The sequence below is a fragment of the Sodalis sp. RH15 genome, assembly GCF_047324255.1.
In the GTDB taxonomy this organism is placed as follows: domain Bacteria; phylum Pseudomonadota; class Gammaproteobacteria; order Enterobacterales; family Enterobacteriaceae; genus Acerihabitans; species Acerihabitans ligni.
Genome location: NZ_CP178738.1, coordinates 630,245 through 687,915 on the forward strand (window position 1 = coordinate 630,245; position 57,671 = coordinate 687,915).

The following is a 57,671-nucleotide window of genomic DNA, read 5'->3' on the forward strand; positions in this document are numbered from 1 at the left end:
TTCATTATGATTTCTCGTATTGACCGCTAGACGCCCGCCAAGAACCATGCTAAGTTTATGTCCACTGCATTTAGATCTTACCCGTAGTTTGAATCTGAGCTTTACTCTTTGCCCGAGTCCCGTTATAGAACAGCATTGGCGTGATCAAGCAAGGTGTTCAGGCAATCTGGATTTGAATTGATCCGTTTTTAGGCGCTCTCAATCTTCAGTCTTCTTGTATTCATATTGCATGATTTGCTGTTCATCAGCCCAAACGGGATGCACTGGGATTAAATGCCGTTAGACAGGCACGATTTTACGCTGCCATACCATCCACAAGAATAGTTCGAGAAATACCCCGAGTTTAAGAACCCACCATTATGAACCTTACCGAATTAAAAAATACGCCGGTTTCTGAGCTAGTAACTCTCGGCGAAAATATGGGGCTGGAAAATCTGGCCCGCATGCGCAAACAAGACATCATCTTCGCCATTTTAAAGCAGCATGCCAAAAGTGGTGAGGATATCTTTGGCGATGGCGTTTTGGAAATATTGCAGGATGGATTCGGTTTCCTGCGCTCCAGTGACAGCTCCTACCTGGCCGGTCCCGACGATATCTATGTTTCTCCGAGCCAAATCCGCCGCTTCAACCTGCGAACAGGGGATACCATTTCCGGCAAGATCCGGCCGCCGAAAGAGGGCGAGCGTTACTTTGCACTGTTGAAAGTCAACGAAGTCAATTACGACAAGCCGGAAAATGCCCGTAATAAAATCCTGTTCGAAAACCTGACTCCGCTGCATGCCAACTCCCGTTTGCGCATGGAACGCGGTAACGGTTCCACCGAGGATCTCACCGCCCGGGTGCTGGATTTGGCCGCCCCTATCGGTCGCGGTCAGCGCGGACTGATTGTGGCCCCTCCCAAGGCCGGTAAGACCATGCTGCTGCAGAATATTGCGCAGAGCATCGCCTACAACCACCCTGATTGCGTGCTGATGGTGCTGCTGATCGACGAACGGCCGGAAGAAGTGACCGAAATGCAGCGTCTGGTGAAAGGCGAAGTCATTGCCTCAACGTTCGATGAACCGGCCTCACGCCATGTACAAGTGGCCGAGATGGTCATCGAAAAAGCCAAGCGTCTGGTGGAGCATAAAAAAGACGTTATCATCCTGCTGGACTCCATTACCCGCCTGGCCCGCGCCTACAACACCGTGGTGCCCGCGTCCGGTAAAGTATTGACCGGCGGCGTGGATGCCAACGCATTGCATCGCCCGAAACGTTTCTTCGGCGCGGCGCGTAATATGGAAGAAGGCGGCAGCCTGACCATTATCGCGACGGCGCTAATCGATACCGGCTCGAAGATGGACGAAGTCATATACGAAGAATTCAAAGGTACCGGTAATATGGAATTGCACCTTTCGCGGAAAATTGCGGAAAAACGCGTCTTTCCCGCCATTGATTACAATCGTTCCGGTACCCGTAAAGAAGAGCTGCTTACCACGCAGGAGGAGCTGCAAAAGATGTGGATCCTGCGTAAAATCATCCATCCCATGGGTGAAACCGATGCCATGGAATTCCTAATGAACAAATTGGCCATGACCAAAACCAATGATGAATTCTTTGACATGATGAAACGCTCTTAAACAACAAAAACTCGGGTAACGCCACGTCTAAACGTGGCGTTTTTTGTTTGTAATGCTAGGATAGTCGCATCTTGCTTGTCATACCTTTCTACCAAAGATATTTCAGGTTGCAGCTATTGGGTAAAGGCAAGCGGTCTTTTTGCTTCAGTAAACCTGGCGGAGAGCCGGGTACGATGAAAAAGATGAAAGAAAAAATATTTCAGTGTCACGGAATTTGGTGACAATTGAGGCAAAAAGTGCGAGGCGTACACCACAGTAGCGTCCCAAACAGCCCGATGGATGCAGAGAGCTTTCTATTGTGAACTTACTCAATATGAGTACTGATTTTATTGCCATTTTTCTGTTCTCAATGGTTTTTTTGTTTTTTCTGCGCAAGATTGCCAAGAAGATAGGTCTGGTGGACCGGCCCAATTACCGCAAACGCCATCAAGGGCAGATCCCGCTGGTGGGCGGCATATCAATCTTTGCCGGTATCTGTTTCACTTTCATTTATACTGATCTTGCCGTACCCCATATCGAACTCTATTTATTATGCGCGGGCATTCTGGTCATTACGGGTGCTCTTGATGATAAATACGATATCAGTGTTATATCCCGCGCCGCCATTCAGGCATTAGTCGCAATTGCCATGATGGTTTTCGGCGGTCTTTATATGAGTAGCCTGGGGTTCATCTTCGGCCCATGGGAGATGCTGCTCGGACTGTTTGGCTATCTGGTTACCCTATTCGCTGTATGGGCCTCAATTAACGCCTTTAACATGATGGACGGTATTGACGGTCTGCTGGGAGGACTGTCCTGCGTTTCCCTTGGCGCTATGGGCATACTCCTATGGCTGGACAATGATTTTGCCCTGGGGATGTGGTGCTTTGCCCTGATTGCCGCCATCTTGCCCTATATCCTGCTTAACCTCGGCATATTTGGCCGGCATTACAAAGTGTTTATGGGCGACGCCGGCAGCACCATGATCGGATTCAGCATCATCTGGCTAATTTTGCAAAGCACCCAAGGCGACGGCCATCCAATGCGCCCGGTTACCGCATTGTGGATTATCGCCGTTCCGCTCATGGACATGATAGCCATTATGTACCGCAGGATGCGCAAGGGAATGAGCCCGTTTTCTCCCGATCGGCAGCACATCCACCACCTAATTATGCGAGCCGGCTTTAGTTCCAGACAAGCCTTTGTTATTATTACCGTTACCGCAGCTTTGCTGGCTGCTTTCGGCGTCGCGGGAGAACGCTGGCTGGTCTGGCCTGAATCCGTGATGCTGATTTTATTCGTGCTGGTATTCTTGCTTTATGGCTATTTGCTTAAATGCGCCTGGCGAGTAGCGCGCTTCGTAAAGCGGACAAAGCGGCGGTTCGGCGATAAAAGATTACCGGCCGGCCGCACTTCGGGACGGAAATGACACCAGATAAACATGCTTCCTCACACGACCCCCGACTGGATAATGAACTGGATATTCGCGGTCTTGTTCTCCGGTTATGGCGCGGCAAGCGCTGGATTGTCGCCATGGCGGCGATTTTTGCCGCGTGCGCCTTGATCTACTCTCTATTGGTGAAGCAGGAATGGACCGCTACCGCCATCACCGATCGGCCGACGGTGAATATGTTGGGCAGTTATTTCTCACAACAGCAATTTTTACGTAACCTGGATGTGAAAAACTCTACCTTGCCGACGTCGGATATGCCGTCTATCGGGGATGAAGCCTACCAGGAGTTTATCCGCCAGCTCTCCTCCTATGATACCCGGCGTGATTTCTGGCTACAGAGCGCTTATTACATTGCCCGTAAAGAGGGACGTTCCCGTGCCGATGCGCTGCTGCTGGACGAGATGATCAATAACGTTCAGTTCGTTCCCCGCGACGATGCGAAAAAGTTGCCGGACCAGGTGACATTGACGGCCGAAACGGCGGCGGATGCCAATACGCTGCTGCGCGCGTATGTCGCTTATGCCAACCAGCGCGCGGACGGGGTTCTGAACGAAGATGTCACCGGCGCCTGGACGGCCCGTGCCATCTCACTTAAGGCCCAGGTCAAGCGTCAGGAAGCGGTGTCCCAGGCCATGTTTGAACGGGATGTGAATGCGCTTCGGCAAGCATTGGAGATTGCCAAGCGGCAAGGCATAAGCCATAGTCAAACCGATACGCCGGCGGAGTCTTTACCTCAATCCGCCCTTTACCTGCTGGGGCAACCGGTATTGCAAGCCAGGCTGTCGGCATTGCAGGCCGCCGGGCCCAATTTTGACCTGGAGTACGATCAGAATCGCGCAATGTTGGCTACGCTGAATGTAGGACCGGCATTGCAACATAAATTCCAGACATATCGTTATTTAAGAACGCCCGAGGAACCGGTAAAACGCGACAGACCTCGCCGGGTTTTCCTGCTCATTCTCTGGGGTGCCATGGGTGTGCTGGTGGGCGCAGGGATAGCGTTAAGCCGCCGTCTATGATGTTGCCGCAGCACAAAGTCTACCCTGAATAATTCGAGTTGCGGGAACGCCAACGCACCGGCAACTGGAAGTATGACGGGTTAGACCGGGCATCAATCCGGATAGATGCTTCGCCCGCCACGCGGCAGAACTTATACGAGCCATCCCGGTGGCTTACACGAGACGGAAGGGAATTGCTGTGAAAGTGTTGAGTGTCTTCGGCACCAGGCCGGAAGCCATTAAAATGGCACCGTTGATCTTGGCCCTGGCCAATGATCCGGCCTTCGAGTCAAGAATTTGCGTCACGGCCCAGCACAGGGAGATGCTGGATCAGGTTTTGCGTCTTTTCAATATCATTCCCGATTACGATTTGAATATCATGCAGCCGGATCAAGGGCTGACGGAAATCACCAGCCGGATCCTTACCGGAATGAAACCGGTTTTGCAGTCGTTTGAGCCCGATGTGGTGCTGGTGCACGGCGACACCACCACCACCCTGGCCACCAGCCTGGCGGCATTCTATCACCATATTCCGGTGGGCCATGTGGAAGCGGGATTGCGCACCGGCAATCTTTACTCGCCCTGGCCGGAAGAAGCCAATCGTAAACTGACCGGCCATCTGGCCATGTATCATTTCTCTCCCACCGAAAACGCCCGGCAAAATCTCTTGCGCGAGGGTTTGGCGGCGGAAAGGATTTTCATCACCGGCAACACCGTTGTCGATGCGCTGTTTTTGGTGCGCGATCGCGTCTTGAATAACGCCGCCTTGCGCGCCTCCCTTGAGCAGCGCTACGATTTTCTTGATGGACAAAAAAAACTGATTCTGGTTACCGGCCACCGCCGGGAGAGTTTTGGCGATGGTTTTGAGCGCATATGCAGCGCATTGGCCCATATTGCCCGCAACCATCCCGAGGTTCAGGTGGTGTATCCAGTGCATCTGAACCCCAACGTCAGCGAACCGGTTAACCGTATTCTGAGCGGCATAGCCAATATCAAACTCATCGATCCGCAGGATTATCTGCCGTTTGTCTATCTTATGGATCGGGCTTACATGATTCTCACCGACTCCGGCGGTATTCAGGAGGAAGCGCCTTCCCTGGGTAAACCGGTCCTGCTGATGCGTGACACCACCGAGCGGCCCGAGGCGGTAGCGGCGGGCACGGTACTGCTGGTGGGGACCGATCCCGCCAGGATACAGGCGGCGGTGTCGACCTTGCTTAATGACGTCGATGAATATCAGGCCATGAGTCGGGCTCATAACCCTTACGGTGATGGACAAGCGTGCCGGCGAATAATCGAAGCATTAAAAAATCATCAGGTGAAAGTATGAGTTTTGACACGATTTCCGTCATCGGGCTGGGCTACATCGGTCTGCCGACCGCTGCGGCGTTCGCCTCTCGCCAGAAACACGTGGTGGGGGTGGATGTCAACCAACGGGCGGTGGATACCATCAACCGCGGCGAAATTCATATTATCGAGCCGGATCTGGCGCGGCTGGTCAAGAGCGCTGTTGACGATGGTTATCTGCGGGCGGTGACCCGTCCCGAGGCGGCGGACGCCTTTCTGATCGCGGTACCGACCCCGTTTAAAGACGGCCATGAGCCGGATCTGACCTATGTCCGGGCGGCGGCCCTCTCCCTGGCGCCGATATTAAAACCGGGGGACCTGGTAATTCTTGAATCCACCTCGCCGGTGGGCACCACTGAACAAATGGCGTTATGGCTGGCGGATGCGCGTCCCGATCTGCATTTTCCCCAGACGGCGGGTGAGCTGGCGGATATCAATATCGCTTACTGCCCGGAGCGGGTCTTGCCGGGCAAAATCGTGGCCGAACTGATTAAAAACGATCGGGTGATCGGCGGGATGACCCCGCGCTGTTCCGCGCGCGCCAGCGAGCTTTATCGACTCTTTCTGGAAGGCGAATGTGTCATTACCGGCTCCCGTACCGCCGAGATGTGCAAGCTCACGGAAAACAGCTTCCGGGATGTGAATATTGCCTTCGCCAATGAGCTGTCGCTGATTTGCGCCGAGCAGGGCATCAATGTGTGGGAGCTTATCCGTCTGGCCAATCGCCATCCGCGGGTAAATATTTTACAGCCCGGCCCCGGCGTGGGCGGCCACTGCATTGCGGTGGATCCCTGGTTTATCGTCGCGCAGAACCCGCAGCAGGCGCGCTTGATCCGCACCGCGCGCCTGGTGAACGATGATAAGCCGGCCTGGGTGGTGGAACAGGTGAAGTCAGCGGTGGCGGAGTGCCTGTTTGAAACCAATAAACGGGCAGGGGAGGTGATTATCGCCTGTTTCGGGCTGGCGTTTAAACCGGATATCGATGATTTACGCGAAAGTCCGGCGGTATCCATTGTCCAACGGATAGTATCCTGGCATCAGGGCACGACCCTGGTGGTTGAACCCAATGTCCGGCAACTGCCCGAGGCGTTGGCCGGGCATGCCGCCCTCACCGCGCTGGAGGATGCGCTCAACCGGGCGGATGTGCTGGTAATGCTGGTGGATCATCGTCAGTTCAAAGCGCTGCCGCCCTCGGTAATACGCCAGAAATGGTTGGTGGATACAAGGGGGGTTTGGCGGTGAAGCGGATACTGGTTACCGGCGGCGCCGGGTTTATCGGTTCCGCGCTGGTCAGACATATCATCACCGCTACCCCGGACAGCGTGCTGGTGGCGGATAAGCTGACCTATGCCGGCAACCTGGACTCCCTGGAGCCTGTCGCAGGGGATGAACGCTATCATTTCCAACGGCTGGATATTTGCGACGGCCCGGCGCTGGACCGGCTTTTGCAGACCTACCGGCCCGACCTTATCATGCATCTGGCGGCGGAAAGCCATGTGGATCGCTCCATCGACGGGCCGGCGGAGTTTATCCACACCAATATCAACGGTACTTATATCCTTCTTGAAGCGGCTCTGCGCTATTGGCAGACGCTTGACCGGGTAAAGCAAGCGGCGTTTCGTCTGCACCATATTTCCACCGATGAAGTGTACGGGGATCTTGGCGCCTCCCAGGACCTGTTTACCGAAAATACCCCTTATGCCCCCAGCAGTCCCTATTCCGCTTCCAAAGCCGCCAGCGATCATCTGGTGCGGGCCTGGCTGCGGACTTTTGGTTTGCCCACGCTTATCACCAATTGTTCCAATAATTACGGTCCCTATCAGTTTCCGGAAAAGCTGATTCCGCTGGTCATCTTGAATGCCTTGGCGGGAAAACCGTTGCCGGTATACGGCGACGGCGGGCAGATTCGCGACTGGCTGTATGTGGAAGATCACGCACGGGCCTTGTATCGGGTGGCAGAGGCGGGGAAAATCGGTGAAACTTATAATATCGGCGGCCATAACGAACGTAAAAATATCGACGTTGTGGCCTCTATCTGCGGGATCTTGGAAGATAGTGGGGTAACCAAACCGGCCGGAGTGGTGAATTTTCTCGATTTAATCCAGTTTGTCACCGACAGGCCGGGGCACGATCGCCGCTATGCCATCGACGCCGGGAAGATCGAACGTGAATTGGGCTGGCTGCCGCGGGAGACATTCGACAGCGGTTTGCGTAAAACCGTGCAATGGTATCTTTCAAATCCGGCCTGGTGGCGTAGAGTGCAGGACGGTACCTATGCCGGCGAACGTCTGGGGCTGGCTCGCTGAGGCTCCGTCTGCGGCCGGACCGGTTGGTGTCCGGTCACGGCTGTATTTCATGAAACGACGGCAGGAGAGCCTATGAAAGGCATCGTTCTGGCGGGCGGCTCCGGCACCCGCCTACATCCCATCACCCGCGGCGTGTCCAAACAGCTGTTACCCGTATATGACAAGCCGATGATTTATTATCCCTTGTCGGTGCTGATGCTGGCCGGTATCCGTGACATCCTGATCATCACCACACCCGAGGACCAGCCTTCTTACCGGCGATTGCTGGGCAACGGCGACGAGTTCGGTATCCGCCTGAGCTATGCCGCTCAGTCAAGTCCCGATGGACTGGCGCAGGCTTTTCTGATCGGCGAAGCCTTTATCGCCGGTGAACCCTGCTGCCTGGTGCTGGGGGATAATATCTACTTCGGCCAGGGGTTCAGTCCGAAACTCAGGGAGGTGGCGGCGCGCACCCAGGGCGCGACTATTTTCGGATATCAGGTAATGGATCCAGAACGCTTCGGCGTGGTTGAATTCGATGATAATTTTCGGGCATTGTCGCTCGAAGAGAAACCGATCAAGGCCAAATCCAATTGGGCGGTTACCGGCCTCTATTTTTATGACGCCCAGGTGATAGAGTTCGCCAAACAAGTCACACCGTCATCCCGCGGCGAACTGGAGATCACTTCCATTAACCAGATGTACCTGGAGCGCGACCAGTTGCAGGTGCAGCTCCTTGGCCGGGGCTTCGCCTGGCTGGATACCGGCACTCACGACAGCCTGATCGAGGCCAGTATGTTTGTGCAGACGGTGGAAAAACGCCAGGGATTTAAAATCGCCTGCCTGGAGGAGATCGGCTGGCGTAACGGTTGGCTGGATGACGACGGCGTGCGCCGCGCGGCCCAGGCATTGTCAAAAACCGGCTACGGCCAATATCTGGTGAATTTACTTCATGCCCGTCCACGCCAATATTGAACCTTTGCGCTGGGAAAGCGATTTTTTCGGTTTCGCCAGCGGCAAACTGGTCTTTGACCCGGCGGCTCCGCCGGTGTCGTCAGCCGGCCTGGACGCCTTCAAAATCGTCCAGGCCAAAGTGGCGGCCCAGTGTCCGCAGCAGCTTGATGCGCTGGCGGCTCTGGGCTTTCGTCTTGTTGAGGGTGAAACCGACCTCAGCGTTGAAATAACACCGACCCTCAAACCCGCCAAGGACAAAAACGTTCAATCCGAGGCCAATTCAGGCCTCCCCGCGGAAATTCGTCTTGCCGGGGCGGCGGATATTCCGGCATTGCGCGCCATGGCCTCCACTGCATTTACCCTGAGCCGGTTTCGTGAGCCTTGGTATTCCAGCCCGGACAGCAGCCGTTTTTACGCCCTGTGGGCCGAGAACGCCGTGCTGGGGCGTTTTGATCACTGCTGCCTGGTAGCCGGCCCTCCGGGGGCCGTCATCGGCATGGCGACCCTGCGGGATATCTCTGCTGGCGAGGCGCGTATCGGGCTGCTGGCGGTGGACCCGGTATTCGGCGGCCGGGGCATCGGCCGCCTGCTGTTTAACGCGGCCCAGGACTGGTGCCGCGATCGTCACAAGAAACGCCTGCGGGTGGCAACCCAGACCGGCAATATCGCCGCGTTACGGCTATACATAGCATGCGGAGCGACCATTGACGGCGCCGCTTATTGGTTATACAGGTGAACATATGATTCCGTTTAACGCACCGCCGGTGGTGGGCACTGAAATCGATTTTATCCGCTCGGCGATGGGCAGCGGCAAACTCTGCGGCGACGGTGGTTTTACCCAGCGCTGCCAGCAGTGGCTGGAACAGCGTTTCGGCAGCGCCAAGGTATTGCTGACCCCTTCCTGCACCGCGTCGCTGGAGATGGCGGCTATTTTGCTGGATATCCGCCCCGGTGATGAAGTGATCATGCCCAGCTACACTTTTGTCTCCACCGCCAATGCCTTTGTGCTGCGCGGCGCCGTCATCGTATTCGTGGATATCCGCCCGGATACCCTGAATATGGACGAAACCCTGATTGAAGCGGCCATCACCGAGAAAACCCGCGTTATCGTGCCGGTTCACTATGCCGGCGTGGCCTGCGACATGGACCCTATCATGGCGCTGGCGAAAAAATACCGGCTGTTTGTGGTGGAGGATGCCGCCCAAGGCGTCATGTCCACCTATAAAGGCAAGGCTCTCGGCACCATCGGCCATATCGGCTGTTTCAGTTTCCATGAGACCAAAAACTACACGGCGGGGGGTGAGGGCGGCGCCACGCTGATAAATGACCCGGCGCTGATTGAGCGCGCGGAAATCATCAGGGAAAAAGGCACTGACCGCAGCCAGTTCTTTCGCGGCCAGGTGGATAAATACACCTGGAGGGATATCGGTTCCAGCTATCTCATGGCGGATATACAGGCCGCCTATCTCTGGGGGCAGTTGCAGGCGGCGGATGAGATTAACCAACGCCGCCTGGCCTTGTGGCACCGCTACCGGAACGCGTTGTCGCCCCTGGCGGAGCAGGGGCGCATCGATATCCCCTTTATCGCGCCGGGCTGCGTGCAAAACGGCCATATGTTTTACCTGAAGTTACGGGATATCCACGATCGTACGGCATTTATCAACCATATGAAGGCGGCGGATATCCTGACGGTATTCCACTATATCCCCCTCCATGACAGCCCGGCGGGACAGCGTTTCGGCCGCTTCCACGGCGAAGAGCGCTTTACCGGCCGGGAAAGCCGCCGGCTGGTGCGTTTGCCGCTGTTCTACAATCTTACCGACGATGTTCAATCCCGGATTATCGACGCCATAAACGGATATTTCTCCTGATATGTCGCTGGCGGGGGCGTCATTATGGACCGCCGCGTCGACGCTGGTAAAGATCGGCGCCGGCCTGCTGGTGGTGAAGCTGCTGGCGGTCTCCTTCGGACCCGGCGGCGTCGGCCAGGCGGGCAATTTCAGGCAGTTGGTGACGGTGCTGGGCGTACTGTCCGGAGCCGGTATTTTCAACGGCATCACCAAGTATGTGGCGCAGTATCAGCACCAGCCGGAGTCGCTGCGCAGAGTGCTGGGTACCGGTTCCACCCTGGTGCTGGGGTCTTCCGTCCTGCTGGCGCTGGTGTTCCTGTGGACCGCCGGACCTATAAGCCGCGTCCTGTTCGGTCATGACCAATATCGGTATGTGATCTACGCCGTGGCGTTTATTCAGCTCGGTATCGCCTATGCCAACCTGATGCTGGCCATTCTGAAAGGATTTCGCGATGCGGCGGGAAATGCCTTGGCCGTGGGCTCCGGCAGCATACTGGGAGCGGGCGCTTACTTTCTTAGTTATTATCTTGGCGGCTATCAGGGGGCCCTGGCCGGTGTGGCGCTGGTACCGGCCGCCACCCTGCTGCCGGCGGCCCTGATCGTTGCCCGACGGCGTAAGGTTCGCCTGGCCGATTTGCGCCCGGCATGGGATCGGATCCTGGCCACTGAGCTTGGCAAGTTCACCCTGATGGCGCTGATGACCTCCTTTACCCTGCCGGTAGCCTACATCCTGATGCGAAATTTGCTGGCGCGCCATTACAGCTGGGCGGAAGTGGGTATCTGGCAGGGCGTCAGCAGCATTTCCGACGCTTATCTCCAATTCATCACCGCCTCGTTTACCGTCTATCTGCTGCCCACGCTGGCGCGCTTGACCGATAAGCGCGATATCAGCAAAGAAATCGGCCGCACGCTGTTGTTCGTGCTGCCGGCGGTGGCCGTCGTCAGCCTGATGCTGTGGCTATTGCGCGATATTGCCATCCGTTTGCTGCTGTCCGCACAGTTCGATGCAATGCGCGATCTTTTTGCCTGGCAGCTGATTGGAGATGTACTGAAAGTGGGTGCTTACGTATTTGGTTATCTGGTGATTGCCAAAGCCTCTTTGCGCTTTTATCTTCTGACTGAATTGAGCCAATTTATTCTGTTGACCGGCTTTTCCCAATGGCTTATCCCTCTTCATGGGGCCCTTGGCGCGACCCAGGCCTATATGGCAACCTATATCGTCTATTTTTTACTTTGCGGCGGCGTGTTTACTCTCTATTCCAGGAAAAAATGACTTTGCTGATCCACGTATTGGGTGCCGATATACCCCATCACAATGTGACGGTTATGAAATTTTTCAATGACCGCCTGGCCGGAGCTTTGCCGGCTGAACAGGTGCGGCATTTTATGGTGGCGGCGTCTGATTTCGCCCGCTATTCGGACTTCCCGGCGTTGGACATTGCTGCCTATGCGGATAAACCCGCCTTGGCGCAGGCTGTCATCAAGCGCGCCGCCGCCGACCCTACTGCGCGTTTTTTCCTGCACGGGCAGTTTAATGCCGGCTTATGGCTGGCGCTGCTCACCGGCCGGCTACCCGCGGCGAGGGTGAGCTGGCATATTTGGGGGGCGGATTTATATGAGGAATCCGTTCAGTGGAAACATCGCCTGTTTTATCTGCTGCGCCGCCGCGCCCAGGGCCGCATCGGACACGTGTTCGCTACGCTTGGGGATCTCTCGGTTTATCAACCGCGTTATCCCAAGGTGCCGTGCGAGCCGCTCTATTTCCCCACCCGCATGGATCCCGACCTGTCTTATGCCCGTCCGGCGATGCCGGCGGGCAAAACATTGACCATCCTGCTGGGCAATTCCGGCGATAGCTCCAACCGGCATCTGGAGGGGCTGCAATCCATCCACCGGCAATTCGGCGCCCAGGTACGGATCGTTATACCCATGGGCTATCCGTCGAACAATGACGGCTATATCGCCCGGGTACGGGCGGAAGCGGAAAAGTATTTTCCCCCGGAGCAGTTGGAGTTATTAACCGAACCGGTGGTCTTTGCAGACTATCTCTCCTTGCTGCGGCGATGCGATCTGGGCTATTTTCTTTTTAACCGACAGCAGGGCATCGGTACGCTTTGCCTGCTGATTCAGTTCGGCGTGCCCTTCGTGCTGAGCCGGCAAAATCCGTTCTGGCGGGATTTAACGGAGCAGCAGGTGCCGGTATTATTCCATGGCGGTACCCTGGATACGGCGGTGGTAGGGGAAGCGCAGCGGCAGCTGGCCGCCGTGGACAAAAGCCGTATCGCGTTTTTCTATCCCAATTATATGCAGGGCTGGCGGCGTGCGCTGGCCGTTGCGGCGGGGACCACCCTATGACGCTGGGGCAGTTTGGCGGATTATTGCTCGTGTATCTGCTGGGACTGGTATTTGTCCTGACGCTGACCTATCGGGAATTCAGACGCATCAGATTTAACTTCAACGTTTTTTTCTCGGTGCTCTACCTGCTGACCTTTTATCTGGGATTTCCGTTCACCTGCGTGCTGGCCTTCCGTTATAACGTCCAGGTGGTGCCCGCGGAATACCTGATGTACGCCTTACTGGCGGCTACGTCATTTTACGGAGTGTATTATGTCAGCTATAAAACACGCTGGTTTGCCCCAACGCAAACCCGCCCCCTCGGGCTGCTGGCGTTTAACCGGGTAGAGACCCATCTGGTTTGGATATTACTGGCGCTCATTGCCGTGGGTACCGTGGGGGTCTTTTTTATACACAACGGTTTCCTGCTGTTTCGCCTGCAATCCTATAGCCAGATTTTTTCCCGCGATGTCTCCGATGTGGCGCTTAAACGGTTTTTCTATTTCTTTATCCCGGCAATGCTGGTGCTCTATTTTCTCAATCCCCATCGCCGCAGCTGGCTGCTGTTCCTGCTCAGTACCGTTGCCTTCGGCATCTTCACCTATATGGTGGTGGGAGGGACCCGGGCCAATATCATTATCGCCTTTGCCCTGTTCCTGTTTATCGGGATACAGCGCGGCTGGATAAGCCTGTGGGTGCTGGGTGGGGCAGGGGTGATGGCGATTGCGGGCATGTTCTGGCTGGCGCTGAAGCGCTATGGACTGAATGTCAAAGGCGACGAAGCTTTTTACACTTTTTTGTATCTGACGCGCGATACGTTCTCCCCCTGGGAAAACCTGGCGCTGCTATTGCAAAATTACGATAAAATCATTTTTCAGGGACTGGCGCCGATTATCCGGGATTTTTATGTTTTCATCCCCGGCTGGGTCTGGCCGGAACGGCCTAGTCTGGTGTTGAATACCGCCAATTATTTCACTTGGAATGTATTGGATAACCATTCCGGCCTGGCGATTTCCCCGACCCTTATCGGTTCTTTACTGGTGATGGGGGGCGTTGTATTCATTCCCCTCGGTGCTATCGCGGTGGGCCTGATTCTTAAGGGATTCGATACCTTATATGAGCATGGCAAGGCGGCGTCCGATCGCTATCGCTCGGCAATATTGCAGGCGTTCTGTTTTGGCGCGGTATTTAATATCATTGTGCTGGCCCGGGAAGGCGTTGATGCGTTCGTATCCCGGGTGGTGTTTTTTTGTTTGATCTACGGATTTTGCCTGGTACTGGCTAAATTGCTTTTTTGGTTGCTTGACCGTGCGGGCCTGATCCGGCCCCGACAGCCGCGCGGAACGACAGAGGCGTTATAATCACCCCTCTGCAAGGATAAAAAACATGGATAACATTGACGGGGTACCTCAGTATCGGATTCGCGGTTTGGCTATCTGGGGCTTTCGCGATCAACAACACTGTGTGGATTACCTGTTTGACGGCCAGCGGGTCAAAAGCGGCTGTCTGGTGGCGATGAATGCCGAGAAGGTGTTAAAGGCCGAACGGGACGCCGCCTTGTTTGCCCTGCTCGATAAAGCGGAAATCAAATATGCCGACGGCATCAGCATCGTGCGTTCCATCCGCCGCAAATACGCCTCAGCCCGGGTTACCCGCGTCGCCGGCGCCGATTTATGGGAAGGCATCATGGAGCGGGCGGGAAAGGAGGGTACGCCGGTATTTCTTGTCGGCGGCCGGCCGGCGGTGCTGGAGCAAACCGCGGCAATGCTGCGCGCCAGATGGAACGTCGCCATTGTCGGTTGTCGGGACGGTTATTTCACTGAAGATGAAAAGCCCGCTCTTTACAATCTGATCCGTGAGAGCGGTGCGGCCATCGTTACCGTGGCAATGGGATCGCCCCGGCAGGAAAACATCATGTACGAGTGCCGTCGCTATCACCCGGACGCGCTGTATATGGGCGTAGGCGGCACTTATGATGTTTTTACCGGACATGTCAAGCGCGCTCCTCTCATCTGGCGGAATATGGGCCTGGAATGGCTCTATCGGCTGATGAGCCAGCCGGGCCGTATTTGGCGCCAGTGCAAACTTTTACGTTTTGTGGGTTATTATGTCAGCGGGCGCCTTTAATGGGCAGGAAATGAGCAAAGCGTCATCAAACACATCAAAAGTATGAAAAAGCACTAGACAGTCAGGCCGCGATTCCGTACTATCCCCACCCGCAACGGCGCTAAGCGCCCGTAGCTCAGCTGGATAGAGCGCTGCCCTCCGGAGGCAGAGGTCTCAGGTTCGAATCCTGTCGGGCGCACCATTTTTAGTGCGCAAGTGCTGTAGCAGTTGCTTCGCCGCGTTGCGGTATTTGGTAATGGTGATTGTAGCTCAGTTGGTAGAGCCCTGGATTGTGATTCCAGTTGTCGTGGGTTCGAGTCCCATCAGTCACCCCAGAATCAGTGGGCATGCGAAGGTGGCGGAATTGGTAGACGCGCTAGCTTCAGGTGTTAGTGTCCTTACGGACGTGAGGGTTCAAGTCCCTCTCTTCGCACCACAACCTTGATATATCGATTGTCGGCATCCTGTGTTTTTCCCTGTATAGCCTTTCCGCGTAAACGGCGGCTGTTAATGCAGTGGCTTGTAGTATGCTGCGTCAGAAAATGTATAAATGCAAAAAATCGGCGAGTAGCGCAGCTTGGTAGCGCAACTGGTTTGGGACCAGTGGGTCGGAGGTTCGAATCCTCTCTCGCCGACCAAATTCCTTGTAAGCTTAGTCTGTGGACCTTCGGTCTGAGCTAAAAAATACTGAAAAACAGTAAGTTATTTTAACTTGCTGTTTTTTTTTGTTTGTAGCGTCTCCCGCATTCTCGTTATAACCTCCTGACATTGGCCGGTAGGGCGCCAGCGCATCCCTATGTTGTCAACCCAGCGATAAAGATCAATCACCGTTTTGCCCCAAAGACGAATCTGAAATTTGCTCTATACTTGTTTAGAGATTCTACGCATTTTCTCGTCCTCTTACACAAGGATGACTGGTATGTTGAGGAAAACAGAGTAGGCTGGTATATGGGTACTTTTAACTGAACATCACTGATGTTACCTATCATAAATATAAATTGAATTTGACGTGTTTTAGGAAGAAATTAGCGTCGTTCAATTGAAAAATCGGCTGAAAATACCTTTTTCTGCCATGAGAACGTCAAAAAGTGATTATTTATGGACAGCAAAACTGCCATATGACCGATAGCCGAGAATAATCGCAGGCGGGATGGTTATATGAAAAATTAAGTCGGACTTTGGAAGGATAAAATATCCTGCGGGTATCGGTAAAAAAGCTTATATCTATCAAACAGCCTACGCATGTTGTACGGTGCTGAAAATATATTCAGGAAACCTTTCCTGGAAGCCGTGATTTTTGCCAGGCAGTTTGAAATTCGCCAGAAGATAAAGCATGTGCCCTTTACAACGCATAAGAGTCGATGAGAGGTGACGAATGGAAGTTGATTTCTTATTAATTGAAAACGACGGGGAAACATCCGTTTATCGGGGTGAATTTCAAATTGGGCGTATCTTGGTGGTGCCAAAGATGACCTTGATGGGTATGGCCCAAAGCAAAAAGAGAAAATCAGCCCCGATTGCCAGGAGTTATGATACGGTTGTTCATATCAGCGCTGACGGACAGCGATACGCGGTGGCATTTTCAGGGAAAACGTTATCTGCACTTGAAACCGATGAGTTAATCAAAAGATCGGTTCCGAAACCGTTGCCTCTGTAAAAATTCATTTTCAAGCTATCGGCTTGCTCAGCGCGGATTAAAAAGGGTGTTGAGGCAGTTGGTGCTCCATTCCGGTTATTTCCCCGTCTTAGCAGATTGTTGCTTGATCAAAACCTAGGTTAGACGGGACATCTTTATGTCGAAAGAGGCAAGTCACTCATGTTAATGAGCATTAATCTCCGTGACTGATTTGGGAGGCCCTTGTGGCTAAATTTTTAATGATTGGCGGTTCCTTAGGTGGACAAATACTCGAAAAACCCTACCCGAGAGAAGTGATACATGAAATTGATAATAATATAAATATAGGGCCGAAAAGCGAGGCGGCGCAGAAACTGGAAATTAGCACTATTGAAACATATTATGTGCATTATGCCTATTTTGAAGGGAAATTTTACCTTTATGCCAGTATGGATGATCTTAAAGTTGAGAAAGTCAATGCGTTGATAAAAACGTCGGGTCTTGAAGCACTGAAGTAACTCGAAAAAAGATGCTCATCGTTTTACCTAAAGTGAGATGCTATACTTTTGACGACCCTAATAAATAAGGGTTTCTGCTTCTTTCAAGTAAATATTTGAAACAATTCTCCAGCCTGCTGCTCTTGCCTGACTTCCTTTATCCCCAGTAATTGTGTGACTTATCGTTTTTGATAAAAAATGGTGGTCGCCGGTGCGTATGCGATCTTACACTTTTAATTCGTACTCTTTGGCACGAATATGTCAAAAAGCAAAGTTAAAACAATCTTAGAATGGGGGCAATGAATGAAATTATTGCGTTATGGTCTACCCGGAGAAGAACGTCCCGGCATACTGGATAATCACGGCCGAATTCGCAGTCTAGATAAATATATTCTGGATGTGGGCGGTAGCGCATTATTGCCGGCTTCCCTTGATGTCCTGCGCGGATTGGATATCCAGCAGTTACCACTGGTGGGCGGCGAGCCCCGGCTGGGGCCTTGCGTCGGCGGCGTGGGAAAATTTATCTGCATCGGCCTCAATTACGCAGACCATGCCGCTGAAACCGGCGCGGCGATCCCCGGGGAACCTATTGTATTCAATAAGTGGACCAGCGCGATTATCGGGCCGAACGATGAGGTGCAAATTCCACGGGAATCGGTCAAAACCGACTGGGAAGTGGAATTGGGCGTCGTTATTGGCCAAGGGGGCCGCTATATCAGCGAGCAGGATGCCCTGGATCATGTGGCCGGTTATTGTGTGGTGAACGATATCTCCGAACGCGAATGGCAAATCGAGCGGGGCGGCACCTGGGATAAGGGCAAGGGTTGCGATACCTTCGGGCCCATTGGTCCCTGGCTGGTGACCGCAGATGAAATTCCCGATCCCCAGGCGTTGAATTTATGGCTGGAGGTTGACGGCAAGCGTTACCAGAACGGCAATACCGGTACGATGATTTTCGGCGTCAGGCACGTTATCAGTTATCTGAGCCGGTTCATGAGCTTGCAATCCGGCGATATCATCGCCACCGGGACGCCACCGGGCGTGGGCATGGGGCAAAAACCACAACCCGTATATCTCCGGGCCGGTCAAACCATGCGTTTGGGCGTGGAAGGGCTGGGCGAACAGCGCTTAAGAACCATTCAGGCCTGAATATAACGCTTTCCGGGGAATAATTCCCGGCATGGCGGCCCATGCCGGGTCACATTCAGATGCGGTTAATGGCCGGCGGCTTTATCGATGGCGGCTTGTAAGGCTTCCTGATCAACCGCGCCGGCAAAAACGGTGATATTGTCTTTGGTGGCGCCTGAAGTGGGCATAATGACGAAGCCGGGGGTGCCGCTAAAACCGATTTGCTGCGCCAGCTCGTTGATATGGCCCAGCGTGGCGACATTTTTATGGAGTTCCGCCGCCGACGGCTGTGGGAAATGGATTTGTTTAAGCACGCCGGAGATATCTTCATCAGTCAACTTGCCCTCGTTGTGGCCGGTTTTATAGATCCCGTTGTGATAAGCGATATACCCTTTGGCGCCTTGCTCTTTCCACACGCTCAGGCCGGTTTCGGCGGCGGTGATGGACGGCTGCCAGCGGCCGCCGAAAATCGGCCACTCCTTGAAGACAAATTTCACCTTGCCGTTAGCCTGCATCACGGATTCCATGATGGGGGCCATCTGATTGCAGTAGACGCATTGATAATCAAAGAATTCCACCACCGCCACCTTGGCATCCGCCGGACCTGCCGCGGGAGTATCCTTATCGGCGAGTAGCGCGGCCTGATTATTCAACACGCCTTCGGTCAAGGCGCTGGCCTGATCCTGGGCCTGTTGCGCCTGTAATTTCTGGCTGACCTGAACCAATATTTCAGGATGCGCCATCAAATAGTCGGCGGCAATTTTGCCGATGGCATCCTGCTGCGCCGGCGTGAAGGGCGCCTGTGCCGTGGTATCCGCCAGGGCGGTCCGGCTTATCAATGCAAGGGTCGTCACCAATACGGCATGTTTGAGTTTGAAATTCATCACATTTCCTTAGAGATCGTCGTGTATACAAACATGACATAAATAGGGAGATTTTAGGGTGGGAAAATGCAGCATATCATCCTCCCATCGCTGCGGTAACGTAAATCATATGGGGTGAATAGGCAATAAATGGCGGTAGCCTTACGCCGTTAGTATAGAATGTCACTGAATGGCGACATCTAACAGATTGAAAAAAATGATTATATTCCTGGTGAGAGAAAAACTGTCGTTATTCAGGGACAGTTAATGGCTGTGGGGATAATGATTTCGGGCATAGACGCCGGATGGAGGGATAAAAACTTGTGGATGTCATGGTATTTAATTATATGAATTTTAATGAGTTTTTCATGCAGTCGGCTTGTAGGGCCTGTTTCCTAATGTTCTTTTCGGCCATAACGCCTAGATGGCATAGGATATGCAGTAGCCTCGATGTAGATGCTCATTCCAACACTTATGTTCGCGTTTATGCTTCATAGCTACGCCTCATAAACCCGGGAATGACGCAGAGCCAAATTAGGGTGCCTATTGTCCATCCTCTTGATGAATTTTCATCAGACATCCCGGACAAACCGTTGAGTGAGGCACCACCTGTTGTCTTTGATCCGACCTTATGCACTTGCCTTGATGGCAAGTGTTTTTTTTATGCGCCGCAGGCTTCGCCCGCCACATGCGTCTTTGACAGATATCATTCCTGACCCTGTGTAATATTTACCGCAGAATCAAACCGTAAGCTCAGCACAATCGGTATGGCAATCGCATTAATAACCAAAGCCGATAGCCAGATGGCGTCTGGCCATTGTTGCCTGACGACGAAATAGACGTTAGAAAACACCAGCGGCCTGACTATCGATGCTAGGCTCATGGCAAGCCCACGGTTATCGGCTTGCCGTCGTAGAAGAGCCCGCCCGAGGGGCCGCCGTCCTCAAGCGTTGCCGCCCAGACGACGCCCTTGGCGGCTTCGGCCGGAGAACGGTCGTAGGCGTCGTCGCCTCGCTCGGGATGACTGGCGACCGGCCCCGGGTCCACAGCATTGATGAGAATCGGCGTGTCGGCGAGAGCCGCGGCGAGAGTGGCCGTCAGCGTATTGAGGGTGTGCTTGGCGAGGGAATAGGCGGGTGAGAAGAGCGGTCCGGAATCGCGGTTCTCTATTTGCCGGGCTGCGGCGCTTGAAACATTGACAATACGCGCGGCAGGCGCCTTTCTGAGAAGCGGGAGCAGTGACTGGATCAGACCCCAGCAGCCGAACACGATGATCTCGAACGCCGAGTGAAGCGCATCGAGATCGATTTCCAGCGCCGAACGGGTGCAAAAGTCGGGCATGGGGCTCGCGTTGTTCACCAGCACATCGAGACGATCGATCATGCGGGAGAGGCGATCGGCCGCTTCGTAGATACTAGACCGGTCGGCCAGATCGAGGCGCAGAGCCGTCGCATTGTGACCGGCTTCGCGCAGTTTTGCCGCTAGCCGTTCTGCTTGAGTCTCGTCCCTGGCGGCAAGGATGACGTGGTAATTCTGCTCGGCGAGCTGGCGGGCAACTGCGAAGCCAAGGCCCAGGGAACGGCTTACGCCAGTAATCAGCGCTGTATGGGAAACCGGGGAAAGATTTTGCATGGATCGCTCCTTTGTCGGCGTTCGACCGGAGCGGTTCGTCGGACTGCAGAACCACACGGACGAACAATGGATGCCTAAGCGGCATCGGATGTTCGTCGTGGGGTCTCAAGGGAGAGACAGAGCTTTCGTTTCCGAAAGGACTTGGGCTTACCAAACCAAGTCAGCCTTTTCCGACGGGGTTATTATAGCATCGGCTCATCCCTCTATCACTACCTCCCTAAGCGTGAAATCTTGCCTATGCACAGGCGATTTTCATTGCGACGGCGATTTCAGGGTCATCAGCAAACCGTCTCGGCGCATCTGCGCAGACTCTTCCGGCAAATGCAGGCGATCCAGCACATCCGCCAGCCAGGCGTAGTCATGGGCGTCCGGCCGCTGTTTGAGCGCGGCGCGAAAGGCTTCGGCGGCGCCCTGCCATTCCCCGCGCTTCATCAGCAATTGCCCAATGGTACTGTTAAGCAGCGGCGTGGCGCCTTGCTGTTTAATCTGCAGGCGCAGTACTTTTTCCAACTGTTCGGGATCGCCGGTTTTCAGCCGGGGAATCAGCAACAGCAACTGTTCGTCTTTTTGATTTTTCAGCCCTTTGACGATAATGGCCTGTGCGGTTTCATGATCATTGCATTCAATAAGATGTTCCGCCAGGGCCGCCAGCAGGCGCGTATCGCCGCGGGTTTTGCGGTCCTGGCCGCGCCACCAGCGGTTAAGCCCTTCACTGCCCTCATTTTCCATAATCTGGTCCATCAGGCCGGTGTAACCCTGATAGGCCAGCGCATCTATTTTCACTTCCTCATAGACGCGGACTTTACGCATGGCCGGCAGGATATCCAGCAACGCCTGCCAGGCATGAGTGCGGATAAACGCCTGTTCGGCCAGTCGCAAGACTTCCGGGTGCCGTGGGGCAATGGACAATAAATGGTCGACGCCATGGCGGGCAGCATGATTTTCATTGCGCGCCAACTGCAGCCGGACCCGGGTAATATCCACCGGCAACTGATCGCTATCGGCGGCTTCCATGGCGCGTTCAAGATGCTGGTTGGCCCGGATATCATCCCCCCGCTGCTGGGCGGCTTCAGCGGCGAGCAAGTAGTTCACCACCGGCTGCTCCGCATGCTCGGCGTCACGGGTCAATAATTTTTCCACCTGGCGGTAGTCCCCTTCGGCCAGCTTCATCATCGCCGCTTTGGTGTGCCTGCGGGCATTGTGGCCTTTACGGCCGACGAACCAACGCCGCGTGCGCGCACCGGTGCGGAACACCCTGCGCAGGATTGCTTCGATAACAAACAGCACGGAAAGCGACACAATCAATATGATGATGAGGCCTGTGACGCTGGTTTCAATATTGTAATTGTCGGTCTGAATCAATACGTAGCCTTGGTGACCGGCCACCATGGGACCGATAACAATGCCGGCAATCAACAGGATAAGCAGCAAGAATACCCGTAGCATGGTCTATTCCCCCTGGCTGGCGGCGGCAGCGGTGGGTTGCGCCAACAGGTTGCGCACGCGGGTTTGCATCAGTTTTTCCATTAGGGGCTGGCTGTGCAGCTGATCCGGTACGTTCAGGGACACGCTTTGCTGGCTCAGGGCGTCCACATCGGCGAGAAAGGCGCGGGTGCTGGCGTCATCGGTATCAAAATAGGCGCGTACCCAGGTGGACACGGTTTCCAGGGACTGTTGATACACTTCGTTCTGATGGCGAGGCACCGCCTGGGCGGCGATAAGCAGGCGGGAGCGGATATTTTCCCGCAGATAAATATCCTGATTAGGTGCCAGCAAAGGTTCGGCGCCGGTATCCCTACGGCGGATAGTAATGAAATCATTGATAAAATTATGCCAGCTTTTGCTGAGGTTCTGCCGCCATTCGCGCACCGATCCCGAAAGCTTGCTGTCACCGACGCCGTCCATCGGCGCTTCATCGCTGTCGTTATCCGCCAGGCGCAGGTTATCCACCTGATTCGACAGTTGATTCACTTTCAGAATAATGCCATCGAAATCAATCTGGCTGACGGCGGACAAACCGGCGATATCGTCGGTAATCGCGCGCCGCACCGGCATCAAACTGGGGTCGTTCATGTCCGCCAGGCTGGCGTCGGCGCTTTTCAGCAATGCGCCGGCGGTGAGGACGTCCTGATCGCTCCACAGTTTACGACCCGCCAGTTTTATCAGAAAATCCGCCTGCGCCAATAGCCATGTATTGGCTTCAGAGCCTGAAATAGTAGCGACTTTCTCTCGTAATTCCCCCAGTTGCCTGGTCTGATCCGCCGCCTGCTGCCGGGCGGCGGTCAATGCCTGGCCCTGCTGTTGCAAAGCGGTTTGGAATTGCTGCTGCTGCTGCTGTTGCGCCTGCTGCAGTTCGCTGAGGCGGGATTGCAGCTGCTGGCCGGCGGCGGCTTGCGCCTTGCCCTGGCGGACGGTGTAGGAATAGAGCGCGGCGGCCAGCAGCAGGGCGAGGATAATGGCAATGATCGCCAGGATGATTCCTATGGTCGGTTTAGCTCCGCCGGGACGGGCGTTTTTGCCTCCCGGCGCCGGCTGCGCCTCGCCTAATGGGGGTGCCGTTGCTCCGGACCGGGATGCGCCGGGGTTATCCGCTGTGCCGGTCACGTTTTCCTGCGGCATTGTTGGAGTAGTGTGTTCCGTCATATTGGCCTATCCCATGTTGAATTTAGAGCAGCACGCGCATAAGCGCATCATTGTCTGCCGCGTCGGCTACGACGATATCCGTCCAGCCCAATTGGCGGGCTAACGCCCCTAATCGTTCACTCACCACAATCAGCCGGCAGGCAAGCAGCCAGGAGTCGCGATAGTAAGCAGGAATTAAAGTATAGAATTGTTGTAACATTTCGCCGCTGGTTATGATCAAAGTATTTATACCCAGTTGCAGGCATCGCCGACTTTGCTCATCACCGTCGTAACTCACCGGGCTGCGGCGGTAGCATTCGCAGTAACCGACGTCCACGCCCCGTTGACGCAGCGTCTGTTCAAGAACTTCACGTCCGCCGTTACCGCGCAGAATCAAGGCCCGCCGCCCCGACACCCGTTGCAGGGCGGGAAGGTTGAGCAAATGCTCGCTGCTTTCGCCGTCGCGGGGATAGTCAACGTTTAATCCGCTCAAGGTGTGCAGCAGTAATCCGCTGGTACGGCCTACGGCGAAATAATTGAGCTGCGGGGGCCACGCCAGTCCTTGCCGGGTCAGCAAAGCATGCGCGTAATCAATGGCATATTTGGATACCGCGAACAGCATATCCCCCGCAGTCAGTGCCTCAAGGCGCGACGGCAATAATGCCAGTTCCTCGCCGGGAGAGAATTCAATCAAGGGTAAATGCCAGGCGGATTGTCCCCGGGAGCGCAGGCGATTGACCAACTGTTCGCCGGCCGGTGATGGGCGGGTGACCAGTATCGTCATTGCGGCGGGTTTCCCCGGTAGACCTGGTCGAGAATTTCACGGGCGCCGTCCCGCAGCAGTTCTTCCGCCAGCGCCTCGCCCAGTGCTTGCGCCTCGGCGAGCGGGGCGCTGCGCTGCGCGCGGATTACCCGGCTGCCGTCCGGACTGCCCACCAAGGCCCGCAGCCACAGCCGGTCGCCGTGGATTTCGGCATAGCTGCCGATAGGAACCTGGCAGCCGCCGTCAAGACGGGCGTTCATGGCCCGTTCGGCGCTGACCCGAATGGCGGTTTCCCGATGATGAAGAGGTTCCAGCAGCGTGATCGTGCGGCTGTCGTCCAGTCGGCATTCGATGCCCACCGCGCCCTGGCCGACGGCGGGCAGGCACGCTTCAGGCTCAAGGGGAGATCGGATACGATCTTCCAGGCCCAGCCGCTTAAGGCCGGCCACCGCCAGGATCACCGCATCGTAGTCTCCTTGATCCAGCTTGGCCAGACGGGTGCCCACGTTGCCGCGCAGATCGCGGATGATCAAATCCGGCCGGCGTTCCCGCACCTGGCACTGCCGGCGCAGGCTCGAGGTGCCCAGCACCGCCCCCGGCGGTAAATCTTCCAGGCTATGGTAACGGGAAGAGACAAAGGCATCGCGGGGATCTTCCCGTTCGCAAATCGTCACCAAACCCAGCCCATCGGGAAAGGAAACCGTGACGTCTTTCATGGAATGCACGGCGATATCGGCGCTGTCTTCCAACAGTGCCCGCTCAAGTTCCTTGATAAATAAACCTTTGCCGCCGACTTTGGCCAGCGGGGTGTCCAACAAAACGTCGCCGCGGGTTATCAGCGGCACCAGCTCCACCCGCAGATTCGGATGATGCCGCAGCAGCTCCCCCTGTACGTACCGGGCTTGCCACAATGCCAGGGGACTTTGCCGGGTGGCGATCCTTATCAGGTTATCTTGCATAGTGTTCGTTACCGTTTTAATCATTCACCGCCCATCCTATCATTGGATCCTATCATTGCATCCTATCATTGATGGTAAGGCTCTGTAAGGTATAGGGATCGGGGGGAAAAAGCGTCGGGCAACCCGCCGACATCTTGGAATTAAAGGTAGCAACAGGGAAAAGTGTTATAATTAATGAGTAGCTTAACTTCCTTTACGGTCAAACAGCAAGGTGTTAAATTGATCACGTTTCCAGCAATTACCAGCCGAGCATTCTTCTAATAACATTATATGCGGGCGGCTTTGGAAACGGGATTTTTTAGGCACCGGGATAACCAGGCGAGACGTCTTGTACTTCTATATCGAGACACTGAAACAGAGACTGGACGCGATCAACCAACTTAGGGTGGATCGGGCATTGGCGGCCATGGGGCCGGCCTTTCAGCAAGTCTACAGTCTGCTGCCAACCTTATTACATTATCATCACCCAATGCTTCCGGGTTACCTCGAAGGTAACGTACCCTGCGGCGTTTGCTTTTACACGTCCGATGATAAACAAACCGCCTTGCTGACCGAGATGACCAAAAAATCGGCCATTCCGCTGGTGGCTCCCGTGAGCGGCGAACGGCCCATTACCGGCGTCTACTCCATGGGCAGCACGTCTTCCATCGGCCAGAACGCCAATTCGGATCTGGATGTCTGGGTCTGTCACCAGTCCTGGCTCGACAATGTGGAACGGGCCCAATTGCAGCGCAAATGCCTGCTGCTGGAAAAATGGGCGGCGGCCCAGGGCGTGGAGGTCAATTTTTTCCTTATTGACGAAAATCGCTTCCGCCACAATGAAAGCGGCAATCTCGGCGACGATGATTGCGGATCCACGCAGCATATCCTGCTGCTGGACGAATTCTACCGCACCGCGGTACGCATGGCCGGCAAACGCATTTTGTGGAACATGGTGCCGGGTGATGAAGAAGATCATTACGATGAATATGTGATGTCGCTGTATGCCCGCGGCGCGCTGACCCCCAATGAGTGGCTGGATTTGGGCGGCCTGGGCACGCTTTCCGCCGAAGAGTATTTCGGCGCCAGCCTGTGGCAGCTTTATAAAAGCATCGACTCCCCCTATAAAGCGGTGCTGAAGACCCTGCTGCTGGAAGCCTACTCCTGGGAGTATCCCCACACCCAGCTGCTGGCGATGAATATCAAGCAGCATCTCCATGACGGCGAGATCGTCTCTTTCGGCCTGGATCCCTATTGCATGATGCTGGAACGGGTCACCCATTACCTGACCCAGATTAACGACATGACCCGGCTGGATCTGGTGCGGCGCTGTTTTTACCTTAAAGTCTGCGAGAAATTATCCTCCACCCCGGCAAGCGTGGTCTGGCGGCGGGAGATCCTCAGCCAGCAGGTGAAGGAGTGGGGCTGGGACGAAGCGCGTCTGAGCATGCTCGACGATCGCGCCAACTGGAAAATCGGCCAGGTGCGGGAAGCGCATAACGAATTGCTCGACGCCATGATGCAAAGCTACCGCAACCTGATTCGTTTCGCCCGGCGTAACAATCTGAGCGTCAGCGCCAGCCCGCAGGATATCGGGGTATTGACCCGCAAGCTCTATGCGGCATTCGAGGCGCTGCCCGGCAAGGTCACGCTTATCAACCCGCAGATTTCCCCGGATTTATCCGAGCAGCACCTGACGTTTATCCATGTGCCGCAGGGGCGGGCCAACCGGGCCGGCTGGTATCTGTATAACCAGTCGCCGTCGATGGAATCCATCATCAGCCATCAGCCGCTGGAATATAACCGCTATTTGAACAAGCTGGTGGCCTGGGCCTGGTTCAACGGCCTGTTGACGCCCAAGACCTGCCTGCATATCAAAGGCAGCGATGTGTGCGATCTGGGCCGGTTGCAGGAACTGGTGGCGGATGTGTCCCGCACTTTCCCGCTACGGGTTCCGGCGCCGACGCCCAAGGCGCTGTACAGCCCATGTGAAATCCGCCATCTGGCCATTATTGTCAATCTCGAATACGATCCCACCGCCGTTTTCCGCAATCAGGTGGTGCATTTCGATTTCCGGAAACTGGATGTCTTCAGCTTCGGCCAGCAGCAGGAGTGCCTGGTGGGCAGCATCGATCTGCTGTACCGCAACTCCTGGAACGAAGTGCGTACCCTGCATTTCAGCGGCGAGCAGGCGGTACTGGAAGCGTTGAAAACCATTCTCGGCAAGATGCATCAGGATGCCTCGCCTCCCGACACGGTGGAAGTGTTCTGCTACAGCCAGCATTTGCGCGGCTTGATCCGAACCCGCGTACAGCAGCTGGTGTCCGAATGTATCGAACTGCGGCTCTCCAGCACCCGCCAGGATCCGGCCCGTTTCAAAGCGGTGCGGGTTGCCGGCCAGACCTGGGGGCTGTTCTTCGAGCGTCTGAGCGTATCGGTGCAGAAGCTAGAAAACGCCATTGAATTTTACGGCGCCATTTCCAATAACAAGCTGCACGGCCTGTCCATCCAGATGGAAACCGATAAGGTGCATTTGCCGCCGGTGGTGGACGGCTTTGCCAGCGAAGGCATCATTCAGTTCTTCTTCGAAGAGAGCGCGGATGAACAGGGTTTCAATATTTATATTCTTGATGAAACCAACCGGGTCGAGGCATATCACCATTGCGAGGGAAGCAAGGAAGAGCTGGTGCGGGATGTGAGCCGTTTTTATTCATCATCCCACGATCGTTTTACCTACGGTTCGAGCTTTATCAACTTCAATTTGCCCCAGTTCTACCAGATTGTGCAGCTTGACGGGCGTATCCAGGTGGTGCCGTTCCGCAACAGCGTGCTGTCGCATCTGGTGGCCGCCGCTCCCTATGATCAGGATGCCTCTGCGCAGCAGGCGCGGTCGAACTGAACCTTCCGGTTTTGGCAACTGTCCCGCCTGCCGCGTCGTCTTGCGAACGTCCCGCATATCCTCAACCCAGAGCGCCAAGGGGTCCGCTAAACGGTGCAGCCTGGCGTGCTTCCTATCGATTCCTATTGCTTTTCAAGATCCAACTGCGATGATAGAGGGCTTGAGAGCATGAATGACAGGTAATGAATCGGATGAATAGTCAATTACGCCCCCTGATAACGGCGTTTTTAGTACTGGGATTGTACGGATGCGGGTTGAAAGGGCCGCTTTTTATGCCGCCGGCGCCTAAAACCACCGCTAAACCCGCTGAGACTCACAAGCTGACCACGACGGACACTTCCAGCCAATCACCGGTGCAAACGGCGAATCCGGGCAGCAATGCGCCTCATTCAGGGGATTCTGTCGTACCGTAAAAGTACCCCAAGTAGAATCGCATGGTGTCGTAAAAGTGTCGCAACTGGTGCTCAAAACGCGATTCTGTCGCATCCAGACAAGAGAAGCGCTATGCTGCGCACAGGGTAAGTCAGCGGAGTTCGATATGCAGTTTTCCAAAATGCACGGTCTGGGAAACGACTTTATGGTCGTTGACGCCGTTACGCAAAACGTCTATTTTTCGCCGGAGCTTATCCGTCGTCTAGCTGACCGGCATTGCGGCGTGGGGTTCGATCAACTGCTGGTGGTGGAGCCCCCGTACGATCCCGAACTGGATTTTCACTACCGTATCTTCAACGCCGACGGCAGCGAAGTGGCGCAATGCGGTAACGGCGCCCGCTGTTTCGCCCGTTTCGTCAGAATGAAAAGTTTGACCAATAAGCGGGAATTACACGTCAGTACCCAAACCGAGCGGATGATCATCACCATTACCGATGATGATCAGGTGCGGGTAAATATGGGCGAGCCGAAATTCGAGCCGCAGGACATCCCTTTTCGCGCCGCCAAAGCGGAAAAAACCTACATTATGCGGGTAGCGGAGCAGACGGTGCTGTGCGGCGTGGTCTCCATGGGTAATCCCCACTGCGTTATTCAGGTGGAGGATACCGACGCCGCGCCGGTATCCTCCCTCGGTCCGCTGCTGGAAAATCACGAGCGTTTTCCCGAACGGGCTAATATCGGTTTTATGCAGGTGGTCAATCCCCAGAACATTCGCCTGCGGGTGTTTGAGCGCGGGGTGGGGGAAACCCAGGCTTGCGGCAGCGGCGCCTGCGCCGCAGTGGCGGTGGGCATCCTGCAGGGCGTACTGTCGCAACAGGTGAAGGTAGATTTACTGGGCGGCAGTTTGGAAATCAGTTGGAAAGGTCCGGGCAACCCGCTCTTTATGACCGGGCCGGCGGTGCATATCTACGACGGGTTTATTCATCTATGAAGAATATCGGGGAGCAAGTCGAGACGGCGCCGGTCCTGGACGACAGTACGGTTTCGCAATTCCTGGTACAAAATCCGGACTTTTTTATCCGCAACGCTCTCCAGGTCGAACAGATGCGCATTCCCCATGTCAATCGGGGCAGCGTCTCCCTGCTGGAGTGGCAGATAACGCGCCAGCGCCGGCATATCCAGCAGTTGGAAGAGGACATCGGCCGGCTCATGGAGGCGGCGGCGGATAATGAACAGCTGTTCAATCGCCTGCTGGATTTGCAAACCGACCTGGCTACCGCCGAAAGCCTGCAGGATTTCCTGAGCCGGCTGCAACGCTGGGCGCGCAGCCTCGGCTTATCCGGTGCGCATGTGCGTTTATTCACCGATAAATGGCTGATTGGCGCGCCGTCGGATTTCACCCATCTCGGCCTGTCCAGAACCGCCTTTGAGCCTTTGCGCATCCAGCGCCTAGGCCAGGGTAATCATTATCTGGGCACCCTTAACGGCCCGGAGCTGCTGCTGTTGATACCCCAGGCCAGACAGGTCGGTTCGGTGGCCATGACCCTGATGGGTGATGACGGCTCCCTCGGCGTGGTGATCTTCACCAGCCGCGACAGCCAGCATTATCAATCCGGCATGGGCACCGTTTTATTGCAACAACTGGCCGCTCTGCTGCCCGGTTTGCTGGTGCGTTGGGTCGCTCGGCTATGACCGCCGGAGAATCGCCCCTACAGCCGAAGGTGGACGCCTTTTTGCGCTATCTGCGGGTGGAGCGGCAATTGAGTCCGCTGACCCAGGCCAGTTATGCCCATCAGTTAACCGCGCTGGTGGTAATTGCCGACGATCTCGGCGTCGCCGAATGGACGCAGCTGGACGTAAGCCATGTGCGTTCGATGGCGACCCGCAGCAAGCGCCAGGGCTTACAGGCCGCCAGCCTGGCATTGCGTCTGTCGGCGCTGCGCAGTTTTCTTGATTTCCTGGTGGGACGGGGAGAGCTGAAGGCCAATCCGGCCAAAGGCGTTTCCGCGCCCCGCAACGGCCGCCATCTGCCGAAAAACATGGACGTAGACGAAGTCGATCGCCTGCTGGACATTGACAGCACTGACCCGCTGGCGGTGCGCGATCGCGCCATGCTGGAAATCATGTATGGCGACGGCCTGCGTCTGGCGGAAATGGTGAATCTCGACTGCGGCCATATCGATTTGGACGCCGGTGAAGTGAGAGTGGTGGGGAAGGGCAACAAAGAGCGCAAGCTGCCGCTGGGCAAATCCGCCGTCGCCTGGCTGCGGCATTGGCTGGCGCTGCGGGAATTTTTCGCCCCCGAGGATAATGCGGTATTTTTGGCGAAAACCGGTAAACGCATCTCCATGCGCAATGTGCAAAAACGTTTTGCCGAATGGGGAATAAAACAGGGCGTTGAAAGCCATGTCCATCCCCATAAGCTGCGCCATTCGTTCGCCACCCACATGCTGGAATCAAGCGGCGATTTAAGGGCGGTGCAGGAATTGCTGGGCCATGCCAATCTCTCCACCACGCAAATCTATACTCACCTTGATTTTCAACATCTGGCCCAGGTTTATGATGCCGCGCATCCCAGGGCCAAGCGAGGGAAGTCTTGATGCGTTTTTACCGTCCCCTGCGCCCCCTGCGGGCATTAACCTTTGATTTAGACGATACCCTGTATGATAACCGGCCGGTGATCGCCCGTACCGAACGGGAATCGCTGCTGTTTTTGCAGAATTATCATCCGGCCCTGAAATCCCTTGACGCGTCATACTACCGCCGTATCCGGGCCGAGCTGCGCCAGCGGGAGCCGGAAATCTATCACGATGTGACGCGCTGGCGCTGGCGCGCGCTGGAACAGGGCTTGCGCAATCAGGGATTCAGCGATGCCGAGGCCGGCGCCGGCGCGGATGCCGCCATGGCGGAGTTCGCCCGCTGGCGCAGCAGCATTGATGTTCCCGCTATCACGCACCAAACGCTGCGCGCTCTCGGCGCACGCTGGCCGCTGGTGGCCATTACCAACGGCAATGCATCGCCCGCGGCCTGCGGCCTGGCCGGCTATTTTGCGTTTGTGCTGCGCGCCGGTCCCGACGGGCGCGCCAAACCTTTTCGCGATATGTACCATCTGGCGGCGGAAAAACTCGGCCTGCCGCCGCAGAGTATCCTGCACGTGGGCGATGATTTGGCGGCGGATATTACCGGTGCCGTACAAAGCGGCCTGCAGGCCTGCTGGATAAACGATCGCGGCGGCAATTTCCGCCAGGCCCCCGACGCCCGCTTGTTGCCGCATTTGGAAATTTCGCGGCTGGAATCCCTTACAGCCTTGCTATAAGCATCGCGGTTGCTGTATAAATAACCAGTATATACGTACTAAAAGGCTCTTTATGGACGTCACTGAACTGCTTGCTGGCCTGAATGACAAACAACGCGAAGCCGTCGCCGCCCCGCGGGGCAACCTGTTGGTGCTGGCCGGCGCGGGCAGCGGTAAAACCCGGGTTCTGGTGCACCGTATCGCCTGGCTGCTGTCGGTGGAAAACAGCTCGCCCTATTCCATCATGGCGGTGACCTTCACCAATAAAGCCGCGGCGGAGATGCGCCATCGCATCGAGCATCTGCTCGGCCCGGGCCAGGGCGGCATGTGGATCGGCACCTTCCATGGTCTGGCGCACCGCTTATTGCGTGCCCATCATATGGATGCCGGCCTGCCGCAGGATTTTCAGATCCTGGACAGCGAGGATCAGCTGCGGCTGCTCAAGCGGATCATCCGCGCGCTGAACATCGATGAAAAGCAGTGGCCGCCCCGGCAGGCCATGTGGTACATCGGCGGCAAAAAAGACGAAGGGCTGCGTCCGCAGCATGTGGAGACCTACGGCAACCCCATTGAAGCCACCTGGCTGCGTATTTATCAGGCCTATCAGGAGGCCTGCGATCGCGCCGGGCTGGTGGATTTCGCGGAACTGCTCCTGCGCGCCCATGAGCTATGGCTGAACAAACCGCATATCCTGCAGCACTATCGCGATCGGTTCCGCAATATCCTGGTGGATGAGTTCCAGGATACCAACCGCATTCAGTACGCCTGGATCCGCCTGCTGGCCGGCGACCAGGGCAACGTGATGATCGTGGGGGACGACGATCAGTCCATCTACGGCTGGCGCGGCGCGCAGGTGGAGAATATCCAGCGTTTCCTTGATGACTTTCCCGGCGCGCAGACTGTCCGCCTGGAGCAGAACTACCGCTCCACCAGCAATATCCTGACGGCGGCCAACGCCCTGATTGCCCATAACGGCAGCCGGCTGGGGAAAAACCTCTGGACCGAGGACGCCGCCGGAGAACCCATTTCCATTTACTGCGCGTTTAACGAACTGGACGAAGCGCGCTTTGTGGTCAACCGCATCAAAACCTGGCAAGAGGGCGGCGGCGCCCTTAACGACAGCGCCATTCTTTACCGCAGCAATGCCCAATCCCGCGTCTTGGAAGAAGCTCTGCTGCAAAGCGCCATGCCGTATCGTATCTACGGCGGCCAGCGGTTTTTCGAACGGCAGGAAATCAAGGACGCGCTGGCCTATCTGCGTCTTATCGCCAACCGCAACGACGACTCGGCCTTCGAGCGGGTGGTGAATACCCCCACCCGCGGCATCGGCGATCGTACCCTGGATGTGGTGAGGCAAGCAGCCCGGGATCGCCAGCTCACCCTTTGGCAGTCCACCCGCGAGTTGCTGAATGAGCAGGTACTGGCCGGCCGCGCCGCCTCGGCTATGCGGCGCTTTATCGAACTGGTGGACGCCCTGGCGGAAGAGACCGCCGATCTCCCCCTGCACGTGTTAACCGACCGGGTGATCAAGAACTCCGGGCTGTGGATGATGTATGAGCAGGAAAAAGGCGAAAAAGGCCAGGCGCGCATCGAAAACCTGGAGGAACTGGTAACCGCCACAAGGCAGTACAGCTACCAGGACGAGGATGAAGATCTGATGCCGCTGCAGGCCTTCCTGTCCCATGCCGCGCTGGAAGCCGGCGAAGGGCAGGCGGACGCGTATCAGGACGCGGTGCAGCTGATGACGCTGCATTCGGCTAAAGGCCTGGAGTTCAGGCAGGTGTTTATCGTCGGCATGGAAGAGGGCATGTTTCCCAGCCAGATGTCACTGGATGAGGGCGGACGTCTGGAGGAAGAGCGCCGGCTGGCCTATGTGGGCGTCACCCGGGCCATGGAAAAACTGACCCTCACCTACGCCGAAACCCGCCGCCTCTACGGCAAAGAGGCCTTTCACCGGCCGTCGCGGTTTGTGGGCGAACTGCCCCAGGAGTGCGTGGAAGAGGTGCGTCTGCGGGCCAGCGTGTCGCGGCCGGCGAACCATCAGCGCATGGGGACGCCCCTGAGCGAAAACGACAGCGGCTTCATCCTGGGGCAGCGGGTGCGCCATCCCAAATTTGGTGAAGGAACCGTTATCAATCTGGAAGGCAGCGGCGAGCACAGCCGCTTGCAGATAGCCTTCCAGGGGCAGGGCATCAAATGGCTGGTGGCGGCCTATGCCCGGCTGGAGACGGTTTGACTCAGCCTGTGCCGTGCCGGCCGGTATAAAAAATATCCGCGCCGGCAGGCTCCTGCGGCAGACGTCACAAATAATTCATCAATCAAAAAGCAGATTGTGCAAAAAATAGGCCATTGTGTCGTCGTTGCATATTGACAGCCTTTTTAATCTCGGCGTAACATGCGCGCACTATGATTGTGAGAGGATTACGCCTTGGACGCCCCCAGTAGATACTGGCTCGATAATCTGTTTATCAGGTACCACTAAGGCTTCCCCTATGCTGATGGCCTTAGCGGTTGTCAGCGACCCGCATGTATGTGTCGCGCTGAGTCAGATCTTTGATGGTCTGGAACTTGTCGGTGACATTCTCACCCCCCGGTTTCTCCTCTAATGCGTTTCCCGCTAGACACCGCTAAGGAAGCCATGGCGTATGCTTAACGCGTTTAAATTGGATCATAATCGCCTATCCCGTCTTGAATTGGATGAAGGCGATACGTTAACCGGTTCTCTCTGGGTGGATCTGATCGAGCCCGAGAACGGGGAGCGCGAAAAAGTTCAGGATGAGCTGGGACAAAGCCTGGCGACCCGCCTCGAACTGGAGGATATCGAAGCCTCCGCCCGTTTTTTCGAAGACGAGGACGGACTGCATATCCATTCGTTCTTTTTTTATGAAGACGCCGAGGATCATGCCGGTAACGCCACGGTAGCGTTCACCATCCGCGACGGCCGCCTCTACACCCTTCGCGAGCGTGAACTGCCGGCGTTCCGGCTGTACCGCATGCGCGCCCGCAGCCAGACCCTCACTGACGGCAATGCCTATGAGCTGCTGCTGGATTTGTTCGAAACAAAAATAGAGCAGTTGGCTGACGAGATTGAAAACATCTACAGCGATCTGGAAGCGCTGAGCCTGGTCATTATGGAAGGGCATCAGGGCGATGAATACGATGAAGCCTTGTCTACCCTGGCGGAATTGGAGGACGTGGGCTGGAAGGTCCGCCTGTGCCTGATGGATACCCAGCGCGCGCTCAATTTCCTGGTGCGCAAGGCGCGTTTACCTTCCGGCCAGCTGGAGCAGGCGCGTGAAATCCTGCGGGATATCGAATCGCTGTTGCCCCATAATGAATCGCTGTTCCAGAAGGTCAACTTCCTGATGCAAGCGGCAATGGGCTTTATCAACATCGAGCAAAACCGCATCATCAAAATCTTCTCCGTGGTATCGGTGGTCTTTCTGCCGCCGACGCTGGTGGCGTCCAGCTACGGCATGAACTTCGAGTTTATGCCCGAGCTGAAATGGTCGTTTGGCTATCCCGGCGCCATTGCATTGATGATCCTGGCAGGCCTGGCGCCTTACCTGTACTTCAAGCGTAAAAACTGGCTATAACGCTGAGGGCGCGCCGGAAATAAGAAGATAATTTGTACGATAATTACTTATCTTGTTTCTGGTTTATGCTAAAACAATATGTTTTAGCATTACAGACAATTAACAATGAAACATTTGCCGTTATCTCTCCAGTGGCTGATATTGCTGTTTTTCTCGTTGGCGCTGGGGTCCGCCCTGCAGTTGTATCACCTGCCGGCCGCCCTATTGCTCGGCCCGATGCTGGTGGGCGTGGTGATGGCTCTGTCCGGATCAACCCTGCATATCTCGCCTAAGGTTTTTATCGCTTGCCAGGCGGTGATCGGCTGCATGATAGCCTTGGTGCTCTCTCCGGCCATTCTCGGGATCCTGGTATCCTATTGGTGGCTGGTGGTAGTGGTGGTCTTGATGACGCTGGTGGCCAGCGGCCTGTCCGGCTTCCTGCTGGTGAGGTTCAGCAGCCTGCCCGGACCTACCGGGGCATGGGGCTCCTCGCCGGGAGGCGCGTCGGCCATGGTGGCCATGGCGGGGGAGTTCGGCGCGGATGTCAGGCTGGTGGCGTTTATGCAATACCTGCGCGTCTTGTTTGTGGCGGCGGCCGCCGCGATGGTAGCCCACCTCAGCCTCGGCGCGCAGAATAACGCGTCGGCGGAGATAATCTGGTTTCCCTCACTGGACTATCGTTTTGCCGCGACGCTTATCATTGCCGCCGTCGGCGCCTGGCTGGGCAGAAAACTGCATATACCGGCCGGGGCGCTGCTGATTCCCATGCTGGCGGGGGCGATGCTGCATATTACCGGTACCCTTACCATACAGGTCCCGCAGTGGCTATTGGCGCTGGCCTATGCTTTTATCGGCTGGAGCGTCGGCTTGCGGTTCACCCCGGCCATTGTGTTGCAAGCCTTGAAAACCCTTCCGCAGATGGTGGCGTCCATCGTGGGATTGATTCTGCTGTGCAGCGCGATGGCCTGGATTATGACCCTCTTGCTGCCGGTGAGCCTGCTTACCGCCTATTTGGCCACCAGCCCGGGCGGATTGGACACTGTGGCCATTATTGCCGCCGGCAGCCATGCGGATATGAGTTTTGTAATGGCCATGCAGAGCCTGCGGCTACTCTCCATCCTGTTGCTCGGCCCGGCCATAGCGCGCTTTATTTCACGCAATGCCGCGCCGCCCGTGGCGTGATTTTTTCTGCCAAAGCACGGCGTCGAAGATAAACACGGCCAGCGCCAGCCAGATAAAGCTGAACGCGTAGAGCTTGTCTTGGGTCATGGCCTCGCCATAGCAGAACACCGCCAGCAAAAACATCAGCGTCGGGCCGAGATACTGGAAAAATCCCAGGGTGGAAAGCCGCAGATTATTGGCGGCGTCGGCAAACATCAGCAGCGGCACCGTGGTGATGATCCCCGCCGAGATCAGAAGCAGATTCAGCGACAGGCTGTTATCCCCCAGGTGGCTGGTGGGGCTGTCGGCGAAGTAGAACAGATACCAGGCGCCCACCGGCAACAGCCATAAGGTTTCAATCAGCATGCCGATTTGCGGGTCGATGCCGAGCCTTTTTCGCAGCAGGCCGTAAAAGGCAAAGCTGAAGGCCAGGCCAAGGGCAATGAGCGGCAGCGAACCGAATCTCCACAGCTGCATCAGCACGCCGCATGCCGCCAGCAGCACCGCCAGCCATTGCAATTTCCGAAACCGCTCGCCGAGAAACAGAATGCCCAGCAGGATATTCACCAGCGGGTTGATAAAATAACCGAGGCTGGCTTCCAGCATATGGCGATGATTCACCGCCCAGATGTACAGCAGCCAGTTGCCCCCCACCAACAGCGAGGTCAGGCCCAGCATCAGCAGCGTCCTGCGCTGGCGGAATATTGCCCTGACCTGCGCCCATTTGCCGCAAAGGGTCAACAACGCCGCCATGAAAAATACCGACCAGATAATCCGGTGGGTCAGGATCTCGGTGGCGGGCACCTGCTGGATCTGCTTGAAATAGGCCGGCGCCAGTCCCCAAATCAAGTATGCGCCGAGCGCGCATAACACGCCTCGGCGCGTGGATTGTTTATACATGAATCAACCAGACGGCAGTAAAGAAGCCAGCAAGTATAAGCCAAGCCCGTCGGGTTTGGCAGAGAGTAAGGTTTTCGTTAAAAAAAATCATGTTTTGGCAAATCGTGATAAATAAAAGCTTATCGTTAATGAAAATAGCTATTTGTGTGTAAACTAATTCAATTGCATACTTTTTGCGTTGCGCACTTAGGAGATAAAAAATATGCGTAAGCTTTTGGGGGCCGTAGTACTTTTGGCAGGATCATCCACCGCTGTATATGCACAAGAAGCAACAGTAAAAACCGTTCCGGATGCACCCCCGGTCCGAGGCAGTATTATCGCCAATCTGCTGCAGGACCACGATAATCCCTTTCTTCTTTATCCCTATGAAAGCAACTATGTAATCTATACCTACACCAGCGACATCAATAAAGAGGCCATCAAGAGCTACGACTGGTCCGATCATGCCCGCAAAGATGAACTTGATTTCCAACTGAGCCTGGCATTCCCCCTCTGGCGCGGTATCGCCGGCGACAACTCGTTATTGGCGGCGTCCTATACCCAGGGATCCTGGTGGCAGGCCTCCAATACCAAAGAGTCCTCACCGTTTCGCGAAACCAATTATGAACCGCAGCTGTTTCTCGGCTGGGCTACCGACTATGATTTCGCCGGCTGGACACTGCGGGATGTGGAAGTGGGTGTCAACCATCAGTCCAACGGCCGGTCGGATCCCACTTCACGCAGCTGGGACCGCGCCTATACCCGCCTGATGGCGCAAAACGGCAACTGGCAGGTGGAGCTGAAACCCTGGCTGCACTTCGGCAGCATGGATGATAATCCGGATATCTCCAAGTACATGGGTTATTATCGTCTGAAAATCGGCTACGCTTGGGGACCCAGCGTGTTTTCGGTGGAGAGCCATTATAACTGGAACAGCGGTTACGGCAGCGGCCAGCTGGGTTGGAGCTATCCTCTTACCAAACACGTACGTTTCTACACCCAGCTTTTTAGTGGTTACGGCGAGTCGCTAATTGATTATAATCACCGCCAAACCCGAATCGGCGTGGGTTTCATGCTTAACGACATGATGTAAAATGTTGCGGTGTTAATGACGGGCGCGGGAAATGGCGCTGTTCTGCAGGGAATAAGTTGGGGATGATGTGTCGACGGCGTTGGTGATAGATCGGGAAGCGCTGGCTGAACAGGTGTTGCACGACACCTTCGGCTATCAGCAATTCAGGCCGGGTCAGCAAGCATTGATTAATGCCGTCATGGGCGGCAGGGATTGTCTGGCGGTTATGCCCACCGGCGGCGGCAAGTCCTTATGCTACCAGATACCCGCCCTGGTGATGGAGGGGCTGACGCTGGTGGTCTCGCCGCTGATTTCCCTGATGAAGGATCAGGTGGATCAGCTGCTGGCCTACGGCGTGGCCGCCGCCTGCCTGAACTCCACCCAGACCCGCGAGCAGCAGCATGAAATCATGGCGGCATGCCGTGAAGGACGCATCAAACTGCTCTATATCGCCCCCGAGCGTCTGATGATGGACAACATGCTCGATCAACTGCTGCAATGGCAACCGGCCATGATTGCGGTGGATGAAGCCCATTGCATCTCCCAATGGGGCCATGATTTCCGTCCGGAATACCGGGCGCTGGGGCAAATCAAGCGGCATTTCCCCGGTCTGCCGTTTATTGCCCTTACCGCCACCGCGGACGATACCACCCGGCAGGATATTGTCCGCCTGCTGGACTTGCAGGATCCGCTGATTCAAATCAGCAGTTTCGATCGCCCCAATATCCGCTATACGCTGGTGGAAAAATACAAACCTTTCGAACAGCTGTGGCATTTTGTGCAGGGGCAGCGCGGCAAATGCGGTATTATCTATTGCAATAGCCGATCGCGGGTGGAAGATATCAGCGCGCGCTTGCAAAGCAAGGGCATCAGCGCCGATGCCTATCATGCCGGCCTCAGCAACGATCGGCGCGGGCAGGTTCAGGAGGCCTTTCAGCGCGATGATCTGCAGATCGTCGTGGCCACGGTGGCTTTCGGAATGGGCATCAACAAGCCCAATGTGCGCTTTGTGCTGCATTACGACATCCCGCGCAATATCGAATCCTATTATCAGGAAACCGGCCGCGCCGGCCGCGACGGCCTGCCGGCGGAAGCCATTTTATTTTACGATCCGGCGGATATGGCCTGGCTGCGCCGCTGCCTTGAGGAAAAACCTCCCGGCGAGCAGCAGGATATCGAGCGCCATAAGCTCAACGCCATGGGCGCCTTTGCCGAAGCGCAAACCTGTCGCCGGCTGGTGTTGCTGAATTATTTCGGCGAGGGCCGCCAGCAGCCCTGCGGCAACTGCGACATTTGCCTCGATCCGCCGAAGCGCTATGACGGGCTGGAAGAGGCCCGCAAGGCCCTCTCCTGCGTTTACCGGGTGGGGCAGCGTTTCGGCATGGGCTATATCGTCGAGGTGCTGCGCGGCGCCAATAGCCAGCGTATACGAGAATATGCCCATGACCAGCTGCCGGTATACGGCATCGGCCGCGATCGCACCAGCGAGCATTGGGTCAGCGTACTGCGGCAGTTGATTCACCTGGGATTGGTAAGCCAGAATATTACCCGGCATTCGGCGCTGCAGTTGACCGAATCGGCCCGTCCGGTGCTTCGGGGCGAAGTGCCTCTGATGCTGGCGGAGCCGCGGGTGGCGAACCTGAAATCCCGCAGCGCGCCGAAAACCTATGGCGGCAACTATGACCGGCAACTGTTCGCCAAGCTGCGTAAACTGCGCAAGTCCCTGGCGGACGAGGCCAACGTGCCGCCCTATGTGGTGTTCAATGATGCCACTCTACTGGAAATGGCGGAACAATTGCCGGTCACCGCCAATGATTTATTAAGGGTGAACGGCGTCGGTCACCGCAAGCTCGATCGTTTCGGCATGCCTTTCCTGACGATCATCCGCGATCACCTGATTGACGACGACGCGTTGCCGGTGCGCTGATGCGCCGAGAATAGAATCAAGATACCCACACACCTGCAGCTTGAAGTATGACGGGTAGAGAGGAGAGTTAATAATGTTAATGCTGTTCGCCACCGTGGCCATGGTCCATCTGATTGCGCTGATGAGCCCGGGGCCGGATTTTTTCTTCATCTCCCAAACCGCGGTCAGCCGTTCCCGCCACGACGCCATGCTGGGCGTGCTGGGCATCAGCCTCGGCGTCGCCGTTTGGGCGGCGCTGGCGTTAATGGGCCTGCATCTGCTGCTGACGAAAATGCAGTGGCTGCATAGCATTATCACGGTGGGGGGCGGTATGTATCTTTGCTGGCTGGGCTGGCAGTTGCTGCGTTCCGCCCGCCATCCCGGGACGCAAACCGCCGAGCCGCTGCCGCATCAGGGATATAGCTTTTTGCGCGGCCTGTTTACCAATCTGGCCAACCCCAAGGCGCTGATTTATTTCGGCAGCGTCTTCTCGCTGTTCGTCGGCGATAATGTCGCCGCCGGCGCGCGCTGGGGCCTGTTTTTCATGATCGTCGGCGAGACCCTGTTCTGGTTCACGCTGGTGGCGATAGTGTTCGCCCTGCCGGCCATGCGCCGCGGCTACCAGCGCCTGGCGCGCTGGATAGACGGCGTGGCGGGAGTATTTTTCGCCGGTTTTGGCATCAGCCTGATTATTTCGCGGTAGCCAGCAGCGCGCCCACCATGATAAACAGCGAGCCGAAAGTGCGGTTCAGCCGCCGCATTTGACGGGGTCCTTTCAGGACGTGGGCAATGCGGGTTGCCAGGCCGGCATAGCCAATCATGACAATAATATCCATCACCAGGGTGGTAACGCCAAGCACCAGGTATTGTGCCCCCTGGGGATGTTGCGTCAGGACAAATTGCGGGAACAGCGCCGCCAGGAAGACAATGCTTTTGGGATTGGTGAGGTTGACAAAAACACCGCGCCGGAACAATTGCCGGCGCGGCATTTTGCCTGTCGGAGCGGCAAGGGTAAAGGTGCCGGCGGCGCGCCATTGCTGGATGCCCAGCCAGCAAAGATAAGCCACCCCCAGCCATTTCAGGATTTCAAATGCCAGCAGGGAATGCGAGAACAGCGTTCCAAGCCCGATACCCACCAGCAGAATATGCGTGGCCAGGCCCACCTGCAGCCCGGCAATGGACGCCACGGCGCCCCGATAACCATGGCTGATGCCGGTGCTCATGGTATTGATGGCGCCGGAACCGGGGGAAAGGCTAAGGAGGGTTGTGGTCAGGAGATAGGTAAGCCACCAGTCCCAGGTCATTAAATGCGCTCCCTGTATAGGTATTTTAATATCACTGCAACCCGAATAGTTTAGGTTGTATTACAATGTAAGCTTTTCCCCCACTTTACAGCAATATTTTCCGGCGCGCCGGACCTTAATTTTTTTGCCCCGCGTCATGCCAGGAGTATCAAGGGTGGTTTCAGGACATAAACAGAGCTGGTTGACACGCGAAGAACAATTCGCTGCTTTTTACACCGGTCCGCTGTTGGATTTTTGGCGCCGGCGCGAGGAGGGCGAATTTATCGGCGCCCAGGGCATGCCGATTCGTTTTGTCCGTTTACGTTCTCCCCGCCATAATAAAGTGGTGGTTATCAGCACCGGCCGCATTGAAAGCTACGTTAAATATCCTGAAATCGCTTATGATTTGTACCATTGCGGTTATGATGTGATGATAATCGATCATCGCGGCCAGGGGCGATCCGGCCGCCTGCTGGCGGATACCCATCGCGGACATGTTCTGCAATTCAATGATTATATTGCGGATTTTACTCAATTCTGGCAATGTTACGTTGAGACCGGCGGTTACAGCCGCCGTTTCGCCCTGGCGCACTCCATGGGGGGCGCGATATTGGCTTTGTTCCTGGCCGCCTACCCTGAATCCTGCGATGCCGCGGTATTATGCGCCCCCATGTTCGGTATCCGTTTACCGATGCCGCACTGGCTGGCCTGGAAGATACTGGAATGGACCGAACGGCGGCCCGCCATGCGCGATTATTACGCAATCGGCACCGGCCAGTGGCGTCCGATGCCTTTTATGCTTAATTTGCTGACCCACAGCTGGCAACGCTACCGGCGCAGTTTACGGTTTTATGCCGACGATCCGGAATTACGGATTGGCGGCCCGACCTATCATTGGGTCAGGGAGGGAATTCTGGCGGGCAACGATATCCTGGCCAAGGCCGCCGCCATTACCACGCCGCTGCTGCTGCTCCAGGCCGGTGAAGAAAAGGTTGTGGATAACCGTAGCCAGAATGCTTTCTGCCGGGCCATGGCCGACGCCGGTCACCCATGTGAAGGAAATAAACCCGTCAGGATCGAAGGCGCCCGGCACGAGATACTGTTCGAGAAGGATCCCTTGCGCGCCGAGGCGCTGAACATAATCACCGCTTTTTTCGCGCGGCATCATTAATTTTATTCCGGCGGTCTTCACCGTCGCTAACGCCAGAGGTTTAACAAGAATCATGTTTCACGTTGTCGTATCTGATTTGGACGGTACCCTGCTTGCGCCGGACCACACCCTCAAGCCTTACACCAAAGAAACTTTGCAACTGCTCACCGCCCGGGATATTCATTTTGTGTTCGCCACCGGCCGGCACCACATTGATGTGTCTCAAATCCGCGATAATCTGGGCATCAGCGCCTATATGATCACCTCCAACGGCGCTCGCGTGCATAATCCCGACGGTGAACTGATTTTCGCCCACGATCTGGACAGCGATATTGCCGGCGAGCTGTTCAGCCTGGTTCATGACGATCCGAAAATACTCACCAACGTTTATCGCCGTGATGACTGGTATATGAACCGTGACCGCCTCGATCAGCAGGATTTTTTCCGGGAGTCAGATTTCAACTACCAGCTGTTCGAACCGGGCATGCTGCCCACTGACGGCATCTGCAAAGTGTATTACACCAGTGACGATCATGACCGGTTAACGGAGCTGGAAGCCGCACTCAATGCGCGCTGGGGCGATCGGGTCAATGTCAGCTTCTCGCTGCCGGTTTGTCTGGAAGTCATGGCCGGCGGGGTCTCCAAGGGCCATGCGCTGGATCAGGTGGCTAAAACCATCGGTTACTCTTTGGCGGACTGTATCTCCTTTGGCGACGGTATGAATGATAAAGAGATGCTGGCCATGGCCGGTAAAGGTTTTATCATGGGTAATTCCCATCAGCGCTTGAAGGAGCTGCTGCCCGAGCTGGAAGTGATTGGCACCAATGAAGAAGAAGCCGTGTCCCGTTTATTGCGAAAGATGTATCTGGGCTAAAAAAAGACTTTACAAGTGCGAATGATAATGATTATTATCTCCATGCGTTCCGGATTTCCTCTCTGATGAGAGGGAGCCGCGAAAGCACGACATTGCTCACATTGCTTCCAGTAATACTTGAGCCGGCTTGGGTGCCGGCTTTTTTTTGCGCGTCGTAAGGCCAATGTCAAACCTCAGAATGACGCCCAGCTTTCCCCTTTGCCCGGTTGCCCCTCTTTGGCCGGCTGCGGGTCCTGGTCCGCGGAAGGTTTGTCCTCAATCGCCTCATGGTGCGAGAGGGCATCGGCCAGCGAGGCTGAAGTCAGTTTGAACGTACTGACTATTTGCGTCAGGGATGCCGCCTGGGCCTGAAGTGAAACTGCCGCCGAGGCTGCTTCTTCCACCAACGCCGCGTTTTGTTGCGTGGAACTGTCTATCTGTCCGACAGCGACATTGATTTGGTGAATGCCGTCGCTTTGTTCGTTACTGGCCTGGGAAATTTCCTTGATAATATCAGTGACATTGTTCACGTTGGCCACCATGTCCGCCATAGAAGTACCCGCTTCTTCAACAAGTTTCATACCGTCATGTATCTGATTGACGGATTCATCAATCAGGTTTTTGATCTCTTTGGCCGCGGTTGCGCTGCGTTGGGCTAAGGCCCTTACTTCACTGGCCACCACGGCAAAACCGCGACCGTTTTCGCCGGCGCGGGCGGCTTCGACCGCGGCATTCAGCGCCAGAATATTGGTCTGGAACGCAATGCTGTCGATAACGCCGATGATTTCCGACATAGACTCCGATGATTTGCGGATGCTGCGCATCTTGTCCGTGACATGCCCCATCAGTTCACCGTTGTGTTTCACTATGCCGGACGCCCGCGCCGACACATCCGTTGCCTCGGCGGTATTCGCCGCCGTGTTCTTGATAGTTGAAGTCAATTGCTCCAGTGAGGCCGCGGTTTCCTCGATGGAAGCAGCCTGTTCCTCGGTGCGTGATGAGAGATCCTGATTACCCGAGGCGATTTGAGCCGTGGCGGCGGCAATCGCCTCGGCGCCATCCCTGACACGCTGTACAATACGATGCAGGTTGATATTCATATCTTCCAACGCCCGCAGCAATAAGCCGGTCTCATCCTTGGCGGTGATGGTTGCCGAGCCGGTCAAGTCGCCTTCCGCCACCTTCCTGGCCACGTTTACCGCCCGCTGAAGCGGGTGGGTAATACTCAGCGTAATGCGCCAGGCAATGAGAATACCCATGGCGAGGCTACCGAGAATCAATATTATCAGCACCAAACGGATTAATTTAAAATCCTCTGAAACCCGGAACTGGGAATTGAGCATTTTACTATCTTGGAGGGCAATGAATTTTTTTATTCCCGAACGGTATTCGGCAATAAGGGGCAAAGATGTCTCCATAAACTCGCGGGTCGCCGTCGTTTTATCTCCGCTGAGCATAGCGGCCTCGAAACGTTTGTTGGACGCGATAAAATCCTGCCGTACGGTGATGAGGTCTTTCAAAATCTGCATGGAGGGCGGATCCGTCAGGGCGCTCGCCATTGAATCGTATTCTTCTCCGATCTGTTTCCGAATATCTATTATATGATTGATTTGGTGGTTGACACCGGTGGTATCGGCAGCCAGCAGAATATATTGCTGCGTTGCTATAATTTGATTGAATTCGTCGACGATATTATTTGCGCTGACAGTGACCGGGTAGTCCACTGAAACGATACGAATGATGTTTTTATTGAACTTAGCAAGATTAAAGATGGATATTACGCCGGATAGTAGAATTAAGATTAATAGCAACGTAAAACCTATCGTTAATCTGCGACCAATTTTTATATTCGCAAGCCTCATACTCACTCCTAGATAACTACAGCCATTTCATAACCCCTATCCCTGTGTGTCGTTTCAGATGGGGGAATGCGCTTTCCTAACGTGGAAAATGAAGACGATGTTTCTGCACTCAGCTTACTTATCGGATAGGCGGAGCGCTTCTTTACGATTTTGATCGGTTTAATCTTTCTTAGAAAATTTTATGATAGGCGGTGACTATCATGTTTTGTTTATTGATCGATTATAGTTATATGATTGTAAAGCGATGTTTATCTATCGGTACGTTATCTGAAAAAAAACGAATCTTCCAGCGTCCTTATCTGCAGGCAAAACCTCTGAAGCTACCGGCTTGATACATTCAAATTTTTTGATGTCTGCGGTGAGTTTTTTATCCTTTCATATTCTCAGCCCAGGGATAGACTGTAAAAAACATTGAGGAGACTTGAACATGATTTATTTACGTGCTGCAAAAGATCGGGGTCATGCCAACCATGGCTGGCTGGATAGCTGGCATTCGTTTTCGTTTTCCGACTACTACGATGCCAATTTCATGGGGTTTTCCGCTCTAAGGGTCATTAACGAAGACCGTATCGCGGAAGGTAAAGGTTTCGGGACCCATCCGCATAAGGACATGGAAATCCTGACCTACGTACTGGAAGGGACGGTGGAACACCAGGACAGCATGGGCAATAAAGAACAAATCCATGCCGGTGAGTTCCAGATCATGAGCGCCGGTACCGGCATACGCCATTCTGAATACAATGGCCGTGACGACGTTCCGCTGCACTTGTACCAGATTTGGATCCTGCCGCAAGAAGCCGGCCTGACGCCGCGCTACGAACAGCGCCGCTTTGACGCGCCGCAGGGACGGCAACTGGTGCTGTCGCCGGATGCGCGGGAAGGCTCGTTGAAGGTATTCCAGGATATGACCCTGACCCGCTGGGCTTTGGGAGCCGAGGCGCAGGACACGCTGGCGCTGGAACCCGGCCGCAGGGTTTGGATCCAGGTGGTGCGCGGCCAAGTGGATATCAATGGGCAACAGGCGCATGCCGGCGACGGGCTGGCGATATGGGATGAAAGCGTCTTAACCCTGCGGGCCACAGAGGACAGTGAAATACTGGTATTTGATTTACCGCCGGTATAAGGGATGCGTTTTGTCAATGAGACAGCGGCAAACGGGCGGTGAACGGACAGGTTTTCGGTATCTTGCCGAAAGCCTGTTTTTTTTGCCAAGCGTGCGGCGGTTTCCCAGCGGTCAAACCTGCCAGGACGACGGCAAGGCGGCGATAAAATCCATCACGATTTGTGTCCGCCTGGGAGTTAATCGCCTTTGCAGGCGCACGGCGGAGAGCGTTGACGCATCAGTCCGCCACTCTTTCAGGATTTCCACCACCCTGCCGCTGCGCAGGTCATCCAATCCCAGCCATGAGGGCGCCCAGCAGATGCCGAATCCGGCGCGGACCATCTCCCAAACCATTTCGCCATCATCGAATACATGCTCCGCCCGCGGAATGTGGCGTACATCGTCCCCGGTGGCCGGCGAGGTAAAATGCCAGTTATCAATCTGGCCGGTGGCCTTGTTTCTAAAACCAATCAATGCATGGGATGACAGCGCCGACGGTGTGTCCGGTATGCCATGGCGCTGGAGATAGTCCGGGGAGGCGCAGGCTATCCAGGGAAACCGGTAGAGTTCACGGGAAACATAGCCCGGCCAGCCGCCGAGCTCACCGGCGCGAATGGCGATATCGATGCCCCGCGCAGCCAGATCCGCGATATCGTCGCCAAACTGCAGCTCAATCTGGATTCCCTGATGCGTTCTCAGGAAAACGGGCAGCTCAGGCATAATGCACCTTCGCGCGAACGCGGCCGGAGCGGCTATCCTAACCCGTCCCGAGGCGCCGCCGTTGCCAAGGTCCGCCAGCAGATTTTCCGCCTGCGCGAGCTCGCTTATCAAACGGCGTCCTTCCACCAGCAAACGATCCCCCTCATCAGTCAGGGAGAGGGAGTGAGTCGTGCGGTGCAATAAGCGAACGCCATGGGCCTTTTCGAACCGGCTGACGGCTTTCGACATGGATGACGTGGTTGTGCCTGCCCGGCGGGCGGCTTCAGCGAAGGAACCTGCTTCGACAATACGGACAAACCATAACAGCTGAAGCAGTCCGGAGGGTAACGGTGGTATTGACATGAATTCAACACTAACATGAACCAGAGGTCTCTACCAGGATCGTTATTTCCCGCCGATACTTTTTATTTCCCATTGCGAAGGAGTTGAGAATGAAATTTCTGGCCCTGCTAACCCCCGCGGCGCAACGGACTCTCGCCGAGTTCGCGCCTTATGCTATTGAAGAGGAAATAGCCATATGGGGTGCGTATCGGAACGGACAACTGCGTGAATGCTATTTTCAATCCAGTCCGCCGGAGGTGACGTTGATTTACGAAGCGGCGGATGTGGCCGATGTCCATATCGAACTGGACCGACTGCCGATGATCAAAGCCGGCCTGCTGGAACGGCGGGTGGTTCATCTGGGCCCCTGGCTACCTATTGAGGCGGTATTCGATAAAACAATAATGGCTCCTCAATGAACCGGACCAGCATACTGCCGGGAATCGACGGTTGGGAACTGTGCCGGGTCAGGTCTGTTCCTTTACCGGCCGAAAGCGGCATCGCGCCGCTGGCGGCCGGCGCCGACCTGGCGGATGCGTTCGCCGTAGCGATACCGCCTCACGCCTCCCTGGATATAAACCAGTGGGCCGGCGCCGTACTCGAACATCCCGCACCCTGGGTCCGCACGCTTCTGGCGCTGCGGGATATCGCCGTGTCCGGTTTCGGTCTGAAGACCTCCGGCGAACTGCGCCGCGAGGCGCGGGCCGGCCACGAAAGCCCCATCGATTTTTTCCCCGTCAAATCGCGTTCGCCCCATGAGATTATCCTCGGCGCCGATGACCGGCATCTGGATTTCAGCCTTTCTCTGCTGATCCGCGCCGCGCCGGCGCATAAATCGGGCTACCAGCTGGTGGCCACGAGCATTGTTCATTGCCACAACCCTCTTGGCCGCGCCTATCTTAACGTCATTACGCCGTTTCACGTTTTGGTGGTCAAGAATGGATTGCGGCGTTCGGTGCGGTGGATTTCCCCCGCGCCCTCGGGGCTTTCGCTATAAACATACTCGCCGCCGGTTTTTTTTGCTAAACTACACCCCATTCCGAGCTGGGGCCGTTATCACGCTAATGAAGAAAAAAAGACCGGGTCTTCAAGATGTTGCCGATAAAGTGGGCGTCACCAAAATGACGGTGAGCCGTTATCTGCGCAACCCGGCTTTGGTTTCCGAAGCGTTGCAATGTAAAATCGCCGGCGCGCTGGACGAGCTGGGCTATATCCCCAACCGGGCGCCGGACATCCTGTCCAACGCCACCAGCCGGGCTATCGGCGTGCTGCTGCCCTCGCTGACCAACCAGGTTTTCGCCGAGGTGCTGCGCGGCATTGAAACCGTCACCGATGCCAACGGTTATCAAACCATGTTGGCCCACTACGGTTATCAACCGGAAACGGAAGAGCTGCGGCTGACCTCGCTGTTGTCCTATAACATCGACGGCCTGATCCTGGCGGAGCGTTCCCATACGCCCCGTACCCTGAAAATGATTGAAGTGGCGGGTATCCCGGTGGTGGAGATCATGGACAGCGTCTCGCCGTGCCTGGATATCGCGGTGGGTTTCGATAATTTCGAAGCGGCGCGGCAGATGACGCTGCTGATGCTGGATCGCGGCCACCGCCATATTGTCTATTTCGGCGCCCGCCTGGATGAGCGCACCATTATCAAACAGCGGGGTTACGAACAGGCCATGCGCGAACAGGGGTTGCCTGTCCATAGCGTAATGATCGTCGAGTCATCGTCCTATTCCACCGGCGTGGATTTGTTGCGCCAGGCTCGGCAAGAGTATCCGGCCATCGACGGCATAATCTGCACCAATGACGACCTGGCCATCGGCGCGGTGTTTGAATGCCAGCGGCTCGGCCTGCGCATTCCGCAGGACATTGCGGTGGCGGGTTTCCACGGCCATGATATAGGCCAGGTCATGCAACCCAAACTGGCCAGCGTGCTCACACCTCGCGAGGAGATGGGCCGCCTTGGCGCGGAAAAATTGCTGGCCCGGTTACGGGGCGAGGTTGTCGATCCGGTAAAAGTGGATCTTGGCTTTACGTTGCTGGCCGGCGAGAGTATCTGATTCACCTGTTCATTACCCCCCATCTTCTTCTTATTCATCGCAGCGTCATTTACCAGGGTCATATTTATGATCCACATCCCAAAACGCTAATTTAGTCTCCAGAGTGGATTCCTTATCTGCGAATGTTACCGGTATCATGATACCGGTAACATCACCAATACTACTATGCTCAAACGGTTGGTTGGGAAATCACCCCTAATTGCGCATCACTAACCCGAATGCATAACTACTCGAAGGCCGGGGAATTCAAACCCTTGCCGGGAAAAAAAGCCATTGAGGATTTTTTATGCCGCTCTTTATCGTTGCTGTCGGTGTGGCATTACTGCTGCTCCTGATGATTCGTTTTAAACTGAATGGATTTATTGCCTTGATCGTGGTGGCGCTATTGGTCGGCGTGCTTGAAGGAATGCCAGTGAGCAAGGTGCTTGATTCCATTAAAAATGGTGTCGGCGGGACATTAGGCAGCCTGGCGCTGATTATCGGCTTCGGCGCCATGCTGGGTAAGCTGCTGGCGGATTGCGGCGGCGCGCAGCGCATCGCCACCACCCTGATTGAAAAATTCGGTAAGCAAAACGTTCAATGGGCTGTGGTATTGACCGGCTTTACCGTGGGTTTCGCCTTGTTTTACGAAATCGGTTTCGTCTTGATGATCCCGCTGGTTTTCAGTATCGCCGCGACGGCGCGGATTCCGCTGCTGTATGTGGGGGTGCCCATGGCGGCCGCGCTGTCCGTCACCCATGGTTTCTTGCCGCCCCATCCCGGACCGACGGCGATAGCCACCATATTTCATGCTGATATGGGCAAGACCTTGCTGTTCGGCGCGATTTTGGCCGTGCCCACGGTTATCCTCGCCGGCCCGGTTTACAGCCGCTTTCTCAAAGATATCGATAAACCGGTGCCGGAAGGTCTGTATAACCCGAAAATCTTCACCGATGCGGAAATGCCAAGCTTCGGCGTCAGCGTCTGGACCTCGCTGATACCGGTGGTGCTGATGGCCTTGCGCGCGGTGGCGGAAATGTCTTTGCCCGCCGGCCACCCGATCCGGACCTATGCCGATTTCCTCGGCGACCCGATTATGGCGACGCTGATTTCAGTGCTGATTGCCATCTTTACCTTTGGCATCAACCGCGGCCGTACGGTGGATCAGGTGATGGGAAGCATCAGCGACGCGGTAAAGATCATTGCCATGATCCTGTTGATTATCGGCGGTGGCGGCGCGTTTAAACAGGTGCTGGTGGATAGCGGCGTGGGTACCTATATCGCTCGGCTGATGACGGGCAGTTCAATTTCACCCTTGTTGCTGGCCTGGTCCATCGCCGCCATCCTGCGTATCGCCCTGGGATCCGCCACGGTGGCGGCCATCACCGCCGGCGGTATCGCCGCGCCGCTCATTGCGTCCACCGGCGCCAGCCCCGAGCTGATGGTGATCGCCGTGGGTTCCGGCAGCGTTATCTTCTCCCATGTGAACGATCCGGGCTTCTGGCTGTTCAAGGAGTATTTCAACCTGACCATCATGGAAACCATCCGGTCATGGTCGGTACTGGAAACCATTATTTCGGTCTGCGGCCTGGTAGGCTGTCTGCTGCTGAATATGGCGATTGCCTAACGGACGTCCCGGCCCCCCGGCCGGGAATGTAATGCGCCGTCAGTGTGTCCGGATGATTTATTCACCCATCATCCCGCCGGCGATTTGCGATCCTCTCCGTCGACGCAAATTAGACAAAATCTTCAGTCCCTGCGCCCGGTTCCTACGCTATCAGGTTAGAAACTTCCAACATCTCCTGTGCGTTATGATCGGTCAGGATCAGCGTTTCTTTTCGATGGACATTTGCGCTATTAAACCTGTGGGCAAAATAATCCCGCAGACCCATACCGGACATACCTTGGCCCTTGATGGCTTTTCCGCCAGAAAACAAGATATCCTTTTGGACGTCATAGTAGCTGAAATGTCCCACTCCGCCGCTGATTTGTAGAATGCAGCCCTGAGGATAGGCGTTTACGATGTGAACCCGAAGGTTATCCGCATTTTCTTTCAGCATTTTTTCCGATGCCCTGATAAACAGGCTGGATTTATTTATAGAGCTTTTGTACTGCTCGACGTTGATATCACCGATATAAATCACGTCTTTTTCGCCGGAAATAAGGCAGCCAAAATCAATTTGCAGGCTACGTTTGGCTATGTACTCAAGTGAAGGAGGTAAGACAAATTTGTGTGGGTCCGTTGCGCCGCTGCGTAAATATTCCGAGATCACATAGCAGAGTGGTTCTATTTGGGCATGAATATTTATAATTATATCTAATTCATTATGTTTTCTTTCAGTATAATGTTTCAATACGGTAGCGTAAGTATCGGTGCCCTTGAAAAAATTCTTATTATTGAAGATAAAACGCTCAATAATTATGGGTATCTCTACGAAATTGATATAGTCAACAAAATATATTTTTTCCCCGATGGTCAGCACCATGCCGTCGCCGTTATTTTCGACAATGAAAACCATATTATTTGATAAGGTGACTCTCGTGCCCTCTGAGCCGGCAGACGATTCCAAGGCCAATGACAGGTAAATATTGTGCAGATCATTAATATAATCTTCTCTTTGAGCGCCGTTGAGGGTATAAAGAGGATTATCGGTTTCTAGGGCGTTAGGTTGCGAATGTCCGCTGTTAAGGCTTATCTTAAGCAGCTCAAGCATCCTCTTTCCCGGCGAACCGGAATAGGTGTTGTTCTCGTTGTTGAGAATATGCAACGGCATATGGGGTTGCTGGTTTGCGGATACTGGGAGCATATCTCACCCTTACGGAATATGAAGTGTTGGAGCGTAATGGATAATGGCGTCGAGCAGATAGGCTCACTGCTTCATCCTACAGGTAATAATTAAGAAATAAAGACCGAAGACGTTGAATTAGATTTTTTTCAGGAAGTTTATTTTGTATTTAATTTTAATTACATATTTGCTCGGAAATATTATCTTAAAAATTATTTTATGGACATATTTCTATATAAACAGTACTACATAAACTGTTCATACATTATCTCTGGTATTTTTCATCAGCAGCAATGCATTGCCATCCCGTGGCAAAGCCAGCGCCCTTAACTCAGCCGGCTCCAGAAAAAATCGGCGGTTGCCCGCCAGATGCTTCACCATAAAATCAATAAAGGTCCTTACCCTCAGCGGCAATTCCGTCCGCTGGCCGTAATACATATAGATACCTTCATGATCGGTGACATGCTGAACCAATAGCGGTATCAGCCTGCCGCTGCGGATAGGCTCGGCGGCGGTGAAGCTGCCCAACTGGCCGATGCCCAGCCCGTCGAGCACCGCCTGGGCCTCCCCTTCGATATCATTGGTGCAAAAACGGGGCGTTACGTCCTGATATACCAGTTCGTCGTTGACGCGAAACTCCCAGGGGGCGATTTTTCCGGTATTCGCCGTGCGGTAGCCGGTACAGGAATGCAGGGCAAGCTGTTCTATTGAGGCCGGCGCCCCGTGCCGTTCAATATAAGACGGCGCGGCGCAAACGATCATCTGAATCGGCAGCAGATGACGCGCAATGGCCCCCTCCGACGGCAGTGCGCCGCCCCGGAAACCCACGTCCGCCCGATCCCCCACCAGATCGGTGAAACGGTCTTCAAGCTGGACATCCAGCTGTACTTCCGGATAGGCATCACAAAAGGCCATGAAATAGGTATGAAACAACGATAGACCCAACGCTCTCGGGGCGCTGACCTTTAACGGTCCTTCAATGATCTCGGTGGAACGCCGCGCGGCGGCGTAGGCGCCGGTGACCAGTTCTATGCCGGGTTTCACGCTGTCCAGAAAACGTTGCCCTTCTTGCGTCAGGCTTAATTTGCGGGTGGTGCGATGGAACAAGCGGATACCAAGGCTATTTTCCAGTTGCATCACCGCCTGACTGGCCGCCTGGGGTGAAATCCCTTGGTCAATGGCGGCCTTGCGTAAACTACCCAGCGCCGCGGCCCGGATAAAAGTGGTTATCGCGCGAATTTCATTCATGGCCCGTCCCGTGATTCGCAAGTAAATACGGATTATCAGTCTAGCAAATGTCATCTAGTTTATTACAAACCATTCTTTATACTTTCTTCACTTTCAAAATACAGGGGCAAAAATCATGAAAAGCTATTCTACATTCAAACGCGTGTGGTTTATTACCGGCGCGGCGCGCGGGTTCGGCGCCCTGGTTGCCGAGGCCGCGCTGGCGGAAGGCGACGCGGTTATCGCCACAGCCCGGAATCCCGACGCCCTTGTCAAGCGTTTAGGCATCTCTCCCGGGCTATTGCCGCTGAAAATGGATGTGACCGATTCGGAACAAATCCATGCCGCGGTGAAAGCGGCGGTCGCCACCTTTGGGCGGATTGACGTGCTGGTGAATAACGCCGGATTCGGTCTGCTGGGGGCGGTTGAAGAATCGGCTCTGTCAGATGTGCGGCGGATGTATGACACCAATGTGTTCGGCCTGCTGAGCATGACCCAGGCGGTATTGCCGCAGATGCGCCAGCAGCGCGCCGGGCATATTATCAATTTTTCTTCTATTGGCGGTTACCGTTCCGCCGCCGGTTTCGGCGTTTACTGCTCCACCAAATTCGCCGTCGAAGGATTATCCGAGGCGTTGCATGACGAACTCAAGCCTTTGGGCATTCATGTCACGGTGGTGGAACCGGGTTATTTCCGTACTGATTTTCTCGATGCTTCTTCTCTGAGCAAATCCGCCCATATCATAGACGATTACGACGAGACCGCAGGCGCGGTACGCCGGGTCGCCGCCACGCTGAATCATAAACAGCCTGGCGATCCCGCCCGTTTGGCAGCCGCGATGATCCAACTGGTTAACGCCGAGACGCCGCCCCTGAGATTGCCCATGGGGACGGATACTCTCGCGGCGATTGCCAAGAAAAATGCCTTGGTTGAACAGGAGATGAACGCCTGGGCTGCGCTGTCAGCCTCGACGGACTTTGCTGAATAAACAACAGCGGAATGAATGCCGGTGCAATTACTTCTATTCCTCATTATGTAAGGAGAACTGTCATGTTGATTTTTAAACGCCGTCTCGGCAATGTAAAAAACAGCTTCGTCGGTTTTTGTGTCGTTTTGGCTTGGGTATTGCTGGTCCCGGCGACATGGGCGGAAGAGAATGGCGTTGAAGCGCAAAACAAGGCGATGGTCGTCGCCGGGTTCGACGCCTGGAAAAACGGTACCGGCAGTCCTTATGAGCAACTTGCCGATAATGCGACCTGGACTATCGAAGGCCATTCGCTGGCTTCCCGGACCTATCATGGCCGCGAGGATTTGATGGCAAACGTCATTCGCCCCTTCAACGCCCGGATGTCGGGACGCCTGATTCCGACTATCCGCAATATTTATACCGACGGCGACACGGTGATCGTGCATTTTGATGCCGCCGGCATGGCAAAGGACAATAAACCCTATCGTAATACGTATGCCTGGTTCTTAACCTATAAGGGCAACAAAATTGTTAACGCCACCGCCTTTTACGACAGCATCGCGTTTAATGATTTTTGGCAGCGCGTACAGCCCGCATCCTAAGGGATGCAAACCATCCGTTTCCGCTGGCGGGGACAGGATGTGAGGTCGATATTTAACCTGCAAGATGTGGAGAAGAAAATGCAATCACAACAAAAAGCGGTTTGGTTTATTACCGGCTGTTCCACCGGTTTTGGCCGTGAGCTGGCCGAGCTGACCCTGTCGCTGGGCTATCCCACCGTGGTGACGGCGCGTAATCCCGATCAGGTACAGGATTTAATCGCCGGCCATGAAGGCCATGCCCTGGTGCTGAAGCTGGACGTGACGCAGCAGGATCAGATTGACGAAGCCGTCAGCGCCGCGCTGAAGCATTTTGGCCGGATCGACGTTTTGGTGAATAACGCCGGTATCGGTTATTTCGGTTCATTTGAAGAGAGCCGGATGGAGGATGTGCACCGGATGTTCGATATCAATGTCTGGGGCCTGGCCGCCATGAGCCGGGCGGTATTGCCGACGTTGCGCAAGCAGCGGAGCGGTACGATAGTGAATATCTCTTCTATCGGCGGCATTACCACCTTCCCGGCGCTGAGTTTTTACCATGCCACCAAATTTGCGGTGGAAGCGCTTTCCGAGTCGCTGTCGCAGGAAGTGGCGCCGTTGGGTATCAACATTTTACTTGTCGAGCCCGGGCCTTTCCGGACCGATTGGGCCGGCCGGTCGGCCGCCGAAGCGCCGCAATCCATTGCCGATTATGCCGAGACCGCCCATAAGCGGACGCAGGTCAGCCGGGGCTATAGCGGAAAACAGATGGGGGACCCGGTGCGCGCCGTGAAAGCCATCGTCAAGGCGGTGGAGGCGGATAACCCGCCGCTGCGATTGCTGTTGGGTAATGCCGCTCTGGAGAATGCTTATAAAAAGATTCAGCTGCTGCAGCGGGATTTTGACGGTTGGGCCGAGGTGACTAAAGGGGCGGATTTCCCGGCAGGAGAATAAGTTTGGGCTGGGCGCTCTTCAACAGGTTCGTTGCACGATCGGTGGTAGCGGGCCTACCGTGGCATGGGGCGCTCCGCGGCCGACAATGGCCGCTTCGACCCCATCGCCGCGGTCTCCCTTCAACAGGTTCGTTGCACGATCGGTGGTAGCGGGCCTACCGTGGCATGGGGCGCTCCGCGGCCGACAATGGCCGCTTCGGCCCCATCGCCGCGGTCTCCCTTTAACAGGCTCGTTGCACGATCGGTGGTAGCGCCCCATACCGCGGTGATAGCCTGCTTCAGCTGCGCAAATAGGCCCGGGCGCCGTCCAGGAACATTTGGGTGGAGAGCATTACCAGCAGCAGGCCCATCAGCCTTTCCAGCGCATTGACGCCTTTATCCCCCAGCAACCGCAAAAACAGCGTGGATTGCATCAATATAATGACCGACAGGCCCCAGGCAATGAGCAACGCCACCACCAAGTGCGGGATCCGCTGCGGATACTGGTGGGACAACAGCATCAGGGTCGCCAGTATGGACGGGCCGGCCACCAGCGGGATGGCCAGCGGCACCAGAAAGGGCTCTTCCCCGGCCGGCAACCCGCTGCCGCCGCTTTCCGGCGTGGGAAAAATCATTTTCAGCGCGATCAGGAACATGATTATGCCGCCGGAAATCGATACGGTTTCCGTTCGCAGATTGAGAAATGACAAAATACTCTCACCGGCGAACAAAAACAGCAGCATAAGCAGCAGCGCAATCAGCATTTCACGAATGACAATTATCCGCCGCCTTTTCGGTTCCAGATGTTTTAATACCGACATGAAAATCGGCAGGTTTCCTAAAGGGTCCATGATCAAAAACAGCAAAACGGTAGCCGAAATCATTTCAGTCATTATTAATTACCTCGATTTTCAGCTTTTTAACCCATGCGCCATCAAACCTTATCCTTGAGGGTGGGTAGGATGCTAATCTACCCATTCCCTCACCATTTGGCGGATATAAGCAGCGCTGCTGAAAAATTTGCTCTAATCGAATAATTTCACTTGCAGCAATTCAATCACTTTTTGTAATGTGGTCGTTGTGTAACCTGCAAGTTCCATGCAGCCAAAACACTACCAAGTCTCTTTGTCACCCTCCAAGGCAGGACAGTTAACATGAAAAACGTTGGTTTTATAGGCTGGCGCGGTATGGTCGGTTCGGTGCTCATGCAGCGCATGGCCGAAGAACGCGATTTTGACGCCATCCGCCCGGTATTCTTTTCAACATCCCAGCATGGCCAGGCTGCGCCGGTCATTAACGGACAACAAGGGATGTTGCAGGATGCCTATGATCTGGACGCGCTCAGCGCGCTGGATATTATCGTCACCTGCCAGGGTGGGGATTATACCAACGAAATCTATACAAAGCTGAAGGAAATCGGCTGGCAGGGTTACTGGATCGATGCCGCGTCCTCCCTGCGCATGAACGATGACGCCATCATTATCCTGGATCCGGTGAATCAGGCGGTTATCCAGCAGGGTTTGAACGACGGTATCAAAACCTTTGTCGGCGGCAACTGCACCGTCAGCCTGATGCTGATGTCCTTAGGCGGGCTGTTTGCCCATGATCTGGTGGAATGGATTTCCGTGGCCACCTACCAGGCGGCTTCCGGCGCCGGTGCCCGCCATATGCGCGAACTGCTGGTACAAATGGGCCAGCTTCATAACGAA

General features: G+C 55.4%; 52 protein-coding genes and 4 tRNA genes (1 of these 56 cut by a window edge). 43 read left to right on the top strand and 13 right to left on the bottom strand.

The features are described from left to right. Window positions 1–359 precede the first annotated feature (359 nt). From rho to ACL2XO_RS02945, 20 genes are all read left to right on the top strand, one after another. Window positions 360–1,619 carry a transcription termination factor Rho gene (rho, locus tag ACL2XO_RS02850; protein ID WP_132923829.1) on the top strand — a complete coding sequence of 420 codons (1,260 nt, stop codon included), beginning with the start codon at window positions 360–362 and terminating at the stop codon, window positions 1,617–1,619. Window positions 1,620–1,917: 298 nt separating this feature from the next. Then, on the top strand, window positions 1,918–3,027 hold the full coding sequence (gene wecA, locus ACL2XO_RS02855; RefSeq protein ID WP_413726349.1) for a UDP-N-acetylglucosamine--undecaprenyl-phosphate N-acetylglucosaminephosphotransferase: 1,110 nt from the start codon (window positions 1,918–1,920) through the stop codon (window positions 3,025–3,027). Next, window positions 3,024–4,070 (top strand): ECA polysaccharide chain length modulation protein, encoded by a 1,047-nt coding sequence (gene wzzE / locus ACL2XO_RS02860; RefSeq protein WP_132923827.1) that lies wholly within the window; start codon window positions 3,024–3,026, stop codon window positions 4,068–4,070. Before wecA ends, wzzE begins: the two co-directional genes overlap by 4 nt. Before the next feature lie 178 nt (window positions 4,071–4,248). Continuing rightward, a complete protein-coding gene (gene wecB / locus ACL2XO_RS02865) occupies window positions 4,249–5,379 on the top strand; it encodes a non-hydrolyzing UDP-N-acetylglucosamine 2-epimerase (protein ID WP_413726350.1) in 1,131 nt (376 codons plus the stop codon). Further along, entirely contained in the window at window positions 5,376–6,638 is a 1,263-nt protein-coding gene (gene wecC / locus ACL2XO_RS02870; protein WP_413742139.1) for a UDP-N-acetyl-D-mannosamine dehydrogenase, read from the top strand. Before wecB ends, wecC begins: the two co-directional genes overlap by 4 nt. Beyond that, window positions 6,635–7,702: a dTDP-glucose 4,6-dehydratase gene (gene rfbB, locus ACL2XO_RS02875; RefSeq protein WP_413726352.1), complete on the top strand. Its 1,068-nt coding sequence runs from the start codon at window positions 6,635–6,637 to the stop codon at window positions 7,700–7,702. Before wecC ends, rfbB begins: the two co-directional genes overlap by 4 nt. Window positions 7,703–7,774: 72 nt before the next feature. Next, window positions 7,775–8,656: a glucose-1-phosphate thymidylyltransferase RfbA gene (gene rfbA / locus ACL2XO_RS02880; RefSeq protein ID WP_413726353.1), complete on the top strand. Its 882-nt coding sequence runs from the start codon at window positions 7,775–7,777 to the stop codon at window positions 8,654–8,656. Next, window positions 8,634–9,371, top strand: coding sequence for a dTDP-4-amino-4,6-dideoxy-D-galactose acyltransferase (rffC, locus tag ACL2XO_RS02885; RefSeq protein ID WP_413742140.1), 738 nt, complete (start codon window positions 8,634–8,636; stop codon window positions 9,369–9,371). The genes rfbA and rffC overlap by 23 nt, the downstream gene beginning before the upstream one ends. 4 nt (window positions 9,372–9,375) lie before the next feature. Continuing rightward, window positions 9,376–10,506, top strand: a complete 1,131-nt coding sequence (gene rffA, locus ACL2XO_RS02890) for a dTDP-4-amino-4,6-dideoxygalactose transaminase (protein ID WP_132923821.1) — start codon at window positions 9,376–9,378, stop codon at window positions 10,504–10,506. Window position 10,507: 1 nt separating this feature from the next. Next, window positions 10,508–11,758, top strand: a complete 1,251-nt coding sequence (wzxE, locus tag ACL2XO_RS02895) for a lipid III flippase WzxE (RefSeq protein ID WP_413742141.1) — start codon at window positions 10,508–10,510, stop codon at window positions 11,756–11,758. Further along, window positions 11,755–12,840 (top strand): TDP-N-acetylfucosamine:lipid II N-acetylfucosaminyltransferase, encoded by a 1,086-nt coding sequence (locus ACL2XO_RS02900; protein WP_413742142.1) that lies wholly within the window; start codon window positions 11,755–11,757, stop codon window positions 12,838–12,840. Before wzxE ends, ACL2XO_RS02900 begins: the two co-directional genes overlap by 4 nt. After that, complete coding sequence (gene wzyE, locus ACL2XO_RS02905) at window positions 12,837–14,180, top strand: ECA oligosaccharide polymerase (protein ID WP_413742143.1); 1,344 nt, start codon at window positions 12,837–12,839, stop codon at window positions 14,178–14,180. Before ACL2XO_RS02900 ends, wzyE begins: the two co-directional genes overlap by 4 nt. A gap of 25 nt (window positions 14,181–14,205) precedes the next feature. Beyond that, on the top strand, window positions 14,206–14,946 hold the full coding sequence (gene wecG / locus ACL2XO_RS02910) for a lipopolysaccharide N-acetylmannosaminouronosyltransferase (RefSeq protein ID WP_413726358.1): 741 nt from the start codon (window positions 14,206–14,208) through the stop codon (window positions 14,944–14,946). A 104-nt stretch (window positions 14,947–15,050) separates the two neighbouring features. Continuing rightward, window positions 15,051–15,127: transfer RNA gene (locus tag ACL2XO_RS02915), tRNA-Arg, on the top strand. A gap of 57 nt (window positions 15,128–15,184) precedes the next feature. After that, window positions 15,185–15,260, top strand: a tRNA-His gene (locus ACL2XO_RS02920). Between the two features lie 14 nt (window positions 15,261–15,274). After that, window positions 15,275–15,361: transfer RNA gene (locus ACL2XO_RS02925), tRNA-Leu, on the top strand. Window positions 15,362–15,486: 125 nt separating this feature from the next. Next, window positions 15,487–15,563: transfer RNA gene (locus ACL2XO_RS02930), tRNA-Pro, on the top strand. Window positions 15,564–16,300: 737 nt separating this feature from the next. Next, window positions 16,301–16,582, top strand: a complete 282-nt coding sequence (locus ACL2XO_RS02935) for a hypothetical protein (RefSeq protein WP_413726359.1) — start codon at window positions 16,301–16,303, stop codon at window positions 16,580–16,582. Window positions 16,583–16,785: 203 nt separating this feature from the next. Further along, window positions 16,786–17,058, top strand: coding sequence for a hypothetical protein (locus ACL2XO_RS02940; protein WP_413742144.1), 273 nt, complete (start codon window positions 16,786–16,788; stop codon window positions 17,056–17,058). Window positions 17,059–17,340: 282 nt separating this feature from the next. Then, a complete protein-coding gene (locus ACL2XO_RS02945; protein WP_132923814.1) occupies window positions 17,341–18,186 on the top strand; it encodes a fumarylacetoacetate hydrolase family protein in 846 nt (281 codons plus the stop codon). A gap of 65 nt (window positions 18,187–18,251) precedes the next feature. Here ACL2XO_RS02945 and ACL2XO_RS02950 read toward each other — a convergent pair whose 3' ends face one another. From ACL2XO_RS02950 to hemC, 6 genes are all read right to left on the bottom strand, one after another. Next, entirely contained in the window at window positions 18,252–19,049 is a 798-nt protein-coding gene (locus ACL2XO_RS02950; RefSeq protein ID WP_413742145.1) for a DsbA family protein, read from the bottom strand. An 858-nt stretch (window positions 19,050–19,907) separates the two neighbouring features. Continuing rightward, entirely contained in the window at window positions 19,908–20,660 is a 753-nt protein-coding gene (locus tag ACL2XO_RS02955; RefSeq protein WP_413742146.1) for an SDR family NAD(P)-dependent oxidoreductase, read from the bottom strand. Window positions 20,661–20,912: 252 nt separating this feature from the next. Continuing rightward, window positions 20,913–22,106, bottom strand: a complete 1,194-nt coding sequence (gene hemY, locus ACL2XO_RS02960; RefSeq protein WP_132923811.1) for a protoheme IX biogenesis protein HemY — start codon at window positions 22,104–22,106, stop codon at window positions 20,913–20,915. A gap of 3 nt (window positions 22,107–22,109) precedes the next feature. Beyond that, the gene (gene hemX, locus ACL2XO_RS02965) at window positions 22,110–23,303 is read right to left on the bottom strand and encodes a uroporphyrinogen-III C-methyltransferase (RefSeq protein WP_413726365.1); all 1,194 of its coding nucleotides are present in this window, start codon (window positions 23,301–23,303) and stop codon (window positions 22,110–22,112) included. Window positions 23,304–23,325: 22 nt separating this feature from the next. Further along, complete coding sequence (hemD, locus tag ACL2XO_RS02970; protein WP_413742147.1) at window positions 23,326–24,066, bottom strand: uroporphyrinogen-III synthase; 741 nt, start codon at window positions 24,064–24,066, stop codon at window positions 23,326–23,328. Further along, a complete protein-coding gene (gene hemC / locus ACL2XO_RS02975) occupies window positions 24,063–25,004 on the bottom strand; it encodes a hydroxymethylbilane synthase (protein WP_413726366.1) in 942 nt (313 codons plus the stop codon). Before hemC ends, hemD begins: the two co-directional genes overlap by 4 nt. 328 nt (window positions 25,005–25,332) lie before the next feature. On the opposite strand from hemC, the gene ACL2XO_RS02980 reads away from it, so the two are divergent. From ACL2XO_RS02980 to ACL2XO_RS03020, 9 genes are all read left to right on the top strand, one after another. After that, window positions 25,333–27,882, top strand: coding sequence for a class I adenylate cyclase (locus ACL2XO_RS02980; protein WP_132923807.1), 2,550 nt, complete (start codon window positions 25,333–25,335; stop codon window positions 27,880–27,882). A 191-nt stretch (window positions 27,883–28,073) separates the two neighbouring features. Next, the gene (gene lptM / locus ACL2XO_RS02985) at window positions 28,074–28,295 is read left to right on the top strand and encodes an LPS translocon maturation chaperone LptM (protein ID WP_413726368.1); all 222 of its coding nucleotides are present in this window, start codon (window positions 28,074–28,076) and stop codon (window positions 28,293–28,295) included. A gap of 125 nt (window positions 28,296–28,420) precedes the next feature. Beyond that, window positions 28,421–29,245: a diaminopimelate epimerase gene (gene dapF / locus ACL2XO_RS02990; protein ID WP_132923805.1), complete on the top strand. Its 825-nt coding sequence runs from the start codon at window positions 28,421–28,423 to the stop codon at window positions 29,243–29,245. Beyond that, window positions 29,242–29,946 carry a DUF484 domain-containing protein gene (locus ACL2XO_RS02995; RefSeq protein WP_413726369.1) on the top strand — a complete coding sequence of 235 codons (705 nt, stop codon included), beginning with the start codon at window positions 29,242–29,244 and terminating at the stop codon, window positions 29,944–29,946. Before dapF ends, ACL2XO_RS02995 begins: the two co-directional genes overlap by 4 nt. Further along, window positions 29,943–30,854, top strand: a complete 912-nt coding sequence (xerC, locus tag ACL2XO_RS03000; RefSeq protein WP_132923803.1) for a tyrosine recombinase XerC — start codon at window positions 29,943–29,945, stop codon at window positions 30,852–30,854. Before ACL2XO_RS02995 ends, xerC begins: the two co-directional genes overlap by 4 nt. Next, window positions 30,854–31,570: a 5-amino-6-(5-phospho-D-ribitylamino)uracil phosphatase YigB gene (yigB, locus tag ACL2XO_RS03005; protein ID WP_413742148.1), complete on the top strand. Its 717-nt coding sequence runs from the start codon at window positions 30,854–30,856 to the stop codon at window positions 31,568–31,570. The genes xerC and yigB overlap by 1 nt, the downstream gene beginning before the upstream one ends. Window positions 31,571–31,622: 52 nt before the next feature. Next, entirely contained in the window at window positions 31,623–33,785 is a 2,163-nt protein-coding gene (gene uvrD, locus ACL2XO_RS03010) for a DNA helicase II (protein ID WP_132923801.1), read from the top strand. Window positions 33,786–34,194: 409 nt separating this feature from the next. After that, a complete protein-coding gene (corA, locus tag ACL2XO_RS03015; RefSeq protein WP_132923800.1) occupies window positions 34,195–35,145 on the top strand; it encodes a magnesium/cobalt transporter CorA in 951 nt (316 codons plus the stop codon). A gap of 105 nt (window positions 35,146–35,250) precedes the next feature. Next, a complete protein-coding gene (locus tag ACL2XO_RS03020; protein ID WP_413742149.1) occupies window positions 35,251–36,306 on the top strand; it encodes an AbrB family transcriptional regulator in 1,056 nt (351 codons plus the stop codon). Here the strand turns inward: ACL2XO_RS03020 and rarD are convergent. Further along, window positions 36,277–37,185 carry an EamA family transporter RarD gene (gene rarD, locus ACL2XO_RS03025; RefSeq protein WP_132923798.1) on the bottom strand — a complete coding sequence of 303 codons (909 nt, stop codon included), beginning with the start codon at window positions 37,183–37,185 and terminating at the stop codon, window positions 36,277–36,279. The genes ACL2XO_RS03020 and rarD overlap by 30 nt on opposite strands. Before the next feature lie 202 nt (window positions 37,186–37,387). On the opposite strand from rarD, the gene pldA reads away from it, so the two are divergent. From pldA to rhtC, 3 genes are all read left to right on the top strand, one after another. After that, the gene (gene pldA / locus ACL2XO_RS03030) at window positions 37,388–38,257 is read left to right on the top strand and encodes a phospholipase A (RefSeq protein WP_413742150.1); all 870 of its coding nucleotides are present in this window, start codon (window positions 37,388–37,390) and stop codon (window positions 38,255–38,257) included. Between the two features lie 67 nt (window positions 38,258–38,324). Beyond that, on the top strand, window positions 38,325–40,163 hold the full coding sequence (recQ, locus tag ACL2XO_RS03035; protein WP_132923796.1) for an ATP-dependent DNA helicase RecQ: 1,839 nt from the start codon (window positions 38,325–38,327) through the stop codon (window positions 40,161–40,163). Between the two features lie 73 nt (window positions 40,164–40,236). Continuing rightward, a complete protein-coding gene (gene rhtC, locus ACL2XO_RS03040) occupies window positions 40,237–40,845 on the top strand; it encodes a threonine export protein RhtC (RefSeq protein ID WP_132923795.1) in 609 nt (202 codons plus the stop codon). Here rhtC and rhtB read toward each other — a convergent pair. Next, on the bottom strand, window positions 40,832–41,446 hold the full coding sequence (rhtB, locus tag ACL2XO_RS03045) for a homoserine/homoserine lactone efflux protein (protein WP_413742151.1): 615 nt from the start codon (window positions 41,444–41,446) through the stop codon (window positions 40,832–40,834). The two genes, rhtC and rhtB, sit on opposite strands and share 14 nt — an antisense overlap. Window positions 41,447–41,600: 154 nt before the next feature. Here rhtB and pldB point away from each other — a divergent pair, with 154 nt between their 5' ends. Together pldB and yigL are read left to right on the top strand one after the other, a co-directional pair. Beyond that, entirely contained in the window at window positions 41,601–42,596 is a 996-nt protein-coding gene (gene pldB, locus ACL2XO_RS03050; RefSeq protein ID WP_243701478.1) for a lysophospholipase L2, read from the top strand. 52 nt (window positions 42,597–42,648) lie between these two features. Continuing rightward, window positions 42,649–43,449 carry a sugar/pyridoxal phosphate phosphatase YigL gene (gene yigL / locus ACL2XO_RS03055; RefSeq protein WP_132923792.1) on the top strand — a complete coding sequence of 267 codons (801 nt, stop codon included), beginning with the start codon at window positions 42,649–42,651 and terminating at the stop codon, window positions 43,447–43,449. A 173-nt stretch (window positions 43,450–43,622) separates the two neighbouring features. Here yigL and ACL2XO_RS03060 read toward each other — a convergent pair whose 3' ends face one another. Further along, the gene (locus ACL2XO_RS03060) at window positions 43,623–45,290 is read right to left on the bottom strand and encodes a methyl-accepting chemotaxis protein (RefSeq protein ID WP_203524333.1); all 1,668 of its coding nucleotides are present in this window, start codon (window positions 45,288–45,290) and stop codon (window positions 43,623–43,625) included. A 427-nt stretch (window positions 45,291–45,717) separates the two neighbouring features. Here ACL2XO_RS03060 and ACL2XO_RS03065 point away from each other — a divergent pair, with 427 nt between their 5' ends. Next, complete coding sequence (locus tag ACL2XO_RS03065) at window positions 45,718–46,413, top strand: pirin family protein (protein ID WP_413726374.1); 696 nt, start codon at window positions 45,718–45,720, stop codon at window positions 46,411–46,413. Between the two features lie 111 nt (window positions 46,414–46,524). Here ACL2XO_RS03065 and ACL2XO_RS03070 read toward each other — a convergent pair whose 3' ends face one another. Beyond that, window positions 46,525–47,454 carry a LysR family transcriptional regulator gene (locus ACL2XO_RS03070; protein WP_413742152.1) on the bottom strand — a complete coding sequence of 310 codons (930 nt, stop codon included), beginning with the start codon at window positions 47,452–47,454 and terminating at the stop codon, window positions 46,525–46,527. Window positions 47,455–47,543: 89 nt separating this feature from the next. Between ACL2XO_RS03070 and ACL2XO_RS03075 the strand changes: the two genes are divergently transcribed. The 4 genes from ACL2XO_RS03075 to gntT all read left to right on the top strand — a co-directional run bounded on the left by ACL2XO_RS03075 (window position 47,544) and on the right by gntT (window position 51,099). Then, complete coding sequence (locus ACL2XO_RS03075; protein ID WP_413726376.1) at window positions 47,544–47,852, top strand: hypothetical protein; 309 nt, start codon at window positions 47,544–47,546, stop codon at window positions 47,850–47,852. Continuing rightward, window positions 47,849–48,430 carry a DUF2867 domain-containing protein gene (locus ACL2XO_RS03080; RefSeq protein ID WP_413742153.1) on the top strand — a complete coding sequence of 194 codons (582 nt, stop codon included), beginning with the start codon at window positions 47,849–47,851 and terminating at the stop codon, window positions 48,428–48,430. Before ACL2XO_RS03075 ends, ACL2XO_RS03080 begins: the two co-directional genes overlap by 4 nt. Before the next feature lie 67 nt (window positions 48,431–48,497). After that, on the top strand, window positions 48,498–49,493 hold the full coding sequence (gene gntR, locus ACL2XO_RS03085) for a gluconate operon transcriptional repressor GntR (RefSeq protein WP_413726378.1): 996 nt from the start codon (window positions 48,498–48,500) through the stop codon (window positions 49,491–49,493). Between the two features lie 286 nt (window positions 49,494–49,779). Continuing rightward, the gene (gene gntT, locus ACL2XO_RS03090; RefSeq protein WP_413726379.1) at window positions 49,780–51,099 is read left to right on the top strand and encodes a gluconate transporter; all 1,320 of its coding nucleotides are present in this window, start codon (window positions 49,780–49,782) and stop codon (window positions 51,097–51,099) included. Between the two features lie 142 nt (window positions 51,100–51,241). Here gntT and ACL2XO_RS03095 read toward each other — a convergent pair whose 3' ends face one another. Together ACL2XO_RS03095 and ACL2XO_RS03100 are read right to left on the bottom strand one after the other, a co-directional pair. Next, window positions 51,242–52,279, bottom strand: a complete 1,038-nt coding sequence (locus tag ACL2XO_RS03095) for a hypothetical protein (protein WP_413742154.1) — start codon at window positions 52,277–52,279, stop codon at window positions 51,242–51,244. Between the two features lie 237 nt (window positions 52,280–52,516). Continuing rightward, the gene (locus ACL2XO_RS03100) at window positions 52,517–53,506 is read right to left on the bottom strand and encodes a LysR family transcriptional regulator (RefSeq protein ID WP_413742155.1); all 990 of its coding nucleotides are present in this window, start codon (window positions 53,504–53,506) and stop codon (window positions 52,517–52,519) included. Window positions 53,507–53,621: 115 nt separating this feature from the next. Here ACL2XO_RS03100 and ACL2XO_RS03105 point away from each other — a divergent pair, with 115 nt between their 5' ends. The 3 genes from ACL2XO_RS03105 (at window position 53,622) to ACL2XO_RS03115 (ending at window position 55,984) form a co-directional block, all read left to right on the top strand. After that, window positions 53,622–54,473, top strand: a complete 852-nt coding sequence (locus ACL2XO_RS03105; RefSeq protein ID WP_413742156.1) for an oxidoreductase — start codon at window positions 53,622–53,624, stop codon at window positions 54,471–54,473. Window positions 54,474–54,535: 62 nt separating this feature from the next. Continuing rightward, the gene (locus ACL2XO_RS03110; protein ID WP_413742157.1) at window positions 54,536–55,054 is read left to right on the top strand and encodes a nuclear transport factor 2 family protein; all 519 of its coding nucleotides are present in this window, start codon (window positions 54,536–54,538) and stop codon (window positions 55,052–55,054) included. Window positions 55,055–55,132: 78 nt separating this feature from the next. Beyond that, a complete protein-coding gene (locus ACL2XO_RS03115; RefSeq protein ID WP_413726383.1) occupies window positions 55,133–55,984 on the top strand; it encodes an oxidoreductase in 852 nt (283 codons plus the stop codon). Between the two features lie 277 nt (window positions 55,985–56,261). Here the strand turns inward: ACL2XO_RS03115 and ACL2XO_RS03120 are convergent, their stop codons facing one another. After that, window positions 56,262–56,855 (bottom strand): YhgN family NAAT transporter, encoded by a 594-nt coding sequence (locus ACL2XO_RS03120; RefSeq protein ID WP_132923780.1) that lies wholly within the window; start codon window positions 56,853–56,855, stop codon window positions 56,262–56,264. Between the two features lie 261 nt (window positions 56,856–57,116). Here ACL2XO_RS03120 and asd point away from each other — a divergent pair, with 261 nt between their 5' ends. Further along, window positions 57,117–57,671, top strand: the 5' portion of a protein-coding gene (asd, locus tag ACL2XO_RS03125) for an aspartate-semialdehyde dehydrogenase (protein ID WP_132923779.1). The gene runs 549 nt beyond the window's last position; only the first 555 of its 1,104 coding nucleotides appear in the window; the start codon lies at window positions 57,117–57,119; its stop codon lies off the right edge, out of view.

Coding starts and splice junctions, on each gene's coding strand:
- hemC (WP_413726366.1), bottom strand. CDS start 25,004: ATGCAAGATAACCTGATAAGGATCGCCACCCGGCAAAGTCCCCTGGCA.
- yigB (WP_413742148.1), top strand. CDS start 30,854: ATGCGTTTTTACCGTCCCCTGCGCCCCCTGCGGGCATTAACCTTTGAT.
- ACL2XO_RS03020 (WP_413742149.1), top strand. CDS start 35,251: ATGAAACATTTGCCGTTATCTCTCCAGTGGCTGATATTGCTGTTTTTC.
- rffA (WP_132923821.1), top strand. CDS start 9,376: ATGATTCCGTTTAACGCACCGCCGGTGGTGGGCACTGAAATCGATTTT.
- ACL2XO_RS02950 (WP_413742145.1), bottom strand. CDS start 19,049: ATGAATTTCAAACTCAAACATGCCGTATTGGTGACGACCCTTGCATTG.
- corA (WP_132923800.1), top strand. CDS start 34,195: ATGCTTAACGCGTTTAAATTGGATCATAATCGCCTATCCCGTCTTGAA.
- gntT (WP_413726379.1), top strand. CDS start 49,780: ATGCCGCTCTTTATCGTTGCTGTCGGTGTGGCATTACTGCTGCTCCTG.
- ACL2XO_RS02935 (WP_413726359.1), top strand. CDS start 16,301: ATGGAAGTTGATTTCTTATTAATTGAAAACGACGGGGAAACATCCGTT.
- pldA (WP_413742150.1), top strand. CDS start 37,388: ATGCGTAAGCTTTTGGGGGCCGTAGTACTTTTGGCAGGATCATCCACC.
- ACL2XO_RS03080 (WP_413742153.1), top strand. CDS start 47,849: ATGAACCGGACCAGCATACTGCCGGGAATCGACGGTTGGGAACTGTGC.
- hemX (WP_413726365.1), bottom strand. CDS start 23,303: ATGACGGAACACACTACTCCAACAATGCCGCAGGAAAACGTGACCGGC.
- rhtB (WP_413742151.1), bottom strand. CDS start 41,446: ATGACCTGGGACTGGTGGCTTACCTATCTCCTGACCACAACCCTCCTT.
- ACL2XO_RS02995 (WP_413726369.1), top strand. CDS start 29,242: ATGAAGAATATCGGGGAGCAAGTCGAGACGGCGCCGGTCCTGGACGAC.
- xerC (WP_132923803.1), top strand. CDS start 29,943: ATGACCGCCGGAGAATCGCCCCTACAGCCGAAGGTGGACGCCTTTTTG.
- ACL2XO_RS03120 (WP_132923780.1), bottom strand. CDS start 56,855: ATGACTGAAATGATTTCGGCTACCGTTTTGCTGTTTTTGATCATGGAC.
- ACL2XO_RS03075 (WP_413726376.1), top strand. CDS start 47,544: ATGAAATTTCTGGCCCTGCTAACCCCCGCGGCGCAACGGACTCTCGCC.
- ACL2XO_RS02900 (WP_413742142.1), top strand. CDS start 11,755: ATGACTTTGCTGATCCACGTATTGGGTGCCGATATACCCCATCACAAT.
- ACL2XO_RS03115 (WP_413726383.1), top strand. CDS start 55,133: ATGCAATCACAACAAAAAGCGGTTTGGTTTATTACCGGCTGTTCCACC.
- rhtC (WP_132923795.1), top strand. CDS start 40,237: ATGTTAATGCTGTTCGCCACCGTGGCCATGGTCCATCTGATTGCGCTG.
- ACL2XO_RS03065 (WP_413726374.1), top strand. CDS start 45,718: ATGATTTATTTACGTGCTGCAAAAGATCGGGGTCATGCCAACCATGGC.
- yigL (WP_132923792.1), top strand. CDS start 42,649: ATGTTTCACGTTGTCGTATCTGATTTGGACGGTACCCTGCTTGCGCCG.
- ACL2XO_RS03070 (WP_413742152.1), bottom strand. CDS start 47,454: ATGTCAATACCACCGTTACCCTCCGGACTGCTTCAGCTGTTATGGTTT.
- ACL2XO_RS03105 (WP_413742156.1), top strand. CDS start 53,622: ATGAAAAGCTATTCTACATTCAAACGCGTGTGGTTTATTACCGGCGCG.
- rarD (WP_132923798.1), bottom strand. CDS start 37,185: ATGTATAAACAATCCACGCGCCGAGGCGTGTTATGCGCGCTCGGCGCA.
- wzyE (WP_413742143.1), top strand. CDS start 12,837: ATGACGCTGGGGCAGTTTGGCGGATTATTGCTCGTGTATCTGCTGGGA.
- ACL2XO_RS03095 (WP_413742154.1), bottom strand. CDS start 52,279: ATGCTCCCAGTATCCGCAAACCAGCAACCCCATATGCCGTTGCATATT.
- wecG (WP_413726358.1), top strand. CDS start 14,206: ATGGATAACATTGACGGGGTACCTCAGTATCGGATTCGCGGTTTGGCT.
- rffC (WP_413742140.1), top strand. CDS start 8,634: ATGCCCGTCCACGCCAATATTGAACCTTTGCGCTGGGAAAGCGATTTT.
- wecC (WP_413742139.1), top strand. CDS start 5,376: ATGAGTTTTGACACGATTTCCGTCATCGGGCTGGGCTACATCGGTCTG.
- lptM (WP_413726368.1), top strand. CDS start 28,074: ATGAATAGTCAATTACGCCCCCTGATAACGGCGTTTTTAGTACTGGGA.
- ACL2XO_RS03110 (WP_413742157.1), top strand. CDS start 54,536: ATGTTGATTTTTAAACGCCGTCTCGGCAATGTAAAAAACAGCTTCGTC.
- rho (WP_132923829.1), top strand. CDS start 360: ATGAACCTTACCGAATTAAAAAATACGCCGGTTTCTGAGCTAGTAACT.
- hemD (WP_413742147.1), bottom strand. CDS start 24,066: ATGACGATACTGGTCACCCGCCCATCACCGGCCGGCGAACAGTTGGTC.
- ACL2XO_RS02955 (WP_413742146.1), bottom strand. CDS start 20,660: ATGCAAAATCTTTCCCCGGTTTCCCATACAGCGCTGATTACTGGCGTA.
- ACL2XO_RS03100 (WP_413742155.1), bottom strand. CDS start 53,506: ATGAATGAAATTCGCGCGATAACCACTTTTATCCGGGCCGCGGCGCTG.
- uvrD (WP_132923801.1), top strand. CDS start 31,623: ATGGACGTCACTGAACTGCTTGCTGGCCTGAATGACAAACAACGCGAA.
- dapF (WP_132923805.1), top strand. CDS start 28,421: ATGCAGTTTTCCAAAATGCACGGTCTGGGAAACGACTTTATGGTCGTT.
- hemY (WP_132923811.1), bottom strand. CDS start 22,106: ATGCTACGGGTATTCTTGCTGCTTATCCTGTTGATTGCCGGCATTGTT.
- rfbA (WP_413726353.1), top strand. CDS start 7,775: ATGAAAGGCATCGTTCTGGCGGGCGGCTCCGGCACCCGCCTACATCCC.
- wzxE (WP_413742141.1), top strand. CDS start 10,508: ATGTCGCTGGCGGGGGCGTCATTATGGACCGCCGCGTCGACGCTGGTA.
- wzzE (WP_132923827.1), top strand. CDS start 3,024: ATGACACCAGATAAACATGCTTCCTCACACGACCCCCGACTGGATAAT.
- ACL2XO_RS03060 (WP_203524333.1), bottom strand. CDS start 45,290: ATGAGGCTTGCGAATATAAAAATTGGTCGCAGATTAACGATAGGTTTT.
- ACL2XO_RS02945 (WP_132923814.1), top strand. CDS start 17,341: ATGAAATTATTGCGTTATGGTCTACCCGGAGAAGAACGTCCCGGCATA.
- gntR (WP_413726378.1), top strand. CDS start 48,498: ATGAAGAAAAAAAGACCGGGTCTTCAAGATGTTGCCGATAAAGTGGGC.